Origin of the sequence: Clostridium sp. chh4-2 (genome assembly GCF_002899675.1) — a bacterium.
Lineage (GTDB): Bacteria > Bacillota > Clostridia > Lachnospirales > Lachnospiraceae > CHH4-2.
Genome location: NZ_PKUU01000006.1, coordinates 173015 through 230685, shown reverse-complemented (window position 1 = coordinate 230685; position 57671 = coordinate 173015). Strand labels below are relative to the sequence as shown.

At 37.1% G+C, this 57671-nt stretch carries 45 protein-coding genes and 2 pseudogenes (2 of these 47 running past the window's edge); 44 read left to right on the top strand and 3 right to left on the bottom strand.

From position 1 onward, the window contains the following. The 5 genes in view from C0033_RS08655 to C0033_RS08635 are tightly spaced (at most 16 nt apart) and all read left to right on the top strand, a layout consistent with a single transcriptional unit that may run on beyond the window. On the top strand, nt 1-1157 hold the 3' portion of the coding sequence (locus C0033_RS08655) for a sugar transferase (protein ID WP_103227452.1). It extends 232 nt beyond the left edge of the window; only the last 1157 of its 1389 coding nucleotides appear in the window; the start codon falls outside the window, past its left edge; it ends in the stop codon at nt 1155-1157. After that, a complete protein-coding gene (locus C0033_RS08650) occupies nt 1154-2302 on the top strand; it encodes a glycosyltransferase (protein ID WP_103227451.1) in 1149 nt (382 codons plus the stop codon). The genes C0033_RS08655 and C0033_RS08650 overlap by 4 nt, the downstream gene beginning before the upstream one ends. Before the next feature lie 12 nt (nt 2303-2314). Next, nucleotides 2315-3466 (top strand): glycosyltransferase family 1 protein, encoded by a 1152-nt coding sequence (locus C0033_RS08645; RefSeq protein WP_103227450.1) that lies wholly within the window; start codon nt 2315-2317, stop codon nt 3464-3466. 14 nt (nt 3467-3480) lie between these two features. Continuing rightward, nucleotides 3481-4257, top strand: coding sequence for an ABC transporter permease (locus C0033_RS08640; RefSeq protein ID WP_103227449.1), 777 nt, complete (start codon nt 3481-3483; stop codon nt 4255-4257). Nucleotides 4258-4273: 16 nt separating this feature from the next. Continuing rightward, entirely contained in the window at nt 4274-5479 is a 1206-nt protein-coding gene (locus tag C0033_RS08635; protein ID WP_103227448.1) for an ABC transporter ATP-binding protein, read from the top strand. A gap of 74 nt (nt 5480-5553) precedes the next feature. Here C0033_RS08635 and C0033_RS08630 read toward each other — a convergent pair whose 3' ends face one another. Together C0033_RS08630 and C0033_RS08625 are read right to left on the bottom strand one after the other, a co-directional pair. Then, on the bottom strand, nt 5554-6528 hold the full coding sequence (locus C0033_RS08630; protein ID WP_103227447.1) for a hypothetical protein: 975 nt from the start codon (nt 6526-6528) through the stop codon (nt 5554-5556). A gap of 17 nt (nt 6529-6545) precedes the next feature. Beyond that, a complete protein-coding gene (locus tag C0033_RS08625; RefSeq protein ID WP_103227446.1) occupies nt 6546-7967 on the bottom strand; it encodes a DUF4214 domain-containing protein in 1422 nt (473 codons plus the stop codon). A 211-nt stretch (nt 7968-8178) separates the two neighbouring features. Here C0033_RS08625 and C0033_RS08620 point away from each other — a divergent pair, with 211 nt between their 5' ends. The 22 genes and pseudogenes from C0033_RS08620 to C0033_RS08515 all read left to right on the top strand — a co-directional run bounded on the left by C0033_RS08620 (nt 8179) and on the right by C0033_RS08515 (nt 40470). Next, nucleotides 8179-9849, top strand: coding sequence for an SAM-dependent methyltransferase (locus C0033_RS08620; protein WP_103227445.1), 1671 nt, complete (start codon nt 8179-8181; stop codon nt 9847-9849). Between the two features lie 35 nt (nt 9850-9884). Then, complete coding sequence (locus C0033_RS08615; protein WP_180994636.1) at nt 9885-12473, top strand: LicD family protein; 2589 nt, start codon at nt 9885-9887, stop codon at nt 12471-12473. 19 nt (nt 12474-12492) lie between these two features. Next, the gene (locus C0033_RS08610) at nt 12493-13230 is read left to right on the top strand and encodes a glycerophosphodiester phosphodiesterase (protein WP_103227443.1); all 738 of its coding nucleotides are present in this window, start codon (nt 12493-12495) and stop codon (nt 13228-13230) included. Nucleotides 13231-13389: 159 nt separating this feature from the next. Beyond that, nucleotides 13390-14730 (top strand): Gfo/Idh/MocA family oxidoreductase, encoded by a 1341-nt coding sequence (locus tag C0033_RS08605; RefSeq protein ID WP_103227442.1) that lies wholly within the window; start codon nt 13390-13392, stop codon nt 14728-14730. A 400-nt stretch (nt 14731-15130) separates the two neighbouring features. Next, a complete protein-coding gene (locus C0033_RS08600; protein WP_103227441.1) occupies nt 15131-17641 on the top strand; it encodes a hypothetical protein in 2511 nt (836 codons plus the stop codon). A gap of 128 nt (nt 17642-17769) precedes the next feature. Then, nucleotides 17770-18615 (top strand): LicD family protein, encoded by an 846-nt coding sequence (locus C0033_RS08595; RefSeq protein WP_103227440.1) that lies wholly within the window; start codon nt 17770-17772, stop codon nt 18613-18615. Beyond that, nucleotides 18605-19570: a glycosyltransferase gene (locus tag C0033_RS08590; RefSeq protein ID WP_103227439.1), complete on the top strand. Its 966-nt coding sequence runs from the start codon at nt 18605-18607 to the stop codon at nt 19568-19570. The genes C0033_RS08595 and C0033_RS08590 overlap by 11 nt, the downstream gene beginning before the upstream one ends. Nucleotides 19571-19599: 29 nt before the next feature. Continuing rightward, nucleotides 19600-20721 carry a glycosyltransferase gene (locus C0033_RS08585; protein ID WP_103227438.1) on the top strand — a complete coding sequence of 374 codons (1122 nt, stop codon included), beginning with the start codon at nt 19600-19602 and terminating at the stop codon, nt 20719-20721. Nucleotides 20722-20734: 13 nt separating this feature from the next. Beyond that, nucleotides 20735-21676 carry a glycosyltransferase family A protein gene (locus tag C0033_RS08580; RefSeq protein ID WP_103227437.1) on the top strand — a complete coding sequence of 314 codons (942 nt, stop codon included), beginning with the start codon at nt 20735-20737 and terminating at the stop codon, nt 21674-21676. A gap of 215 nt (nt 21677-21891) precedes the next feature. Further along, nucleotides 21892-24531: a glycosyltransferase gene (locus tag C0033_RS08575; RefSeq protein ID WP_103227436.1), complete on the top strand. Its 2640-nt coding sequence runs from the start codon at nt 21892-21894 to the stop codon at nt 24529-24531. A gap of 17 nt (nt 24532-24548) precedes the next feature. Continuing rightward, nucleotides 24549-26669, top strand: a complete 2121-nt coding sequence (locus C0033_RS08570; protein ID WP_103227435.1) for a hypothetical protein — start codon at nt 24549-24551, stop codon at nt 26667-26669. A gap of 77 nt (nt 26670-26746) precedes the next feature. Next, nucleotides 26747-27826 (top strand): polysaccharide pyruvyl transferase family protein, encoded by a 1080-nt coding sequence (locus tag C0033_RS08565; RefSeq protein ID WP_103227434.1) that lies wholly within the window; start codon nt 26747-26749, stop codon nt 27824-27826. 15 nt (nt 27827-27841) lie between these two features. Beyond that, nucleotides 27842-28936 carry a polysaccharide pyruvyl transferase family protein gene (locus tag C0033_RS08560; RefSeq protein ID WP_103227433.1) on the top strand — a complete coding sequence of 365 codons (1095 nt, stop codon included), beginning with the start codon at nt 27842-27844 and terminating at the stop codon, nt 28934-28936. A gap of 563 nt (nt 28937-29499) precedes the next feature. After that, entirely contained in the window at nt 29500-31284 is a 1785-nt protein-coding gene (locus C0033_RS08555) for a DUF6020 family protein (RefSeq protein WP_103227432.1), read from the top strand. A 127-nt stretch (nt 31285-31411) separates the two neighbouring features. Next, the gene (locus C0033_RS08550) at nt 31412-32353 is read left to right on the top strand and encodes a glycosyltransferase family 2 protein (RefSeq protein WP_103227431.1); all 942 of its coding nucleotides are present in this window, start codon (nt 31412-31414) and stop codon (nt 32351-32353) included. Between the two features lie 285 nt (nt 32354-32638). Then, nucleotides 32639-32815, top strand: a pseudogene (locus C0033_RS08545) (glycosyltransferase); the annotation flags it as partial. A 794-nt stretch (nt 32816-33609) separates the two neighbouring features. Next, the gene (locus C0033_RS08540; RefSeq protein WP_103227429.1) at nt 33610-34032 is read left to right on the top strand and encodes an adenylyltransferase/cytidyltransferase family protein; all 423 of its coding nucleotides are present in this window, start codon (nt 33610-33612) and stop codon (nt 34030-34032) included. 34 nt (nt 34033-34066) lie between these two features. Beyond that, nucleotides 34067-35566, top strand: coding sequence for a DUF6056 family protein (locus C0033_RS08535; RefSeq protein WP_103227428.1), 1500 nt, complete (start codon nt 34067-34069; stop codon nt 35564-35566). Nucleotides 35567-35658: 92 nt separating this feature from the next. Next, a complete protein-coding gene (locus tag C0033_RS08530) occupies nt 35659-36615 on the top strand; it encodes a glycosyltransferase family 2 protein (protein WP_103227427.1) in 957 nt (318 codons plus the stop codon). Further along, nucleotides 36596-37162, top strand: a complete 567-nt coding sequence (locus tag C0033_RS08525) for a hypothetical protein (protein ID WP_103227426.1) — start codon at nt 36596-36598, stop codon at nt 37160-37162. The genes C0033_RS08530 and C0033_RS08525 overlap by 20 nt, the downstream gene beginning before the upstream one ends. Then, nucleotides 37146-37973, top strand: a complete 828-nt coding sequence (locus C0033_RS08520) for a hypothetical protein (protein WP_242984451.1) — start codon at nt 37146-37148, stop codon at nt 37971-37973. The genes C0033_RS08525 and C0033_RS08520 overlap by 17 nt, the downstream gene beginning before the upstream one ends. An 838-nt stretch (nt 37974-38811) precedes the next feature. After that, nucleotides 38812-40470 (top strand): DUF6311 domain-containing protein, encoded by a 1659-nt coding sequence (locus C0033_RS08515; RefSeq protein ID WP_103227425.1) that lies wholly within the window; start codon nt 38812-38814, stop codon nt 40468-40470. Nucleotides 40471-40484: 14 nt separating this feature from the next. On the opposite strand, the gene C0033_RS08510 is transcribed toward C0033_RS08515, so the two are convergent. Beyond that, complete coding sequence (locus tag C0033_RS08510; protein WP_103227424.1) at nt 40485-41462, bottom strand: phosphatase PAP2 family protein; 978 nt, start codon at nt 41460-41462, stop codon at nt 40485-40487. A gap of 132 nt (nt 41463-41594) precedes the next feature. Here C0033_RS08510 and C0033_RS08505 point away from each other — a divergent pair, with 132 nt between their 5' ends. The 17 genes and pseudogenes from C0033_RS08505 to C0033_RS08425 all read left to right on the top strand — a co-directional run. Continuing rightward, a complete protein-coding gene (locus C0033_RS08505; protein WP_103227423.1) occupies nt 41595-42665 on the top strand; it encodes a mannose-1-phosphate guanylyltransferase in 1071 nt (356 codons plus the stop codon). A 198-nt stretch (nt 42666-42863) separates the two neighbouring features. Next, nucleotides 42864-43910 (top strand): hypothetical protein, encoded by a 1047-nt coding sequence (locus C0033_RS08500; protein WP_180994635.1) that lies wholly within the window; start codon nt 42864-42866, stop codon nt 43908-43910. Then, entirely contained in the window at nt 43849-45573 is a 1725-nt protein-coding gene (locus tag C0033_RS08495; protein ID WP_103227422.1) for a phospho-sugar mutase, read from the top strand. Before C0033_RS08500 ends, C0033_RS08495 begins: the two co-directional genes overlap by 62 nt. A gap of 55 nt (nt 45574-45628) precedes the next feature. Further along, nucleotides 45629-47032, top strand: coding sequence for a hypothetical protein (locus C0033_RS08490; protein ID WP_180994634.1), 1404 nt, complete (start codon nt 45629-45631; stop codon nt 47030-47032). A 55-nt stretch (nt 47033-47087) separates the two neighbouring features. Next, nucleotides 47088-48290 carry a M20 family metallopeptidase gene (locus tag C0033_RS08485; protein ID WP_103227420.1) on the top strand — a complete coding sequence of 401 codons (1203 nt, stop codon included), beginning with the start codon at nt 47088-47090 and terminating at the stop codon, nt 48288-48290. Between the two features lie 33 nt (nt 48291-48323). After that, nucleotides 48324-49127, top strand: a complete 804-nt coding sequence (locus C0033_RS08480; RefSeq protein WP_103227419.1) for a glycerophosphodiester phosphodiesterase — start codon at nt 48324-48326, stop codon at nt 49125-49127. A 127-nt stretch (nt 49128-49254) separates the two neighbouring features. Beyond that, nucleotides 49255-49890, top strand: a complete 636-nt coding sequence (locus tag C0033_RS08475) for a hypothetical protein (protein ID WP_103227418.1) — start codon at nt 49255-49257, stop codon at nt 49888-49890. A 25-nt stretch (nt 49891-49915) separates the two neighbouring features. Beyond that, the gene (locus C0033_RS08470; protein ID WP_146043750.1) at nt 49916-50272 is read left to right on the top strand and encodes a hypothetical protein; all 357 of its coding nucleotides are present in this window, start codon (nt 49916-49918) and stop codon (nt 50270-50272) included. Nucleotides 50273-50514: 242 nt separating this feature from the next. After that, nucleotides 50515-50916: a helix-turn-helix transcriptional regulator gene (locus C0033_RS08465; RefSeq protein WP_103227416.1), complete on the top strand. Its 402-nt coding sequence runs from the start codon at nt 50515-50517 to the stop codon at nt 50914-50916. A 251-nt stretch (nt 50917-51167) separates the two neighbouring features. Further along, nucleotides 51168-51389: pseudogene (locus tag C0033_RS08460) on the top strand (phosphotransferase); the annotation flags it as partial. 362 nt (nt 51390-51751) lie between these two features. Further along, nucleotides 51752-53671: a tetracycline resistance ribosomal protection protein Tet(32) gene (gene tet(32) / locus C0033_RS08455; RefSeq protein WP_002602099.1), complete on the top strand. Its 1920-nt coding sequence runs from the start codon at nt 51752-51754 to the stop codon at nt 53669-53671. 81 nt (nt 53672-53752) lie between these two features. Continuing rightward, the gene (locus tag C0033_RS08450; RefSeq protein ID WP_002602098.1) at nt 53753-54097 is read left to right on the top strand and encodes a helix-turn-helix transcriptional regulator; all 345 of its coding nucleotides are present in this window, start codon (nt 53753-53755) and stop codon (nt 54095-54097) included. Between the two features lie 323 nt (nt 54098-54420). Continuing rightward, nucleotides 54421-55188 carry a class I SAM-dependent methyltransferase gene (locus C0033_RS08445; RefSeq protein ID WP_002602097.1) on the top strand — a complete coding sequence of 256 codons (768 nt, stop codon included), beginning with the start codon at nt 54421-54423 and terminating at the stop codon, nt 55186-55188. A gap of 204 nt (nt 55189-55392) precedes the next feature. Then, nucleotides 55393-55839, top strand: a complete 447-nt coding sequence (locus C0033_RS08440; protein WP_002602096.1) for a sigma-70 family RNA polymerase sigma factor — start codon at nt 55393-55395, stop codon at nt 55837-55839. Beyond that, nucleotides 55829-56032 carry a helix-turn-helix domain-containing protein gene (locus tag C0033_RS08435; protein WP_002602095.1) on the top strand — a complete coding sequence of 68 codons (204 nt, stop codon included), beginning with the start codon at nt 55829-55831 and terminating at the stop codon, nt 56030-56032. Before C0033_RS08440 ends, C0033_RS08435 begins: the two co-directional genes overlap by 11 nt. A gap of 533 nt (nt 56033-56565) precedes the next feature. Then, on the top strand, nt 56566-56964 hold the full coding sequence (locus C0033_RS08430; RefSeq protein ID WP_002602094.1) for a plasmid mobilization relaxosome protein MobC: 399 nt from the start codon (nt 56566-56568) through the stop codon (nt 56962-56964). Beyond that, a protein-coding gene (locus C0033_RS08425) for a relaxase/mobilization nuclease domain-containing protein (protein WP_002602093.1) crosses the window boundary here: on the top strand, nt 56936-57671 show its beginning. 887 nt of this gene lie beyond the right edge of the window; the window shows 736 of its 1623 coding nt (coding positions 1-736); it begins with the start codon at nt 56936-56938; its stop codon lies beyond the right edge, outside the window. The genes C0033_RS08430 and C0033_RS08425 overlap by 29 nt, the downstream gene beginning before the upstream one ends.

Here is a 57671-nt window from a genome sequence, read left to right as displayed (position 1 = left end):
ATTTGATTTATTCGCTGATGCTGGCCAACATCTGTGCTACGGCAATGATCTATCTCCAAATCACATTGGTAACAAAACATTTTCATAACCTTGAACCGTTATTTGTAATGCTTTTGGAAGAACTGCTGTTAACAATTGTTTGGAGTACGATATGCAGCCGCATATATCGGAAGCTGTATCCGCCGAGAAGAGTTTTGCTGGTATATGGCCAGCATCCGATTTACAGTTTGATGAGTAAGCTACATAGCCGTGCAGACCGTTATATTATAGGAGAAATCATTCATGTATCTGTTGGCGTGGATAAGGTGTGTGAAAAAGCAGAGCAATATGAGGGCGTTATCCTATGTGATATTTCATCGCAGGAGCGCAATTTGATTTTAAAATATTGTTATGGACAATCAATAAGAACCTATACAATTCCTAAAATTTCAGATATTATTTTACGAAGTGCGGAGAGCCTCCATTTGTTTGATACGCCTCTTCTGCTGTCCAGAAACACAGGGCTTAATATCGAGCAGCGTTTTATAAAACGTCTGATGGATATCGTTTTATCTTTAGCGGGAATCATAATATTATCTCCTGTTTTTCTCCTGACGGCTGCCGCAATTAAAATTTATGATAGGGGCCCGGTTTTCTTTAGGCAGGACCGCTGCACCAAGGATGGAAAGATTTTTTCAATCTGTAAGTTCAGGAGTATGATCGTTGATGCTGAACGCGAGGGACTATCGGTACCGGCTGTAGAAGAAGATCCCCGAATCACTCCAATCGGCAAATTGATTCGAAAAACAAGAGTTGATGAACTGCCGCAGCTGTTTAATATTCTAAAGGGTGATATGAGCATTGTGGGACCCAGGCCGGAGCGGGTGGAACATGTAGAACTCTATTCTCAGCAGATTCCTGAGTTTGAATTCCGTATGAAAGTAAAAGGCGGGCTTACTGGCTACGCTCAGGTCTATGGAAAATATAATACATCTGCTTACGATAAATTAAAATTGGATTTAATGTATATACAAAATTATTCTATTTTAATGGATATTGAAATTATATTTAAAACCATTAAAGTTCTATTTATGAAGGAAAGTACAGAAGGGTTCACGATGAGCGAAAGTGAGGCAGTGACCCGAGAAGGTGAAAGTAAGAAAGATGAAAGCCTATGAAAAATAAGATGAATGTAATGCAGGTCTGCAGGATGTATTACCCTATGCTGGGCGGTATTGAACGGATTGTTCAAGATATTGCAGAAGGGCTGTGTCAGGAAACTAATATGTCGGTTTTGACCTGCCAGGTAAAGGGCGCTGGAAGCGAAGAGGAAATTAATGGAGTAAAAGTATACCGCTGTTCCAGTATGGGAACGTTCTGTTCCCTTCCTGTTTCACCTGCTTTTTTGATGCAGTTCCGTAAAAAGAGCCGGATGCAGGATATCATACATATTCACATGCCTTTTCCATTGGCAGATTTGGCCTGCCTTTTATCAGGTTATAAAGGTAAAGTTGTTTTATGGTGGCACAGTGATGTGGTAAGGCAAAAAAAGATGATGTATTTCTATCGCCCAATTATGGAAAGACTGTTAAAAAGGGCTGATGTTATCATGGTGGCAACGGAAGGACACATTGAGGGGTCCTCTTATCTGGGGCCGTATCGCAGCAAGTGCCGGGTGATACCGTTTGGTGTGGAGCGTGGGGTATTGGATAGTGCGGATAAATATTTGTGCAGTACCGCCTATGTGAGGACGGATAAAAGTGGAAATCAGACAGATGCTGAAATCAAATTTTTATTTATAGGGCGTCTGGTTTATTATAAAGGCTGTGAAGTTTTGCTGCAGGCATTAAAGCACGTTGAAGGTGCTTGCCTTACTGTTATTGGCGATGGAGTATTAAAAGGAGAATTGGAGCAAATATCATCAGAGCTGGAGATAACTGATAGAGTTCGTTTTCTGGGAAGTGTGTCGAATGAAGTTTTGAAACAGGAATTGGCGGGCTGTGATGTCTTTGTATTGCCCTCTATTGCGAAAAGTGAGGCGTTTGGAATTGTGCAGATGGAGGCAATGGCGTATGGGAAACCGGTGATTAATACAAAACTGCCAAGTGGAGTACCATATGTAAGTATTGACAAGCAGACCGGGCTTACAGTAGAGCCGGGAGATGACTTGGCGCTTGCGGACGCTATGCAGTGGCTGATTGAGCATCCTTTAGAGCGGCAGCAGTTCGGTGAAGCGGCAGCTAAAAGAGTGCGGGAATATTTTAATGTGGACTACATGATAGAAGAGGTTTTAAAAGTATATCGGGAACTTCAAAATAGGTGATGGAGGAATACTATGAAAATAGCATTTGAATCGCAGCTGTTTCTTGGCGGCAATAAGACGGGAATCGGCTGGTGTGCGGATAACATTGTCAAGGAATTGGCGGCGGATCCAAAGTATCAGTGCCAGTGTGATTATATGGCGTATCATCAAGAAGATGGACAGCGTTACCCGGTTCATGAGTATGAAAAATACGGTGTGAAGATGAATCCCTGCAAATGGTTTCATCCGATGATTTATAAATTGGTATGGCCCTTTTTTCCCATTCCATACAGCATGTTTTTTGGAAAAGATAGGCAGATTACACAGTTTTTTAATTTTGTAGTGCCTCCTGGAGTTAAGGGGAAGAAAGTAACAATTGTTCATGATATGGCATACAAAGCTTATCCGGAGACTGTATATTATAAAACTAGAAGATGGCTGCAGCTCACATTAAAAGGGTCATGCAGGCGGGCTGATGCAATTATTACGGTATCGGAGTTCAGCAAGCAGGAAATCGTCAAATATCTGGGAGTTAAGCCAGAAAAGATTACGGTTATGCCCAATGGTGTGGATTTAGATCTGTATCACCCTAACTACACGGAGGAGCAGGTAGAAAAGGCAAAAGAACATTATAAGATACAAGGGGAATATTTCCTGTATTTAGGAACACTTGAGCCGAGGAAAAATATAGAACGGGTCATAGAAGCTTATGACAAGCTTATTAAAGAGAATGCTGGTGAGGAGATACCGAAACTTGTACTGGCCGGCGGAAAAGGCTGGCTGTACGATTCTATTTTTGAAAGTGTCCATAAACTGAAAATAGAGGATCAGGTTATTTTTACCGGATATGTGGATGCAGAGGATGTACCTGTGCTTATGAAAGGTGCAAAAGCATTTTTGTTCCCTTCTTTATATGAAGGCTTTGGCATGCCTCCATTAGAGGCTATGGCCTGTGGGACGCCGGTTATCACGTCAAACTGTTCTTCTTTGCCGGAAGTGGTGGGAGATGCCGGAATTTTAGTAGATCCGTTGAGCGTGGAAGAGATAAAAGGAGCAATGGCGGGAGTAATGCGTGATAGGGATCTGTGTATGAAATTGGGCCAAAAGGGAATCGAGAGAGCCCAAAAGTATACCTGGAAACATTCAGTGGAAATATTAAAACAGGTATACGAAAAATTAGTTTAAAGTTGGAGGAAAAAATGCAGTTAGCTAAAGAATTGTATGCATATCGGGAAATGATATTCAGCTTGGTGAGAAGGGATCTTCAGGGGCGTTATAAGGGGTCGATCTTGGGCTTTTTTTGGACGTTTTTGAATCCGCTTTTACAGTTGGCTGTTTATACATTGGTTTTTTCGGTGATTTTAAGGTCGGATGTAGAAGATTATTATTTACATTTATTTGTGGCTTTAGTACCATGGCTGTTTTTCAGTGTATCTGTTTCAGGCGGTTCTAGTTGTATCAGATGTCAGCAGGATATGGTTAAAAAGATATATTTTCCAAGGGAAGTATTGCCTATTGCATTTACTACCAGCCAATTTGTCAATATGCTTTTAAGTTTTGTTGTAGTGATTATAGTAGTTGCCTTTTCGGGAAGAGGAATTAATTTTGGTGCCCTATTGTATTTGCCGATTATTATGTTTGTAGAGTATATGCTGGCGCTGGGGTCTGCCTTAATTGTGTCTTCTGCAACTGTTTATATTCGTGATTTGGAGTATTTGTTAGGAATTGTGACGATGGCTTGGCAATTTTTGACTCCAATTATGTATTCGATTGACCTTATCCCGGAACGCTACATGGCACTCTACATGCTGAATCCTATGACCCCGGTTATTATTGCATACAGGGATATTCTTTACTATGGTAGGGCACCCCATCTAAGCACGTTGGTACACGCTACTGGGGTCGGTATAGGTCTTCTGATTATTGGATTTCTTGTATTCGGAAAATTGAAGAGACATTTTGCAGAACAGATGTAGGGAAGTGAGGTAGGACATGAAAACTGAAAATGCAATTGAAGTGCATAATATAACTAAAAAATTTCGTGTATATCTAGACAAGGGGCATACATTAAAGGAATTAGCTCTTTTTAGCAAAAGAAGGAAATATGAAGAACGAAATGTATTAAATGGTATTAGCTTTGAAGTGAAAAAAGGAGAGGCCATAGGGCTTATAGGGCATAATGGATGTGGTAAGAGTACTACATTGAAACTTCTGACAAGGATTATGTATCCAGATAGTGGAACCATAGAGATGAAGGGGCGTGTGTCCAGCTTAATTGAACTTGGTGCAGGTTTTCATCCAGATATGAGTGGGAGGCAGAATATTTATACTAATGCGTCTATTTTTGGATTGACAAGAAGGGAAATTGAGAGACGGCTGGAACAGATTATTGAATTTTCTGAACTGAGAGAATTTATTGATAATCCGGTAAGAACTTATTCATCTGGTATGTATATGCGTTTAGCGTTTGCGGTGGCTATAAATGTTGATGCGGATATCTTGCTGATCGATGAAATCTTAGCTGTAGGAGACGCGAATTTTCAGGCAAAGTGCTTCAATAAATTGAAGCAGATTAAAGCGGAAGGAACAACAATTGTAATTGTTTCACATGGATTAGGCCAGATTGAAGAATTCTGTGAAAGAACCATATGGATTCATGACGGAAAAATCCAGGAAGAGGGAAGTCCAAGAGATGTACACCCTCATTATATGGCTTATATGGGGCAATTGAGACAGGATGCAGTTCCTACATCTGTGGTACCGGAAAATGCAGGAGAGCGCGCAGGCAATGGTTTGGTTCGTATAAAAGAAGTAGAATCACTTGTTAAAAGTGAAAACGGTAGAAATCTTTATAAAACAGGAGAGGCAGTTACGATCAGGATTGCTTATGAAGTGAAACAAAAAGTTGAAGATGTAACCTTTGGATTTGAGATCAGAAATGCAGAGGGAACAAAATGTTATGCCACCAGCAGCAGAACCGACTATGCAGACCGCATTGACCTTGATAAAGATGGAGTAATTGATCTGAAATTTGAGTCTATGCTTTTAATTCCGGGAAAATATAAGATGGATTTGTCTATCACTACAGTTGATGGTTTTCCGGTGGATAATTTTCAGGATGCTTTTGAATTTGAGATGTATTCTGAATTTAAGGATAAGGGAATCTGCAGGTTAGTGCATCAATGGGAAAATGAATAGAAAAATTATTATATAATAGTTATGAAGATTAAATATTCCCGGCACTTTTGAAAAAGGTGCCGGGAATGATTTTTTTAAAACTCTGTAAGGTACTGATATACACGTTCAAAATCAAAAGGTTTCAATATGTCCGGTCCGGTGGCCAGCAGTTTATGATTTGAGTTGATTTCTTTTATAAAATCCTGCAGCTCTTCAGGGTGAAGAGGGTACACACCACTGATACCGGATATGCTTTTTAGATATATTTCATCAGTAAAACAACCATCCAGGATGGAGATAACAGGGATACCGCTGAGCGCCGCTTCGTAAATGATGGATGAATGCCCGCTGCCTATGATTAGATTGTAATCAGACATGGCATCATAAACGGATCTTGCCGGGTCTAAAAAGTGATAGCCTTCTTTTGAGAGGATTGGATATACGCCAAAATCGCCGGCCGGCATTTTAATGGGGATATCTGGTCCTATATAGCGGCGGAACCAATCGGCATAGCCTTCTGCACCAAGCTGATCATAAAAGGTAATGATGTTGCTTGGAAAAAAGGCAGGGGCATATACCGGGTGATCGCGGTCAACAGAAAATTCAGTGGCCGTATGTTTTTTTATCCAGTAAACCACCTCAACGCGTTTACACCTGTGTTTTAGTTTATAGTAAATATTGTGCTGGTATGGAAGCATAACCAGATCAAATAACTCTAGCCACGGAAGTTCACTGTCATGCATAAAACACTCCATATCATGAGGGTAAAATACAGAGTAATCAGGTTTTAAGTAATCCAACAATTCAAGTGCAGATATCATATTGGGGTCATGTCCATAAAAGTGCAGATAATTGTATTGGTCAAACCATAGATGGGCTGAAGTAATGAATACAATCCGATACTGCTCTTTCAGCAGCCTTAAATGTTCAAACATTTCTGCTCGGGTATAGGGGAATTTCTGGTCATCAATTACCAAAACAGGATGCCCTTTTTTCTGCATATAATCAGCCAATGGTATAAGCGAATTTTCACCGCCGTACCCATGGAAGATATAATATAGTTCTTTCATTTAATACCTCCTGCATTTTAGCTGTTAATTGGTCTGATAAATTCAAAAGGAATCGGATTAAATGGAGCAGTCCGTCTGGCAACATAAAGCATTAAAGAGGAAAAGCCATTTGTATTATCCAAAACTTCTTCTTCCTCAAAAATATAATAACAGTTCAAGCTCCGTTCATCATTGGAGTGATAATATCTGGTAACTGCACATTTTTGAACCGCATAAGTAGAAAATAGTCTGTAGCTCTCAACTTGAAAATAACCGTTCTTGTGAAGCTGAGAACGGATGTAAGGATCTGTTAGAAGGAATGGGTAATATCCGCTGCCTAATTCGTCTTCACACAGATCATAAGCACTTTTTTTGCAGTAAACTGCAGGAGAATCAGAATGTTCTTCCAGTTGGAAGTCAGTAACCGATATTTCCACGGCCCTGGACCAATCGCCAGGAGGGACAATTTTAGAACCAAAATAAGTGAAGGTTATCTCGTTATAGCCAGGATTCAGCCATAAATCCATGTATACAGGACACAAGGTATCTTTAAATACCAATGTATTCTCCTGGCCTGAGAAGCCTAAAATTACAGCAGAACCAATAGCTAAAGATGATAACGTAAAGGTTATAGAAACATGTTTTCCGGATTCACTGTGATTAATTATGTGGATGCCCGCTTTACTGGTATTGCCCTTCATCCATCTTTCATAAGAACCATTAGTTCTGACTTCATAGTTATCCCAATGGTTATCCCACACGATCGAAAGGCTGTTGTAATCTGTAGGAAGGACAGGCATTGTGAAAACAAGATATTCCTGTGTCATCTGGGTCAATTTTTCTATAGCATTGGTTGTGAGTAAATGAAAAATGGTTTCCGGAGAAGTGATAAAGAAGTCATGCTTTTCCAGAAGCGTCTTTAAATTAAAATCTGTGGGCGCATAAGATAGTGAAACCGCGTCCGGCTTAATAATATCCTGTGCCATATATCCTACAGTTACGTAGGAAGGAGTATCATGGACTGTAGGAATGTAGGATTCTAATTGGAATATCTGACCTGTTGAAAGGGCAGAATATTCGGTTTCCAGTGAATTATCAGATTTGTAAAGGGAAAAATTCATGGAAGAATTGTTAGTAAGGGGTAAAAACTTTAATTTTATTGGGGACTTTTTATCAAGTTTCAGAGCGAATTTTACTTTTTCGCCAATTTTATATAAGTAGCATTCTGTACGGTATTTTTCTATGTTTTTGATTTCAAACCGTTTTTTGAATTCTGGAGAACGGCTGACCCAATAGATGAAACCACCGCGTGATAAGCCGTTCTTAAACATCTGGATGGCATGGCGGAGCTCATGAGGATCAATTGTACGATTTAAAAGCGTTTCATAACAGGATATAATGAATGTTGAGTCTTTTTCACAGCTAAATAAAAAGCTGAGATCAGTTTGGGATGATGGCATTAATATGACCTCCGGATTATGGAAAAGATAATTTCTATGTTAAATATATATGGAAAAGGGGGGGATGTCAAGGTGAGGTGGAGTTTGGGGCAAGATTGTTTTGACTGGTGATATTCAGTATGATATGATCAATGAGTTGAAGATTGGATTACTGGTAAATAGGAATGAAAATTGAAATCTGAGATGCTGAATAGTATTAGGGGAGGTAATTATGGCGCGTTTGCATTTGGAATATTATAAAGGGAGCGGCTGTAACCAGAATAAGATCGATGTTAACCGGGATATCATGGAATATATTAAAAAAAATAGCGATGAGGATTATGCCTCTGTTTTGACTGAAGACAGCAGATGGCAGGTTTTTTATCATCTGTCCCAGATGAGGACTTCCGTTTTAAATTGGTATGAATTTAAAAAAAAATCAGATATTCTTGAAATCGGCGGAGAGTTTGGCGCATTGACCGGGATGCTCTGCGACCGGTGTCAAAATGTCACTACCGTAGAATACGGATTATTTAAGGCGCAGGCAATTCAGGAAAGATATAAGAAAAGGGATAATTTGGATATTTACGCCGGAAATATAACGGATATGGAAATTTCACGACAGTTTGATTATATTATAATGATAGGCAGTCTGGAACGTCAATGCGGAGGAAGTAAAAATTCTGAAGATTATGTTAAGTATTTAAGCGGCTTAAAAAGTTATTTGAAGCCGGATGGAAAATTTTTAATCGCGGCGGAAAATAAATATGGACTCCGTTACTTCTGCGGCGAACCGGAGAACTATACAAAAATGCCGTTTGGCGGTATCGGACAGTACTGTACGCCAGGGAAAGGCTATACCTTTGGAAGACATGAGTTGGAGATGATTTTGGAAAATGCAGGTCTCATTCAGCAGCGCTTTTATTATCCACTGCCGGACTATAAGCTGGCACAGATGGTTTATTCAGATGAATATCTGCCGCAGAAAGATTTGGGAGAACGTCTGCTTTTTTATCATCCGGATCCATCAACGCTATTGCTTCCTGAGCAGTGGCTGTATTCGGACATTCTGGATAATAAAGTATTCCATTTTTTTGCCAACTCTTTTCTGGTGGAGTGCAGTGAAAGCGGGGATAAGGGGACTGCTGTTTTTGCAGCGGTGACCACAGACCGGGGAAAAGAACATGGACTGGCCACCAGTATTCATCAGGCACCGGATAAGAAGGGGCGGCGTTTCGTTAAGAAAAGAGCATTGTATGATGACGGTCAAAAGAGCGTCCGGAGCGCATATGATAATATTATGAATTTAAAGCAGCATGGGGTTCCGATCGTACCGCACACAATGGAGAATGATGCAATTGTTATGCCGTTTGTGGATGAGATAACCTGTTCTGATTATCTGAGAAAGCTTGTATCAGAAAAGAATAAGGAACAATTTGAAGTGATTTTTGAACTGATTTATCAAAATATTATAAGGTCTTCAGAGATTGTGTCTTCAGAAAAGAATGCTTTTCCAGGGTCAGAGGAATGCCAGATAGAATACGGACCTATTTTAAAGCAGTGTTATGTAGACATGGTTCCTTTTAACTGTTTCTATGTGGATAAACAATTGATCTATTTCGATCAGGAGTTTATAAAGGAGAACTATCCAGCAGCATATCCAATGTTTAGAGCGCTTATGTATACTTATATATTTACTCCGGAGGCAGAACAGCTGGTTCCGTTATCTGTGATGAAAGAACGTTATGGGCTTGAGATGTTATGGGAGGTTTTAAGCGAAGAGGAGCAGCACTTTGTTGCTGATAACCGAAGACATAATGTCTATCGGAATTTTTATCAATGGACGTGGGTGGATCTGGAACGGATGGAGAAGAATCGGCGGCAGATTGGAAAGTGCTTATAAAAGCTGAAGAGAGTATAAAGAGAGGAATTTTCAATATGAAATACGATCAGAATGAGGTGATCTGCGACTATAAGGTGACTTCAAGAATGAAGAAAATATGGGCAGTGCAGATGGAACTGCTGACGGTCTTTAAAGAATTCTGCGAAAAACATCAGCTGCGGTATTATTTGTGGTCCGGAACTTTATTGGGAGCGGTGCGGCATCAAGGGTTTATCCCTTGGGATGATGATATTGATGTAGCCATGCCGAGAAAAGATTATGTGAAGTTCAAAACATTGGCAAAGGCAGAGCTGAAGCCGCCTTTCGAACTCCATACAGATGAGAATGATTCCGGGATCTTCCGTGGGGGAATGTGCCGTCTGAGAAACAGTGATACTACCGGAGTTGAGTATCATGAAATCGAACGGATATGCAGTTGGGGAATCTGGATTGATATTCTGGCTTTGGATTATGTATATGAAAATGAACAGAAGCGGCAAGAACAGCTTAGGAAGATTGCCATATATAAACGTCTGTGCTTGATACAAACTTATGGTGAGGGAAGACCTGAATTCCAGATGCTGTCGAAGCTGAAAAAACATGCCTACAGGATGATTATAAAACGTGAAGGGCGGGATAAGCTTCTAAAAGCATATGATCAGGCCTGCAGTGCATGTCCGGAAGAGGAAGGATATTATATCCGTCCTTTTACATCCTCTTTTGATGCAAATAATTATCAAGTGTTTTATAGTAAGGATTTTGAAGAAACAACCATGCTGCCATTTGAAGGACAGGAATTTTCAGCTCCTTCAGGTTATGACCGCTTTCTTAGCATGATGCTGGGGAAATATATGCAGTTTCCTTCGGAAGAGCACAGAAAACCGCATCATACAGGGATCTTTGACCCGGAGACGCCATATAGGATATACAGGCATAGACTGGCGGAAACATTTCATGGGGCAGAGGGAAAGATTATAGCAGTCTTTGGAGCCGGCAATATGTTTGAAGATTATATGCGCCGTTTTGGAGACCGTTTCCGTCCGGCTTATATTATTGATAATGGGCGTGAAAAATGGGGAAAGTCCATTCATGGAATTATGGTCTGTGGTCCGGATAAATTGTTGGAAATTCCAAAAGACAAATTGAGAGTCATCATTTGCAATATTTACTACCGAGAAATAGCTTTGCAGTTGGAAGCTATGGGAATAGAAGATTATTGCCTTCATATAGAAAATAAGTATTGGCTAAATGATATCCTATTCCCGGTCAGACTGGAAAAAACAAGAGAACAGCAAAGCGATAAAACAATATCTGTGAAACTGGAGGCAGATATTGGGCTGAAATTGTCAGCGGACAGCGGTATGATAGAAAAAACTGACGATACCTGGATGACTACTTATAAGATCTACCATGCTGTTCCGGGAAGTTATTTGAAGTTAAATGATTCTGCTTATCGTTATGGCGTAGCTACTTATGACAGGCAGGTGGACGGAACTTATATCTATACTTATTGTTATCAAAAAGAAGAAAATTGGACGACTTATAATCACGATTATAATGAAAATAAACTGAAAACAGGATACTATTATTTTGATGATGACCGCTATTTCCGTATTTGTATAAGAAGGGCTGATGGAGCCGGTATACCGACGGAAGCGGCAGTGAATTCAGAAACAATTATTTCTTTTATGACTGCAGAAGAAAAATATGAAGAGAAAGATTGCTTTGCAGAAGAAATCAGGGATACGTCAACATCTGTCTTGAGGAAAAAGAAAGAAGGAAAAACCTTTACATTGGCTGTTCTGGCAGATACACATTATGTAGTTGGCGGAACTTGGGAAGATACTCTCCATAATCTGCAGGCTGTTCATGAACAGGCAGGGTTTGATGCAGTTGTTCATCTGGGAGATATTACAGATGGCATGATACTAAAGAAATTAACCTGTGAATATGTTGAAAAGGTAGTAAGCGGATTAAGAGAAATGGAGCTTCCGGTCTATCTAGTGCAGGGAAATCATGACTCGAATTATTTTTCCAGAAATCCGGAAGTGATGAGCGAAGCGGAGCAGTTTGAATTATACCAAAAAAATGTGCCGAAGGATGTTGTTCGGGAAGGAACGAACTTGTGGTACTATCTGGATAAGACGGAGTTAAAACTTAGAATTCTGTTTTTAAGTTCATTTAACCACCAGGAGTCTGTGCGATATGGTTTTCCTGACGAAGAACTTATTTGGGTTCGGAAAATATTAGAAAGTACGCCAAATGATTATAAAGTAGTGGTATTTGCCCATGTGCCCCCGCTGCCAGAGATCCATTATTGGAGTAATGAGATCAGAAATGGTGAAGAACTGCTTAATATTTTGGAGGATCATAATCGGAAGGATGGGCATCAGGTGATGGCCTATGTTCATGGGCATAACCATGCGGATCAGATTTATGAAGAAAGAGATTTTCCAATCGTATCGTTGGGGTGCAATAAATGTGAGTATTTTGTCGATAAAAAACCGGAAGGCTCCATTGCTTATGAGAGAAAGCTGGGAACCGTTTCCCAGGATCTTTGGGATGCGATGGTGATAAATACGGATCAGAATCAAATCGATTTTATCCGTTTTGGCGCGGGTGATGATAAATGTATAAGACGATAATAAGCGAGGCGGAATTGAGATGACAAAGATTTGGGCCCATAGGGGAGCGTCCGGGTATGCGCCGGAAAATACATTGGAAGCATTCGAATTAGCTGCAGATATGGGGACGGATGGGGTAGAATTGGATGTCCAGATGACCCGTGATGGATATCTGGTAGTAGTTCATGATGAACGTATTGATCGGGTTAGCGATGGAACTGGTTTTGTAAGGGATTATACTCTTGAAGAGTTGAAGAGATTTAAGTTTAATAAGACACATCCAGAATACGAAGATGCTAAAATCCCTACTTTGCGTGAAGTATATGAATTGTTAAAAGAAACTCCTCTTTTCATCAATGTAGAATTGAAAACCGGAATTTATTTTTACGATGGACTGGAAGAGCGTGTTTTGGATCTGACTAAAAGAATGGGGATGGAGGAGAGGGTTATCTATTCTTCTTTTAATCACTATAGCGTGAAAAAGATTAAAGAACTCAATCCGAAAGCGAAAACGGGAATTTTATATTTAGATGGGATCTGGAATCCGTCGGTATATGCTCAGAGTATTGGCGCAGATGCGCTGCATCCAGCTTTTTACAATTTGCAGTATCCGGATTTTATGGAAGAAGCACGGAAAAACGGTAAGCAGGTTCATGTGTGGACTGTGAATGATGAAAAACAGGCTGTGGAATGCTTAAATATGGGAGTTGACGCAATTATCAGTAATTATCCGGATAGGATGATGGATGTTAGAAAAATGTATAAATATAATGAATAAAAGAGAAAGGGGCCATATGCAGGCGGAGCCTGCAAGGGCTCTTTCTTTGCTTTACCAGGCTTTTCTATTTACTTTTCGGGTGGGGTGAAGTATACTAAGGAAAGATAAAATTGGAGACAGTACGGCTTTTTATTAAAGGGATTGAGGTTGAATAATCAAATGAGAAAAGTAATTACATATGGTTCTTTTGATTTGTTTCATGAAGGACATTATCGATTATTAAAGCGGGCAAAAGAACTGGGCGATTATCTGATTGTAGGGGTAACAACAGAGCATTATGATGAGTCCAGAGGGAAACTGAATGTTGTGGATTCACTGATGGAACGTGTGGATCATGTGAGGAGAACAGGGCTAGCGGATGAAATTATCATCGAAGATCATGTTGGACAGAAGGTTGAAGATATTCAGAAGTATAATGTGGATATCTTTACAGTTGGTTCTGATTGGATTGGGGCATTTGACTATTTGAGACAATATTGTGAAGTCGTGTATTTGGAAAGAACGAAAGATGTTTCCAGTACTATGCTTCGGGCTAAAAATTTTTCGTTGATACGTTTGGGTATTATCGGCTGCGGAAGAATTGCGAGACGAATGGTAGCGGAAGTGAAATATGTAAGCGGTATCTATGTTGAGGGAGTTTATAACCCGCGTATCAGCAGTGCAGAAAAATTTTCGGAAATTTGCGAACTGAACTTTTATACGGATAAACTGGATGAGTTTTTTAAGGAGGTGGATGCGGTATACATAGCGTCACCTCATGCTACGCATTATGAATATACAAAAGCGGCATTATTGGCGGGGAAGCATGTTCTATGTGAGAAGCCGATGACTTTGAAAAAAGAAGAAGCCAAAGAGTTGTTTGCATTAGCAAATAAGCGGGAATGCATACTAATGGAAGGAATAAAAACTGCGTATTGTCCGGGCTTTGTCCAAATGCTTGGTATTGCAAGAAGTGGTACGATAGGAACGATCAAGGATGTAGAGGCCTGTTTTACTAAGTTGACAAGTTCAATTATGAGAGAATTGTCAGATGCCGAAACCGGTGGTAGTTTCACAGAACTAGGAAGTTATACATTGCTCGCAATAATTAAACTGCTTGGGGGAAATTATAAGGATATTAATTTTAAAAGCTTTAAAGCTCCTAATGGCGTTGATATCTATACAAAAGCATATTTGGAGTATGAACTGAGTATGGCTACGTCAAAAACGGGTCTTGGAGTTAAATCAGAAGGTCAGTTATTGATTTCTGGAACCAGAGGATATATCCGTGTGGATGCACCATGGTGGAAAACGCAGTCGTTTGAGGTTTGCTATGAAGACATAACACAAAATGAAAGATACTTTGTAAAGTTTTTAGGAGATGGGCTGCGGTATGAGATCAGTGACTTTGTTTCGGCTATAAATGGAAATGCTAAAGGGGATTATAAATTACGCCCAGATGAATCAATTGTTTTGGCTGGGATTATAGAAAGCTTTTTGGATGAAAGAAATGTTATTTGAAAAATATTAGACATAAGAAAAACCTGGGGATCGTAATTAGTGGGAAGGCAATAGTTGTAAGAATGGAGAATATAGGCATAAATAATAGTAGTAAGTCTGCTTGTAGATACTACTTATTATGTGGATTTATTTATATTGCTCAATTAGTGTTAATTGTATGTTAACAGGCTATGAAGGACAATATACAGTCCCTAATAGTTACATAATATTTAGTCTTACATAATTGAAGCTGTATGGATACTAGGCTTTAAATATATTTGATGTTTTCTGTATTCTTGGGGAGCATGTAAAATACAATATGGTGTTTGTGCGCGTTTTAGCACAAAAAAACGCATATCGAATTTTATTGGTATGAATCAGGATAATATTTTGAAAATAGAAATAGTTTGAGGTGCATGAAATGTTAACAGATAATCAGTACGTAAAAGAATCGCTTGAAAAGAATTTTTCATTATGTAAGAACAAAAGAATTGTTCTTTACGGAAAGGGACCATTTACTAAATTAGTACTAGATGTGGCCCAAGAATATAATATTGTTGGAATTATGGACAGAGATTTAAAAAGCGGATTTAAGTATGGTAAGCCAATATTATCATATAAGGAAGTGGCAGAGCAGAAAATTGATCTTATAGTCGTGGTTTCGCGCCCAAACTCGCTTGAAGCGGTATTTAAACGTATACACAGTTTTTGTTCTGTTAACCATATACAATTATATGGGATAAGTGGAGAAAATTTATTTAGTAAATTTAAAATGGTTCAGTTTACAGATGAAAACATTATTTATACATTTCAGAAAAATTTTTCTTCATGTAAAGATAAAAAAATTGTTCTTTACGGAAAGGGGCCAAGAACACGTATAATTGTGGAGGCATTTCCTGACTATAATATTATAGGTATTATGGATAAGACGGTTAAAGAAGGTATGTATTATGGCAGAAAAATATTATCTGTTGAGGATGTCATTGAGCTGAAAGCAGATATTATTATATCAGTTACGCGCCCCCAATCTACTGTTCATGTTTACAACAGAATCGGTCAGCTTTGCTCATATAATCATATTCTTTTGTATGATGTTGAAGGTAATAATCTTTTTGAAACTATGGGGGATATTGAAGAAGAGGTTGAAGATAATCCTTACTTTAATGTAAGCGAAGAAGCACTAAAAGAGGAAATCAAAAAGCATGACGTAATTAGTTTTGATGTGTTTGATACATTAATAATGCGTAAAGTATTGATTCCTACGGATGTTTTTTATATTGTTGAAGATAGGGCAAGTAAACAAGGGATAAATATTCCGAAGTTTAGGGATATTCGAAAGAGAGCGGAAGCAGATATTATTCATAATAATCCTAATATATATGATATTTATAATAGGCTGCAGGAATTGACTAATATTTCAGATCAAGAAAGAAAAATATTATTAGAGTTAGAGATTAGTGTGGAAAAAGGTGTGCTGATCAGAAGAGACAAGATGGTGGATATAATGAAATATGCGGTGAATTTAGGGAAAAAGGTTTGCCTGATTTCGGATATGTATCTGCCAGAACGTATTATGAGTGAAATTTTAGAAGAGTTAGAAATTACTGGGTATGAGAGGTTATATATATCTTGTGATTATAATATAGCTAAGCATAATGGGATATTTGAGGTATTTAAGCGGCAGATTTATGGTAAGTCTTACCTGCATATTGGAGATAATCCGGCTGCCGATGGAGAGTGTGCAGCCAGATATGGTATCGATAGTTTTAATATAAAAAAGGCAATAGATATGCTTGATCTTTCTAGCTATTCTGCAATTAGAGGATACCTCACAAATGTTAATGAACGATCTTTGGCCGGTTTATTTATTGCTGAAGCATTTAATAATCCATTTGTTTTATATCATACATCGGGGAGACTGGAAGTAGAAAACATAGAGAAGTTTGGTTATTTGTTTTTTGGTGGATTAATTACAGATTTTGTATTGTGGATTATAAAAAGAATGAAAGCATCAAGATATGAGGCAATTTTATTTGCTGCACGTGATGGATATTTGATGGAAAAGCTTTACCGGTATTATAAAAAGGTAAAAGAGGAAGAAAACTTGCCTCAAGGCATTTATTTTCAAACTTCAAGACGCGTTTTGATTAATGCATCAATGGAGTCAGATGAAGATATTCGCTGGTTGATGTCTTTGCCATATGCGTATAGTCCGGATAAAATGCTGAAGGATAAATTCGGATTTTCAGATGAGGAGATAATTGCTTATAAAGAAGAATTTTCAGATAAGATAGAATATGGGTTGGCAAATAGAGAAAAGATATTTCAAAGATCAAAGGAGATAAGAAATAATTACTTTAAATACATAGGTATTATCGGAATTGATAGACAGAAAAAGTATGCATTCTTAGATTTAGTGTCATCTGGAACTTGTCAGTTATTTTTGGAAAGAATGAATTTATTCGAGTTTGATAGTTACTATTTGAGCTTTTATAGTGGCAGTGATTTAAAGCGCAATAAATTATTGCATAGGGAACGCTCTTATATAAAATTGACAGAAGGTAATGATTATATTGACTATTTAAAAGAAAATAATACATATAAAGATTATTGGCTTTTGGAGACAGTAATGACATCTGAGCAGCCGTCTTTAAGCAATGTGGACGAAAAGGGAGAAATAGTACTGGAGGAAGAGAAGAGATCCACCCAAGAATTGAAATTTATTCATGATATGCATGAGGCAATAGAATGCTTTTTTGATGCTTATATTAAAAATTTATATATTGATACTATAGATATTGATCAGATTGTGCCAGATAAATTGTTTGGTTTTAAGAATCTTAAATATACAAATGAGCATTGTGCTATTTTTGATGATTTTTCTTTGTTTGAAGATTTGGGACAGGGAAGACTGGCAATTATAAGACATTAACTATATAAAAAATTAAAAGATAAATTAGTCCATTGTGTGAAGAAAAATATGGTTGTATCATAAATAAATAGTTAGGCTGTAATAGTTTGATTATATTAAATTGACCAGAAGGGGTGTTGAGAGGAGCTATGATACATTTAGACAAAGATGCATTACGTCAACTTCAAATGATAGAATTAGAATTGTTAGAAGAAGTTGATCGCATTTGTAGAAAGTGTAATATCAAGTATAATATTATAGCGGGAACTTTGCTTGGTGCAGTTCGACATGGTGGATTTATACCGTGGGATGATGATGCTGATGTTGCATTACTTCGACCAGAATATGAAAAATTCAGACAGGCTTGTAAGACGGAACTTGATACTGATAGGTTTTATTTTCAAGATCATAGGAACACAAAGGGATACAGATGGGGGTATGGAAAATTACGAAGAAAACAGACACTGTTTCTTCGTGAAAATCAAGAACATATGCCTTACAAACAGGGAGTATTTATAGATGTTTTTCCGTTAGATGGGGTACCGGATAATTATTTTAGGCGTTGCTTACAGAACTTCCATTGTTTTTGCATAAGGAAAATTCTTTGGTCTGCTGTTGGTAAAAAATCTGATAAAAAAAGGATGAAACGTATTTGGTTCAGTGTCCTTAATAAGATACCAGAAAAAATTATATTTAGGCATTATCATTGGATGATTTGGAAAAGCAATAAAGAGATAACAAAGATGGTACGTATTCTTATGTTTCCGACACCTAATAAAGCTTTTGGATATTATCGAAGATGGTATGAGAATAGTGTGCCAATTACATTTGAAGGAAAAACATTTTTAGGGATAGAAGATTATGATGGATATTTATCCTTTAAATATGGAGATTATATGACATTGCCACCAGTAGAACAAAGAAAAGTACATCCGGTCAGCGATATAAAATTAAATTGTAAAAACATAAGAAAAGGACAGTTATATGAGAAATGATAAAATTTCGGTTATAATTGCTATTTATAATGTCGCAGAGTATTTAGAACAATGCTTGGAAAGTGTGAGACACCAAACGTATAAAAATCTTGAAATAATTTGTGTGGATGATGGATCGGTAGATGGAAGCGCAGAAATTTGTGATAGATATGCAGTGGCTGATTCTCGATTTATTGTCATACATAAGGAGAATGGTGGCGAGTGTTCAGCAAGAAATTTTGGATTAAATATATGCAGTGGGAGCTATATAAGTTTTATAGACGGAGATGATTGGCTTGAACCAAGGATGTATGAAAGATTGCTTGAGTTAATTTTGCAAGATGAAAAAATTGGTATTTCAATGTGTGGGCATTCTATGGATTATGAAGACCGGACTGTAATGATGATTAATAATAAAAAAGTTCCAGAGAAGATAGTAAGTCCAATGCGTGAGTTTTTGTACTACATATATAGGCGTGATGAATATAAAAATGTAACCAATTATTTGTGGGCAAAGCTATTCAGAGCAGAGTATTTTACGGGTAATAAAGGGATTCGATTTCCTATAGACTTAACAGTAGGTCATGATGTTGTAGTTGGTGCATTGTGCTATTTGAGAACGGAGTACGTAATTTATACAGATTCCGCTTTATATCATTATCGACAAAGGCAGGGATCTGTTATGCATAATCTTGATAGAAGATTAAAGGGGTTGGGATCGTGTGTTGCATATGAGCGAGTAATTAATTTATATAAAAAAAATGGCATTAGTTTTAAGATACTTAAATATGTGGAAAGATTTTATGTATATCATGCGAGTGTACTATTAAAGATGGCATATCAAGTAGGCGATGCTGAATCAGTAATGGCTTTAAAAACAAAAATTAAGAAATATTTATTAGTGTACATTCTAACGAATTTAGATCATCCAGATAGAATTATAGATATGATCAGAAATCTTATTAGAAAAGATTGATTTATTAAAAAATTTCTTTTGGAGGTAGCATGGTTAATTTAAAAAATTGTGCGATAAAAGAATTCTTTCATCGCGCAAGCGGGTTAAAAGTATACACATTTGGTGCAGGTGGTTATATACAAAAGTTTTGTGAAAGAAATAAAGATTGGCGAATAGAAGAAGTAATAACACAATTTGTTGATAATAACAAAGAAAAGCAGAAAAAAAAGTATTTGCTTAATAGAAAAGAATTTTTTGTTTTGTCTGTAGAAGATATGTTGGGAATAATAGAGAAGGACGATATTATTTTAATTAGTTCGTTATATTATGGGGAAATAATTGAACAGTTAGATCAAATGGATAATTTGAATGGCATAGACTGTTATATTTTGCCGTATTTAGAAGCAAATAAGCTTAATCTGCCTGAGAAGAGTATAGATATTTTTCCATTAAAAGAAGGTGTACAAAAAATCCCTAAAATAATACATTATTGTTGGTTTGGAGAGGGGCGGATGTCTGCTAAGGAATTGTTTTGCATTGAAAGTTGGAAAAAATATTGCCCTGATTATGAGATTATTTGTTGGAATGAAAAAAACTATGATATTAGAAAAAATAAATATATGCTTCAAGCTTATCAGAAAAAGTTTTGGGGATTTGTTCCTGATTATGCTCGATTGGACATCGTAAATACTTACGGTGGCCTTTATTTAGATACAGATGTTGAGATTTTAAAACCGTTGGATGATTTATTGCAATTTAATGGTTTTGTCGGATTCCAAAATTTTGTGCAAGTTAATTTAGGCCAAGGATTTGGCGCAGTGAAGGAAAATAAAGCAATTCGGAAGATGTTAGAAAAATATAATGATTTGGAGTTTTGTGATGCTAATGGCGAGGTGAATTTAACACCTAGCCCCTATTATCAGACAGAAAGTTTACAAGAGATAGGTTTGAAAACAGATGGAACCTTTCAGGAATTAAAGGATATCAGTGTGTTGCCATGTGAATACTTGAATGGTATCAATTGGTATACTCTAACAAGAGAGGTTACTTTAAATACCTATTCCATTCATCATTATGCAGGTTCTTGGCTAAATGATAAGGAAAAAGAAAATAGTGATTGGCGTAAAACGTATGGTGAGTGGATTGAAAAGAGAATGCAAGAGGAACATTAAAGGTGGATGATGTATGAGGGAAAAACCAGTAATAAGTGTTATCATGCCTATATATAATGCTGAAAACTATGTCGAAGAGGCGATTGAATCAATATTAAATCAAACATATGGTGATTTTGAATTAATAATTATAGATGATTGTCCAACTGATTCAACTATGAAAAAGGTTAATGGTTATAAAGATGATAGAATAGTTGTTATACATAATGAAACTAATTTAGGAATTTCCCATACGCGTAACAAAGGGCTAGAGGTTTGCCGTGGAAAATTTATTGCATTAATGGATGATGATGATATTGCTATGCCAGATCGATTTAAAATTCAGGTAGATTTTTTAAATAGAAATCCGGATATTGATGTAGTTGGTGGAAGATATCAGATGATAACCGAGGATGGTATTTTAATCAAACCATCAAATATGGTATTTTATAATCCTTTGTATTTGAAAGCTTTGTTGCTGTTTAGAAATATTTATGCTAATAGTGAGGTTATGTTTAGAAGGCGATTAATCGATGAATTCCATTTGCGATATGTTGATGGGTTATACGGAATAGAGGATTTTAGGTTTTGGATAGATTGTTCTAAAATCGTTAAAATGTCAAATATTGATGAGCTTTTTCTGAAAATTCGAAAGCATATAGATAATGAAACTAGTAGGGTTTTAAAAGTAGTGCCTGATAAAAGACGTCAAAAATATGCGGAATTACAAGAATATTCATTGAGTAAAAGCGGTTTTAGATTGAACGATAATGATGTATTATTATTAACAAAAATTTTGGAAGAAAATAGTGGTCGTTGTAACACAGAAGCCGAATTACAAAGGTTTTATGAGATTTTAAAAAAGATAGTTTATCAAGCAAAAGAAATGCAGTGTGACAACCATAAAGAAATAGAGATTGTTTGCTCAAGATTGTTTGGAGAAAAGGTTAGTAGCATGAAAGATTTATGGAAATAAAGAATGGCTTAAATATATTAATAAAAATTAAAGAAAATTTATATGTTTAATCATACTTCACACTATAAATTGAGTGTTTATGCTGTTGAAGTTATTTAGAATGAATATAGTAATATGATATGCTACTGCGTATAATTAAACGTATGGCATCTCTGCAGGTATAAATAAAGAAAGGAAACGTATGGTGTTTTATAATGCCCATATAAGCTAATAAGATGAAAAAGTTAAAAATTGTCATTTTTGGTACGGGTGCTTATTACAATAATAGAAAAGAAGCTAATGTATTGAAAGACAGTCAGGTTGTTGCCTTCTTAGATAATGATCCTAAAAAACAGGGGGTTCTATTTGAAGGCGCTACAATTATTCCGCCACAAGCTGTTAAAAAAATAGAATTTGATTATATAGTTTTAATGAGTATATTTGCAGATGAAATGCGAATACAACTACAGGAGGAAGGAATAGCTAAAGAAAAAATATTAACATTTTTGCAGTACGAAATATTAAATGAAAATTTGACGCGAAAAAAAATTGTTATTTTTGGTACAGGAAAATATTACGATAATAGAAAAGATAGTGTTTGTTTTCAACGGTACGATATAGTAGCTTTTCTGGATAATGATCAAGACAAGCAAGGAAGCATGCTTGAGGGTATTCCAATATTAAAACCAGATATAGTATCGAAATTAGAAGTTGATTATATTGTATTGATGAGCATTTATGAAGGTGCAATGAAAAAGCAATTACTAGATTTAAATATATCTGAAAGTAAGATTATTACATATGGGGAGTTAGTTGAAATATATAGAAAAGAATACCATAACAGTGGAATTATTCCAGAAGAAATATTAATTGAAACCGAAAATTGGCAACCACTTGTAAGTATAATTGTACCAAATTATAACCATGAAAAATATTTACGAGAACGGTTGGAGTCTATATATCAACAGACCTATTCCAAATTTGAAGTAATTTTATTAGATGATTGTTCAACTGATAAAAGTAGAAATATTTTAGAAGAATTTGCAAGAAAATATCCTAAAAGGACAAGAACTGTTTTTAATAATAAAAATTCTGGGCATGTATTTTTACAGTGGAACAAGGGATTAAAACTTGCTAAAGGAAACCTGATATGGATAGCTGAGAGTGATGACTACTGTGATACAAATTTTCTTGAAGTTATGGTTGATAAATTTCGTCAGGAATCAGTCATGCTAGCATTCGCAAAAAGTGAATTTGTTAGTGAGGGTAAGGTAATATGGACATTAGAGGAATATTTACATGATTTGCCAAATTATGACTGGAATACGCCTTTTGTAGCGACAGCAAACGAAATTGTTGCAAATGCATTTTCATTAAAAAATATAGTGCCTAATGCAAGTAGTGCTGTTTTTAGAAATATAGGTAAAATTTCTGATTCAGTAGTGGAATTATGGGAAAAATTAAAATTATGCGGAGATTGGATCTTTTATTTGAGTTTAATAAGGGGAGGCTGTATAAGTTATACTCCAGAAACAACAAATTATTATCGAGTACATGTAAAAAGTACATCTAAAATAGTTCAAAAAAATTTTGATTATTATAGAGAACAGGAAGAGGTAAGCAAGTTTATTTGTCGAAATTATAAAGTTGATTTGAAAATTTTTGAGAAGGAGAGAGAAATTTTAAAACAACATTATCGTGATAATAATGGATTTGATGTTGAGATGGTAGATAGTTATTATAGGTTGGATGAAATAAAAAATGAACTTTCTAAAAGAAAGCCTAATATTTTAATGTGTGAATTTTCATTTGGATTAGGAGGTGGTGAAACATATCCCTTATATCTGGCTAACGAACTAAAAAATCAAGGATGGACCGTTACCATTTTTGATTTCAATATGGAAGGATTTGATGAACAAATCAGAAAAATGTTAGACATAGGCGTGCCTTTAGTCAGAATAAAACATATGGAACAGTTAGCTGATTTAATAAAAATATATGGAGGTGAGATCATACACTCCCATCATGCCTCTGTTGATTGTACGGTTTCTGATTGTTTATATTATAACCCCAAAATAGATTGTAAGCAAGTAATAACATTGCATGGGATGTATGAGGCGATATCAAAAGAAAACTGTAGAAAAAGTATTGAAAAAATAAAGAGAACATGCAAAAAATACATTTATATCGCGGATAAAAACCTTATTCCATTTGAGCAAGCAGGAATATTAGCTGCTTGTAAAGATTATTTTATTAAACTGCCTAATGGATTACCAAGGACCTCTTTATCTAAAATGGACAGGGAGGATTTTGGAATTGAAAGTGAAGCCTTTGTACTATGCCTGGTAAGTCGTGCATTACCGGAGAAGGGATGGAAAGAAGCTGTTGAAGCCGTTGAATATGCACAGCTTTTTACCTCAAGGCCTATTCATTTAATATTACTTGGAGCAGGAGAAATGTATGAAAAATTGAAAGAAAGAGGTAATCCTAAAATTCATGTTTTAGGTAGGGTTAATAACACTAGAGATTATTTCTGTATGTCTGATATGGGGGTGTTACCTACATATTTTAAGGGAGAAAGTTATCCATTGGTAATTATTGATAGTTTGATGTGTGGAAAACCGGTTATAGCAACTAATATTGCAGAAATTAAAAATCAATTGACAGATGAGAGGGGAAATTTAGCAGGAGAATTAATTGAATTGGTAGATGGATATGTAGATTATAAGAAAATTGCGGAGATTATTTTAAAAGTTGCAGAAGATGAGGATTACTATAAAATTCTCTGCGAAAGGACAAGTTCTGCTGCAAAAAAATTTGACATATCTGTTATAACAAGAGAATATGGTGAAATCTATGGTAAACTAATAGAATGAGATAAAGAGGAATTGCTATGATTGAAATGGATGAAATAATTGAAAATTTCCACAGATGTTTTGATAAATATAAAGACAAAAATATAATTCTTTATATGAATGGAATTGATGCAGAATTCTTCCCGATTATTGAACAGCTGGGAAATTATAAAATATTAGGTGTTGTAACTAATTACTATTTGGAAGGAACAATTGTAAAATATCCTATTATATCATTGGAAGCTGCGGTTAAGTTATGTCCGTCTGCTATAATTATTATAGCTCCTTTAGATAATATTACATTAATACATGAGAGATTAATAGGTACTTGCTTAGAATATAAAATAGAATTATATAGTTTATTTGGAGAACGGTTATCTTTGATAGAAAAAAAGAAATGTGTAAATCAACATCCATATTTTAATTTAAATGAAATTCTTGTAAAGCAAGAGATCGACCGTCATCAGTACATTGCTTTTGATATTTTCCATGTATTGTTTTATGACCTCGATTTTAATAATGCCGGGTTTTATGATTTAATACGAGAAAGTTCTGATTTGAGTGTAGATTTAAAACAATCTTTTATAGAACTAAGGAGTAAGATTATAACTAGTGATTATGTTGAGGAAGACATTGAAAAACTTTATGATTATATTCAAATTAAATTAGGATTGACAAATGAGCAAAAAAGAAATTTGCTATTAACGGAGATGTATTATGAAGAGAATAGATGGGGAGTTAGAGATGATTGCGTTAATCTTTTAAAGTATGCTATAGAAAAAAGAAAGAAGGTCTATTTGCTAGGAGAGCCATCTCTAACAAAAACATATGTTGTAAAGTTATTGAAACAGAATGGAATCGGGGCGGATGTAGAACTTATTTGCAAGGACAAAAGAGGAAGTTCTAGTAAGTTAGATATCTGTAAATTTTATGCTGAAATTTGTAAAGGATTTTCAAGCCTTTATTTACTGAGTTCCAAAAACAATGAATTCTCAAGTGAACTTTATGGCGTGATAGATGTCTGTAAGCTTTATAGTATAAATGAATTGTTTGAATTATCACGCTATGCAAATTGTAGTTATAAATCAAAATCTTTTTATGGAAGTTTTACTTTAGGAAGGTTTGCCTCGAAAATATTTAATTCACCATTTAGTTTATACAAAGCAAGTGGAAAAGGTACAATATCATCAGCATACGAGTTGGGATATACAATGTGTGGAGATTTGGTATATCGGTTTATGGTGTGGTTTATTAAAGAATTGTCTACTGATAATATTGACTATGTGTTGCTTTCTTCGCGTGATGGATATTTAATAAAGCAGTTATATGATATATTTATGACAAAAAGTAATATTGAACAAAGCCCTAAGGTTGTGTATTTTTATACATCACGTATTATAGCTACAATGATAGATTTGTATTCTTTTTCAGATATTCAATCCAAAGCTTGCTTATACTATGGTGGCGATAGCTGCGAATTATTGAAAAACCGTTTTTTACTATCAGATGAAGAAATTTTACCGTATGCAGAAAAAGATTATGAAAACATTTGGCATTATTTTTATGCTCATAGCTCTCTAATTTTAGAGAAAGCAGAACGGTTAAGAGAAAATTATCTTAGATATGTTAAAAAATTTAAAATAAGTAATAGATTGGGAGATAAAATAGCTTTTTTTGATTTTGCAGCATCTGGAACTTGTCAGTTGGCGTTAGAAAAATTATTGGCATGTAGATTTAAAGGGTATTATTTTTATAGATTCTTAAGTATGGACAGTGAACGGAGAAGTTTGGATATTAAAGCTTTTTACCCAAAAGATATAGAATTTGAAATGACATCATTATTCATGGAATGTTTATTTACATCTCCAGAATCGGCTGTGCGAGAATTTGATAGAGAGGGAACTCCAATTTTCAACCAGGAGAGTCGTAGTAAGAAAGAAATTGAATTTTCTATAGAAATGCAAAGAGGAGTGATTGATTATTGCAAAGATACTTTAAAATGGGGGTATACACCTAATTTAGATGAGACTAATTTTGAAGCATGGCGTATGCTCGGGGCATGGTATACTAATTTGAAGATAGATGTTTTTGAAAATTTAGTAGTAAAGGATGAATTTTTGAATACAGAATCCAAACTCAGTAATTACTATCAGATTTAATTGGTGGTTTGCAATTTAAGAATATAATATAAATGCAGGTAACTTTACGCTATAGGAAGATTAGAGGAGATGTGTAGATGAAAATTGCTATATACAATCCTGTAGGATGGATAAAGAGAAATAACTCTGATAGTATTGACACGAAATATAGAGACGTAGGAAATAATACAGGGAATTTAGTATATGCTAATGCATTAATTGATCAGTTGGATAATGCGTCAGATACGTGGTTCGGTTTAGAGGAAAATAAAGAGGAAATAAGGGCTGGTGTTATACCTTCATCAAATGCTTTGAATATTAAAGGAAATACATTGGAGTCACAAGCTCAGTGTATAAAAGAATGCAGTTATCCAGTTACTTTAGTTGGATTAGGGGCACAGGCAACTCCGGAATTTAATACACCTTCGAGATTGGTGAAAGAATTACCAAGTTCATGTGTTGATGCCATAAGATTAATTGCGCAACAAACAGTTTCGATTGGAGTACGGGGATATTTTACAGCAGAATGCTTAGAAAAATTGGGTATTCATAATTATAGAGTTATTGGCTGTCCATCACTGTACTTTTGTAAAAAAAAAATTAAAAAGGTAAATACACCTGAAAATATCAGAAAAACCGTATTCAATGTTACACATAAAGGTAAATTTCAAAATTGTATTGTCGAATTGGGTATAAAAAATAATTCATATTGGATTATGCAGCAAATGGGCGAATTAGCGAGAACGCTGCTTGAAAATAAAAAGATTTCTGAATCGGATATAGAATACCTATTTCCTGGGTTAAAAATATCGACAAATAGTCTAGAAAGTTTTATAAAGAAGAATGCTAAAATTTTTTTTGATATGGAACAATGGTATGATTACCTAAATAAAGAGAAATTTGACTTTTCATATGGAAGTCGATTCCATGGAAATGTGGCAGCTTTAAGATCAGGAATACCCACTTTATGGATTACTCATGATAGCCGAACTCAAGAGTTAGTGGATTTATTTGGTCTACCATATATGCCAATTGAAGCTATTCCTAAGGTTAGATTTTTAGGCGAACTAGTTGAAAAATGTGATTATACCCAATTCTATAAGAACTACGATTACTTACGGAATGAATATATTGCTTTTTTAAATGAGAATTTTTTGGATAACAAATTTGAATATTAAGAAGTGAGAGTGAAAATGAGAACAGCATTATACAATCCTGTAGGTTGGATAAGAGGCAATGAAGACAAAAGATTAAAGGATAAGTTAAGTTATGTTGGTTGGAATACTGGCAATTTAGTATATGTAGATGCCCTTAAACATCAGTTGACCAATCCATTAGATACATGGTTTGGTCTTGAAGGAGATTTAAATAAAATAAAATCAGGGGTGATTCCATCTTCTAATTCAATTAGTATAATGGACACTGCATTGGAAGATCAGTCAAAAGCTATAGAAAAAGTTCCTTTTCCAGTAACACTAGTAGGTCTAGGGGCACAGTCTACTAGCGATTTAAATACTCCTAAAAAATTGGTTAATGCACTACCAGAGAGTAGAAGGAATGCTTTAAGAAAAATAGCAGATCAGGCAGTCTCAATAGGGGTAAGAGGAGCATTTACAGCAGAGTGTTTGGAAAAACTAAATATTCATAACTTTAGAATTATAGGCTGCCCTTCTTTATACTTTTGTGAGAGCGGTTTTGAAAATATTATAAATAAAGAGATAAAGGGAATTAATACTGTTTTTAATGTGACATCAGAAGCTGCGTTACAGTATCTTATTTTAGAACTTGGTATAAAATATAATTTACATTGGATTATGCAAACAATGGGTGAATTTGCATTGACGTTGTTTAACAATACAAAGTTAGTACAGGGTAATATTATTCGTTCATTTCCTGGAATGCAAATTGATATAAATACGTTACAAAATTTTATTCATACAAATGCCAACATGTTTTTTAGTATGGATGACTGGTATGGATATTTAAAGGATAATAAGTATGATTTTGCTTTTGGGAGCCGATTCCATGGAAATGTGGCAGCATTTAGATGTGGAATACCTGCCTTATGGGTAACTCATGATACTAGAACTAAAGAATTGGTAAAGTTATTTCATTTGCCACATATCAATATTAGCGAAATGAAAAATATCAATAATATTGAGCAATTAATAGAAAAATGTGATTATAATGAATTCTCAAAATATTATGGAGAAGTACGTAAAGAATATATTTCCTTTTTGGAAGAAAATGATTTAGATAACAATATACAAAAGAATGAAGTTATCTAGTATGCTGGCTAGATAACTGTTGAATTTGTGACCGCATGTTTATTAATGCTAAAACTGTAAAGAAAATGCTAGGGGCAGTAGGAATATAGTGTGTACCACGATGCTAGTAGACATAAAAATCTTGACAGATATCGAAATTATTTCCATATAATTCGTCCAGAATGATGCTAAAGGTAATGAAAAATTCAATGTAATGTGGAAAACTTTACGAAATTCAATACAAAGTATGTGTCATTATAAAAATCAGCGAATGGGTTATAATATCGGATACAGTAATTGAAAGATAACGCAAATTGCATACAGAGTGCGGAATACTGTTAGCAATTATTCTAATGTAGACGTTTAACCTTTGTGTCGAAAAGCTTCAAGAATAGAATAAGTGTTAGCTTTGTGAATTATCAATTAAAGAATTTGCTTCTGGTATAAGTTAAAAAGACGTGTACTGCAATATACTAAAAAGGTGAATATTACGTTGTGATAAGATTGGTGGTTTAAAAATGTTTGGAATACATATACACTATATGTAGTTTGTTGCTATAAAAAATTTAATAAGGAAAATGATAATGCGAAGTTCAGGATTTAAGTTATTAAAAATAGGTTATTGTTTGGTATCTGGTTATATTTTTATGAAATATTTGAGAATAAAACCTATGCCTTTAATTTGGTTTATTATAGCAATTGTTTTTTACATTTTACTCGAGAAATGTAGAGATATTCATAAAGAAAAAAGAACGTTCTGGTATGCCATTTTTGCACTGCTATTGGCATCTTCACTTATTATTTGCTATCATATAAAAGTTGATTTTGGGAATTTGTTGGGGAATATTTCAATATCATATTTAACTAACTATGGTGGAGGAGATATAATTGCATTTATTATATTGCTTCATATGATTGTAATTATTAGCATTAAGTTCCACAATGCTCTGACAAGTTATATAGACAGTAGAAATATAGATGTGAACAGATGCGGGACAAGGAGCGTATTTCAACTTTGTATAATATCAATTTTTATATTTATCGCATGGTTACCATATTTTTTGAATTACTACCCCGGGATTGTTTATCCAGATTCGTTAAAGTCTATTTATCAGGCTTTAGGATTAAATCCATTTTCTAATCATCATCCTGTATTTTATACATTATTTATAAAGGTATGTTTAGCAATAGGTTATAGAATCCAGGATATGAATTTAGGCTGTGCGATATATACATTAATACAAATGGCATATATTAGTACAATACTTAGTTATTCTATTTGTTGGATGCGTAATAAAGGGGTATCCCAGTGGATATGTATGTTTACGATGATGTTTTATTCTCTTGTAAATTGTTTCCCGCAGCTTGCTATTAGTATGTGGAAAGATCCTATTTTTTCAGCAACTATTATGTTTTATAGCTTGAAATTATTTGATTTAATAATGAGCCGGGGAGGAGCGACAAAAAGTAAATGTTTTGTCGGGCAAGTGCTTTTAGCGTCACTTATTTTTTGCCTTGTAAGGAATAATGGTATATATGTTTTAATTTTATCAGTTTGTGCCATAATAATTATAAGGATGAAATTGAAGAATGATTTTTTAACACATAATCATTTTTTAAAGTTGAATTTTATTTTAATAGTAGGTGTTTTATTTTTAACAGGGCCTGTATATAGTGAAATGGGTATAGAAAAACCAACTACGGAGAGTTTTGGAATACCTTTGCAACAGATGGCACGTACGGTTGTATATGAGGGAGAGATTAGCCAAGACGAAGCAAAATTTTTAAACAGTCTTTTACCACTAGAGAAATATAAAGAATTATATTGCCCTGGATTTGTTGATAAAATTAAATTTGATAGAGAATTTGATAGAGAATTCTTAGATAATAGTAAAAATGAGTTTATAAGTACCTGGCTATCTCTAATGTTTAAGAACCCCAAGATTTATTTTGATTCATGGTGTATGAATACATATGGATATTGGTCGTTGAGCTTTTGGGAGTTAAATTATTATAGTGGAAATATTGCTACAGGAGATCTAGAAGGGATATATAGAATGGACAATTGTGGAATATATCCTCGAAATTTATTGAAAGAAAGCGGAATAGATATATCAAATTATATGCCTTTAGTCTCACCTATGATAAGTATAGGATTGTGTACATGGGTAATAATATTTGTTTTTTCATTTTGCTTGAAAGAGAAATGCGGAAGATATACTTTGGTTTTAATTCCTAGTTTAGGAGTATTATTAACTTTATTAGTTGCGACCCCCATGGTATATTGGCCGCGTTATGCAGCTGTTAATTTATACATGCTGCCTGTGTATTTAAATATACCTATTTTTGTAAGGAAAAGTAATATTTAATTATGGATATATTATAGATTGAGTGATACATATTCAAAAATAACAAGGATTTTAAAGAGGTTTTCTTTATGAAAGAATATCCACAGTTTATTTATATAGAAAAGATTTTGAGATGAAGGAGAAAGTTATGGATAAAATAGCCATCTTAGTGCCTTGCTACAATGAGGAGAAAACGATTGAAAAAGTTGTTACTGATTGGAAGAAAGTACTTCCTGATGCGGTTATCTATGTTTATGATAATAATTCGACAGATAGGACGGTCGAGTTCGCTAAGAAGTCAGGAGCTGTTATAGGTCATGAGTTCAAACAAGGCAAGGGAAATGTAATTCGAAGAATGTTTCGAGAGATCGATGCAGAATGTTATATTATGGTTGATGGTGATGATACATATCCAGCAGAATATGGGGGCTATATGGCTGAATTAGTTATGAAGAATAAAATAGATATGGTTGTGGGTGATCGTTTGTCTTCAACCTATTTTGAAGAAAATAAGAGAATGTTTCATAACTTTGGAAATAATATAGTGAGAATGTCAATAAACCGACTATTTAAAAGTAATATTCAAGATATTATGACTGGTTATCGTGCGTTTAGTTATCAATTTGTTAAAAGTTTTCCAGTACTGTCTAAGGGATTTGAAATAGAGACGGAAATGACAATCCATGCGGTTGATAAAAATATGATGGTAAAAAATGTTATTATTGATTACCGGGATCGTCCAGAAGGGAGTGTATCAAAACTTAACACATATTCTGATGGTATAAAAGTTTTGAAAACAATTGTTCGATTATATAAAAATTATAGGCCATTTGGTTTTTTTGCATTTTTTTCAATGATTTTAGTTGCACTATCGACAATTATGTTTATACCTATTTTTATTGGTTACTTGAAAACAGGACTTGTTCCAAATTTCCCCACATTAATTGTTTGTGGATTTACAGATTTGGCAGCTATTATTTCATTTTTTTCAGGGATGATTTTAACAACGATATCAGAAAAGGAGCGTCAGGAATTTGAATTCCGTTTGTGTTTGATTGATATGTATTTAAAACAAAATAAAAAAGAATAGATATATGTATAAGATGCAAATTGTTTATTCTTGTGAGATTGTACCTTTATTCCGGGGGGACGATTGAATGCTGAGTATTCCGGCCGCCGTGTTCCTACTGTCTGGACTAACGGATCCACCTGTTTTTGTTACTTAGATTGTGTCGGATCCAGACCATATACTTCCCTCATTGAGAGATCTTTGGTCGAATCAATGCGTTCAATAATCTGAAAACTGTATATATATATATATGATTACTTTCATCGGGAACTGTTAAAAAGACACTTCCTGATGGCTGACGAAACACCTCATGCCGAAATCTGTGTATATGATAATAATTCTTCAGATGGTACAGCTGAGATTGCTAAAACAGCAGATGCAATTGTTCGTCATGAATATAAACAAGGTAAAGGAAATGTGGTACGTTCAATGTTTCGTGAGATTGATGTGGACTGTTACATTATGGTAGATAGAGATAATACATAACCAGATTCTTTTGGCCCAGTGCTTGAGGCAGAAGTATTGGAGGACAAAGCTGATATGGCTGAAGATTTGCAACAAGTTCATTTAAAAAAGGTGTTGACGGAACTCTGCAAATTTTGCATATCCTGAAATATCCATTGACGTATTATCATGTGTTATGCAGAACCTATATAAACATTGCATGGTGGTTAATACAGACTATGCTTGGTAGTACATTGGCTTGGCTTTCTGTAAACGTTGTTCAGCCATTTATAGTCATTTACGCGTGCCTTTTGGTAAAGAAGTCCAATACTAGTTTGTATATGCAATGGACTCCTATATATAATACTACAATGGTAGGACTTCAGGGCCGATATTTTCTACCGTTGCTATTTCCTCTTTATATGGCATTTACGATGGACGGCTGTCCTCAGTTTGAAAAAGAAAATCTAGACTTTATTTCGATATATTGTATTATATTGGTTAATGTGGGGGCCTGTATGGCACTATTGTTTTCATGTTTGTAAGACTTACTAACATCAAAGAGTAGCGAATACTGGTATAAGAGAATATTCTAAACAAATGAATGTTTATTTATTTTATAAAATAATACTGAATGAATGGTAAATTAGGTCTATTTTTCTATTATGGGAGTCAGGCTGGTATTTGCTTTATTTTTATTTGTTAGGACAATCAGGGTAAATAGTATTTATAAAAAAAGTATTGGATATCCCTAGGTGCTAATCAATTGTAAACTGAGCAGCAATATGATAGAATGTTAGATAGTACATCAAGAATAGGAGAAGTGAATTGATATGAAGGATTATGATATTGGTTATATAGCTGGCGTATTCGATTTATTCCATATAGGACATTTAAATTTAGTTAGAAAAGCAAAAGAAAAATGTAATTATTTAATTGTTGGTGTTTTAACGGATGATTTAGTTCTGCACTTTAAGGGAAATCCGCCATATATTCCATTTGAAGAGCGTTTAGAGATCATGGGAGCTATAAAGTTTGTGGATAAGGCGGTTCCTGTGACATTGGATAGTATAGATAAAATGGCTGCCTGGGAATTGTATAAATTTGATTGTCTGTTTTCAGGTGATGATTATGTCAATAATGAATCTTGGATAATTGATAAGAAGCGTTTAAATCAGGTGGGCTCAGATATCCAATTTTTTCCTTATACCAAGAGCACCAGTTCGACACAAATTAAAAAAGCTATGGAGAGATAGGCGGGATAATAACGAAAAGATAGGGAGAAATGAAGTGGAAAGAAAAAATATATTTAAATATACAGCGGGGGTATTGTGCTTATTATTTGTAATAAGCATAATTCCTCTTTTAATTTTAGCGCAGTATAATCACAGCTGGGCAGATGATTATTCATATGGACTTTTAGCTTATACTGCGTGGAATCAAACACATTCTTTATGGCAAGTTTTGCTTGCTGCAGTTGAACAGGTAAAAAGCAGTTATTTATATTGGCAGGGGACATTTTCAGGAATATTTTTTATGGCAATTCAGCCAGGAATTTTTGGAGAAGAGTTTTATAAAATCACTACCTATATATTATTATTACTTTTATGTAGCAGTGTATTGTACTTTCTAAAAGTAATTTTAGTTGATTATTTATCCAGCGTCAGAAGTATTTGGCTGATAACTTGTTGTGTAATCCTATTTTTAATAATTCAGTTAATGCCAGATCCGGTTCAAGCATTTTACTGGTATAATGGTTCATTATATTATTTGGGTTTCTTTTCACTTTTTTTATTTTTAGTTAGTATTTATCTCAAATTGTTATACACAGAAAACAGAAAAAAACATGGTAACATAAAGCGAGTCTTCGTTACAATCTTACTTGCTGCTTTGGTTGGAGGAAGTAATTATGTTGGAAGTTTGCTGGCGGTGGAAATAACGCTGGCAATTATAATAGCTGCCTCATTTATGCAAATTAAAACGAAACGATTATTGTATCCATCATTCATTACTCTTGTGGTTAGTTTTGGCATTAGTATAATAGCGCCAGGGAATGCAGTCCGGGCAGCTACTTTTTTGGGAGCGCGGAAAGGGGTAATACAGTCAATATACTATTCTTTTAGATATGGAATTGAATTTATAAATGAATGGCTGGATTTATATCTAATACTAGCCTTTATGTTCTTAATTCCTTTTTTGTGGAGAACAATAAAAAGAAAAAATGGGATTGAAAAATATTGCCGATTCCCATTGTTAATGATAGCTTTTTCTTTTTGTTTATTTGCGTCTAGTTTTACACCTACATTATACTCTACAGGAGGACTAGGGCAGAATATAGAGGCAGCAGGACGAGTTCAAAATATTAGATATGTTTTATTTGTTTTTTTGATTTTGGTAAATGTTATTTATATTCTTGGCTGGTTAAAGCCAAAGCTGCCGAACGGAGAAAGAACGGTCCTATTTACGTATAAAGATATATGTTATTATTTTTGTTTTATAATTGTAAGTATTGGTATTATGCTTATGTGTCCTAAAGATTTTAATAATCTTACAAGTGTGTCAGCAGTATACACATTTTACACAGGAGAACTTCAGGAATATAAAAGAGAAACAGCTGAAAGAAAAGCTTTGCTGGAAAGTGATGAAAAAATAGTAACATTAAAGCCATATTATGCACGGCCGCGTTTACTATATTATTATAATGATATACAGCCGGATGAACATGATTGGAAAAATGAAACGATAGCAATATGGTATGGGAAGGAACGGGTGTATTTATCAGAAGAATAGTCGAGTTAATGGATTTGATGGAATAGTAATATGTGAAAAAGACCATAAAAGTAATGTGAAAAAATATGCATTAAAGGCACAAGGGTGATGAGATGAAAAAACTTTATGTAGTAGTTCCATGTTACAACGAAGAAGCTGTGCTCTATGAGACCGCAAAGCGTCTGAAGTCCAAGATGACAACGCTGATAGACGCAGGAAAAATTTCTAAAAAAAGCCATGTAGTATTTGTGAATGATGGTTCAAAGGATCAAACATGGGAGATAATTGAAAAGTTGCATAGCGATGACTCGTTGTTCAGTGGAATCAATCTCAGCCGAAACCGGGGGCATCAGAATGCACTTTTGGCAGGCTTGATGACGGTAAAGGATGTTTGTGATGTCAGTATCTCTATGGATGCGGATCTGCAGGATGACATTAATGCTATGGATGAGATGATCGAGCAATATTTATCAGGATGTGACATAGTCTATGGGGTTCGCAGCAAGCGGGCTACTGATACTTGGTTTAAGAGGATGACCGCTGAAGGATTCTACAAATTTATGGATATCCTTGGTGCCAATACGGTTTATAATCATGCAGACTATCGCCTGATGAGTCAAAGAGCGCTTGAGGGTTTAGCGGAGTTTAAAGAGGTGAATTTATTCCTCCGTGGTATTGTGCCTATGATTGGTTACCGAACTGGGATTGTTTATTATGAACGGAGCGAACGGTTTGCAGGTGAGAGTAAATATCCTTTTAAAAAAATGCTGGCATTTGCCTTCGAAGGCATTACATCCCTTAGTACGAAACCGATACGTATGATTACAGCATTGGGAATTGCCGTTTTCTCTATCAGCATTCTCATGCTGATCTGGAGCGTTGTGGGATTTTTTAGAGGCACTACGACGCCGGGATGGGCCAGTTTGATGGTATCTGTCTGGGGGATTGGCGGTTTGTTAATTTTATCAGTTGGCATTGTGGGAGAATATATTGGTAAGATTTACTTAGAGACAAAAGCGCGTCCCAGATTTATTGTTAAGGAGTTTTTAAATGATGATAAAGACGAATAAGACGCTCCATAAAATGATTTCATGGATTTGTTATGTGGTGAGCGCTGCATTGATCATATTTTATTTACTGGTATTGTGGGGAGCCAGGACTCCGGATGTTAATTGGGCTTATCAATTATATTATATTGATAAAGAAATTAATATATGGCCGGGAATAGATGGGTTTAATTATGCTTTAGGGGACATTATCTTGATGGATCAGGAACAGAAGCGCTGTGAGAGCGGTTGGGGAGCGATAGAAGCAGGAGGTCGTTGGACTCAGAATGGCGAGGCAACCATGTATTTCGATCAGCTGCCGGATAAGAATCTTAAAGTGGAATTAGTTTGCTCTAAACCAGCAGGCGATACAGACATAGTTATTAAAGCTAACGGACAGGATATATGGCAGGAAATAATAACCAAGGCTTTTGACGGAGAAAGAATAGAGATGATAGTTGGTCGAAATATGGTATCAGAGGGGCGGCTAAAACTGTCAATTACTTGTACAAGCAGCCGGCCGGTTGGAATGTTGGTAAAGGAAGTGCGAATTGATGAAAACAAAGATTAATCAATATCTGAATTCAAAATGGGGGGCTCCTTTTTTTATTCTGGCAGGACTGCTCATATCCCGGGTGTTAATGTACGTGGTATTTTGTATTTGGAAAAATGTGAACAGTGTAGATGTTAATTTTTTTGATCAAATAAATGTTTGGGACGCAGGATGGTATAGAAATCTTGCGGAAAACGGTTATGCCCTGGTGCCCGATCGGCATGAAAGCGGTGATGCGGCTAACTGGGCCTTTTTTCCACTGATGCTAATGATTATACGCTATGTTTCAAGATGGCTTCATATCAGTCTTAATATGGCTGCCAGTGTTGTTAATTCAATCTTTTTTGCTATAGGTCTTGCTGTGGCAGGAAATTATATTAAAAAAACCAGGGGAGGCCGGGAAAAGGCAGTTTTATTCATAGTGACATATTTATTTGGAATCTATAGCTTTTATTTTTCATTATTTTATTCAGAATCCCTGTTTTTTCTACTGGTTATTTCATTTTTCTATTTCATGAAATCCGAGAAATATATACTGATGGGAATTACAGGTGCGCTGGCAAGCGCAACCAGAAATGTCGGTGTAATGCTTGTATTTGCGATTGCAGCTAAGTATACAATGGATTTTGCAGAATCTCGGGGAAGGAAAACAATAGGAAGTTATTTTGGAAATGCACTGAAAAATTATAAATTGGTTTTGGGAACCGCATTAATTCCATTGGGGTTGTTTACTTATATGGCATTTTTAGGAGAATTGATGGGGCCCCCCTTGCTTTTGCGCATATACAGCGTGCCTGGGGTGAAAGCGGTGGATGGTTTAGAGATGTAATTATAACTTTAAAAGGAGAGAATCCTTTAAGAAATCTGTATTTTACAATATTTGGTGGAGTAGGATTGATTGAATGTCTCTATCTTTTAAAGGAAAAAAGATGGGATGAGGCAATTGTAGGAACAATATTTATTCTGATTCCATTTTCCGTCAGAACGGTGTCTATGCCAAGGTATGTTATAGGCGCGTATATACCAGTTTTTGGATTGACTGATTTAGCAGCTAAGTTTCCTGCGTGGATAAAAAAGGTTATTTTTCTTTGCTTGGCAGTAATTGAACTATATATGTTTTGGGAGTGGCTGAATCATAATTTTCGTTTAGTTTAATTATTGAGAATCGAAAGATGGTTAGAACTGATGTGGAAAGCGATGAGTTATGTAAGGGTATAGGCGGAATATTAAGATCACCTGGCGTAGTTCATCGCATTTGTATTATTTCACACGCTCAAAATTTTGTTTCTCAGAAACATTCATCTATAGCATAGTGGAAACTGCAACGACAAATCACTTAAAACCATACGATTACTTTGAATATTTGCTGACCAAGGTAACGAAACATATGGGGTGACCGGAAACGGCCCTTTAATGTGTCAGGGTATTGAGTATCAAGTGGTTACAATTGGATAATTTATGATGTTTTTTTTAAATGTAGAAAATATAGAGCAATACAAAGAGATTTAAAGAAATTAAGTATCCTCATAAATTGCTTATTACATATAAAAGATGGGGATAGAATTATGGAAGTAGCTGTAAATCAGTTGCACAGGAAAAAGAGTTATATCTTCAATACATTATTATTTAATGTATTATTAGCATTGCATTATACATAGGAGGTGGAAATGGTACTCTTCAAAGCACACAATGTGACATTAGAAAAAGTGGAGTTCAAGAACAAGTATAAAATTTATTTTATTTCAGCAGTAATTGGTATCATTATTTTTATTTGTATATTTGGCATTAGGGTTTTAAATCCCCAATATGTTGACTGGCTGATGGTTGGCGGAGATCTATCCCAGCATTACTTGGGATGGAAGGCATATCGTGCGGGAAAATGGTTTTTTCCTATCGGTTTAACAGACCGTTTGGCATATCCCTTGCATACATCCATTATTTTTACAGACTCTATCCCCTTACTTGCAGTAATTTTTAAAATATTATCGCCTCTGCTTCCGGCGGATTTTCAGTATTTCGGTTTGTGGGGAATTTTATGCTTTGTCATTCAAAGTATTCTGACGATCAATATTATCAAAAAATATACCAAAAATGAGAAAGTTTTAATTGCAGGATGTATGCTTATTAATTTATGCCCGGTAATGATTATCCGTATGTATTGGCATACGTCTTTAGCGGGGACATGGCTTATTTTATTAGCCGTCACGATGCTGGTTTATTATGAAGAATACTTCCGCAATACGAAAAAGGCTGTGGTGTTTGCTGCTGCCTTAGGAATATTAGTGGTTAGTGTGCATCTGTATTATCTGGCGATGTGCGGAATCGTGTTAGTAGGATATTGTTTATTGGATGTTTTAACTGAACATAAGATGGTACGTAGTTTAAAGGTGTGTGTTGCGTTTATAATATCTGCAGCAATTATGGTTTATCTTTATGGAGGATTTGGAGGAAACTCATCTGCCGCCAGTGGCGGCTTGGGTGATTTTAGCTATAATCTAAACGGATTCTTTAATCCATTTGGCTGGTCCTCGATTTTGCCTGATTTACCGGTGAATACAGGTTATCAGATAGAAGGATTTGCTTACTTAGGTGTTGGAATTATGCTGCTGTGTTTAATAACATTCGCATCTATAGTCATAAAAGTTAAGAATAAGAAAGAACTGTTTATAGATAATCATAAGAAAATAGCTGCATATGCATTTATTTTAATTATAGATTTGTTTGCGGCGGCATCTCCTGTTATTACATTTGGTAGCAGTGTATTATTAAGACTTCCGTTGCCTGGAATTATTTGGAATCTATGGAGTGTTTTTCGTTCATCAGGACGGTTGATTTGGGTTACGATATATTTAATTGTTATATGGGCAGTTTGTGCTGATATTAAGTATACAAAGGTTCATATAAAACTATTAATCCTATTGTTTTGTTTTTGTATACAGTTTTATGATATACACAAAGAACTTATGTATCGCTATCAGCGTTATATGAATAAAATGGAATTCCATAGCGTATTACAGGATGATATATGGGATGGAATTGGAGATAATGATGATATTTCCCATATTGTATTTGCTGATCCATTAGAAAAGGATGAGCTTTATTCTTTTGTTGATTATGCGATAGATCATGGCAAAACTGTCAGCGATTTTTATTTTGCCCATGCTTCTGGCGATGCAGTGAGAAATAATACTCAGTCCAGCTTGGAAAATCCGCAGAGATCGGAAATTTTTATTTTTAAGAATAGGGATTGGAACGATTTAGAACAATATCATATGGATTATTATGAAGCTGATGGATACACGATTGGCTATTGCGCACAGGAATAAAGGGGAAATTAATACTAATCATGGCAGGGATGTTTACCGCAAGTTGTTGAAAGGCGTGAAGCAATTCCAGAGACAAAAAACGGCAACCCAGCCGTTATATAAAAAGGAATCAGAGCTCCATTAATAAATGCATACTTCCCGCCGCTGACAAATAATGCCGTTATACCAGGGACTGTCTTGAACATCAAGACAAGTCCCGCCATCCCTAATAAAAATCTAAATATCTTATCTTTCCAATCACCAGAAGTTTCATCAAAATGAATTAATTTTCTATCCAGAATAAATCCGCAAAGAAAACCTGTCATGCCTCCGCCAGCTCTAAAAGCTCCGTTGATCATCTGACTTGGATTTACCAAAATCTGATCCCCGACGTAATCAAGAGGATAATTTTTGGTTTTTGCATAAAATATTAAAATAGCGGATAAGAGAATCCCTCCAATCATAATTATCAAATCGTATTTACCTGATTTGTCAATCCAGGTTATTAAATATCTGACCAACAATAGAATTGGTAAACCTAAAAGCAGCGATACCAATACATCCTGAGGAGTGTGGACACCTAAATAATTACGGGAGAATCCAACTAATAGAAACAGAAAAATCAAAAAATAGCGAAGCTTTTTATAATCTTTAAAATTAAAAAGTGCCAATCCACCCCACACAGCCACCGCTTTAGCAGTATGTCCGCTTGGAAACGAGTAGCCACTTGCACCGGGCTTTGCGGATTCCACGGGTAAGATTCGGGGGTCACGAATCCATGGGCGGTAAACACACGCAGTTATTTTAATGATCTGGTTAACAAAATTGCTTAGGTGAAAAGAAAAAAGAAGGCAGACAGCGGTTTTTTTATGTATGCACCAATAAATACCTGCGATTATTGTCATCAGAAGAAAATCCTCTCCTAAAGCAGTAATGAATAAAAAAAGATTATCGAAAAGATTATGAGTTATTGTACGGAATGATTGCAGAATTAATAAATAATTTATATCCATTTTTCCTCCAGTTTGATATGATTTACTTGATTATATAAAAGTAATTTGATAGAGTCAACAATGTGATGGTTTTAAGATGCAGATTTGCTGCATGTATATTATAATTTATTAGATAAGGGGGATATTTAAAATATGAAAATAACAGCGCTTATTATGGCAGGAGGCCGTGGAGAACGTTTTTGGCCCAAGAGCCGCAGAAGTTTACCGAAGCAATTTTTAGAGATTACAGATGATGGGAAAACGATGATCCAGCTGACCGTGGAGCGTATCTCGCCACTCGTTGATATGAAGGATATTTTTATAGCAACGAATAAGGATTATAAAAAGCTTGTTTTAAAGCAGCTTCCTGAGATACCGGAGGAGAATATTCTTTGTGAACCGGTTGGACGCAATACTGCGCCTTGTATTGGCTTGGGAGCCATGCATATCTCCAGTAAATATGAAGATGCTTTGATGTTGGTGCTGCCTTCTGATCACCAAATTAAATTTAATAAAATGTATCTTACCGCATTAAATGATGCGTGCCAGGTGGCTGAAAAGGGTGAAAACCTGGTTACGATTGGGATAATGCCGGATTATCCGGAAACCGGGTATGGATATATTAAATTTAATACTCACGATATGGAAGGACGGGCTTATAAAGTAGAGCGTTTTGTAGAAAAGCCCAGTTTGGAGGTGGCTAAGGAATATTTGGCTACTGAGGAATATTTATGGAACAGCGGCATGTTTATCTGGAAGGTATCATCAATTCTCAAAAATATGGAAAAATTGATGCCGGAAACATATGCAGGTTTGACACGAATTAAATCTGCGATTGGGACTGAAAACCAGGAGATTACTTTGGAACAGGAATTTGTGAAGATGGAGGCCCAGTCTATTGATTATGGAATAATGGAAAAGGCAAGGAACATCTATATCCTGCCAGGTATGTTCGGGTGGGATGATGTGGGTTCCTGGCTGGCATTAGAACGGATTAAGAAGACCAATGAATTCGGTAATGTTGTAGACGGCAATATTATTACTGTTGATACTCAAAATTGCATTATTCAAGGCACGAAAAAGCTGATTGCTACAGTTGGAATGAAGGATATGATTGTGGTTGATACAGAGGATGCAATGCTCATTTGTGCGAAAGACAGTACCGGAAGCATTAAAAAGGTATTGGAGAATTTGAAAATATGCAATAGGGATGAATATTTGTAGACTCTCGGACAAGGATTTTAGTATATGAACATATCTATCATATTGTTTTTGTTATTTGTAGTATTAAAACCATTTTATATATTTCCGTCAGGAAGTCTTGGAATTGGGGATTTGGCTGCTGGATTATGTTTCTTCAGTCTCTTAGCGCGGCGTATCTATGGAAAAAGATGGAAACTGTTTTATAAAAAGGATTATCTTTTGTACCTTTTTTTGGCATGCGTGGTGGGAATCAACTGCTTTTATTATATAAAAGATCCTTCTTTTGATTTAATTCAAAATACAAGCTTTTGGATTTACAGTGTAATGATTGTCTGGTGCTTCCGTGAATTGGCGGAAGAAAGAAAAATTTATCACTGGCTTAATCTGGCATTGAAATTAAATATTTTGATTCAGTTAGGCGTTTATCTGACCGGATATGGGCGGATTTATTATGAATATTGGGATGCTGACCGTTATATGGGAACCTTTAACAACCCCAATCAGATGGCTTACATCTTATTTTTAACGATTCTACTGATATATTTAGAGGATGTAACTTATCGGAGAAAGTCATTTTGGCTGTTCTTTTTTATAGATGGCGGTTTGATTTTACTCACCAAGTCTACCGGTATTTTTTTAGGGTGGTTTTTGCTTCTGGCCGGTTCAGGATGTGTCAGTCTGTATTCACGATACCGTGATGGAAAAATATCCGGAAAACTGATTTTAATAGTTTCCGTAAGTGTGGTATCGTTGGGGATTATAGCATTAGTTATGATCTGGCCGGAAAAGGGGTTTGTTATTCAAGAAGAGAATTATAATCTGATTACCAGAATACAGGAGAAACTGGCCTTATTATCAGATGGAGGAATTCGTCAGGTAATTATTGACCGCGGAGGAGAGAAATTGTTGTATTATCCCCAATATCTTTTATATGGAGCGGGAGAAGGAGGTTTTCATCGGTTCCCTCTAGCAGTGGTATGGAAAAGCGAGATTCACTGCACCATATTTAGCGTATGGTTTTCTTATGGATTGATTCCATTTGCAATGCTTAGCGTGTGGGTGTACAAAAATCTTAGAAAAATGAATTTTATATACTGGCCGGTTTATGTGGCGCTTCTGGCCGAAAGTATGACGGTGATTAATTATCGTCAGCCATTTTTTTGGCTAATACTTATTTATGCAGGAATGAGGAGTATGGGAGAAAATGACGGAAGAAGTAAGGGAAAGATACGAGCAATGGCAGAAAAATATATGCGGAGACGATGAACTCACAGCAGAGCTTATTGCAATTTCAAATGACGATGAAGCGGTCAATGACCGCTTTTACCGCGAATTAAAGTTTGGAACAGGAGGGCTGCGTGGGGTCATCGGTGTAGGAACCAATCGGATGAATGTCTATACTGTTGCAAGAGCGACTCAGGGCTACTGCAATTATCTGAATGGCTGCTGCGAGAATCCTTCTGTAGCAATCGCATATGACAGCCGGATCAAATCGGACGTATTTGCAAAGACTGCAGCAAGGGTATTTGCGGCAAATGGGATTCATGTGAATATTTTTACAGAATTAATGCCAACACCAGCTTTATCTTTTGCCATACGGTATTTAAAATGTGATGGCGGAATTGTAATTACAGCAAGCCATAATCCGTCAAAATATAATGGATACAAGGTTTACGGCGCCGACGGCTGCCAAATTACTACAAAAGCAGCGAAAGATATCTATTTAGAAATAGAAAAGGTTGATCAGTTTTTGGGTGTAAAGACAATTTCTTGGGAAAAAGCTGCGAGGGAAGGACATATTGCTGACATTGAGGAAGAAGTGGTAACTGCCTATCTTACGGCTGTATCTTCACAATCTCTCTGTAAAGATGATTCAATTGACAGAGAACTATCCATCGTATATACTCCGTTGAATGGATCCGGCCTGAAGTGTGTAACCAGCTGCTTAAAGAAAAATGGATTTAATAATATTTCAGTAGTAGAGGAGCAGAGGGAACCGGATGGCCAGTTTCCTACCTGCCCTTATCCAAATCCTGAAGTAAGAGAAGCATTGGAATTAGGACTGCGCGATGCCAAACGTTTGGACAGTGATCTTTTGTTGGCGACTGATCCGGACTGTGACAGGGTTGGAATTGCTGTAAAAGCGGAAGACGGCTATACATTGCTGAGCGGAAATGAAGTTGGTATGCTTCTTCTTGTGTACATTTGCGAGAGACGGATAGAATCAGGCAATATGCCGGAGAAGCCAATTCTCATGAAGAGTATTGTTTCTATCGATATGGCTGACCGAATCGCCCGGGATTATGGTGTTGAGACAGTTAACGTATTGACCGGATTTAAGTTTATTGGGGAACAGATTGGCCTGTTAGAGAAAAAGGGGGAAACTGGCCGTTTTATTCTGGGATTTGAAGAGAGCTACGGGTATTTGACGGGAGGATATGTCCGGGATAAAGATGGTGTGAATGCTTCGCTGATGATATGCGAAATGTGTGCATATTATAAAGCCCGAGGCATGAGCCTTTTGGATGTATTGAAACAATTGTATCAGAAGTATGGGTATTGTCTGAATACCCAGCACTGCTATGAATTTGAAGGCGCTGCGGGCAATGAAATGATGCAGAAAATTATGGACAAGCTGCGTGGATCTATGCCATCGGTATTTGCAGATAAAAAAGTGGTTAAGATTAATGATTATAAAGAATCGTTAGAATATGACTGCTTATCGGGAGTGAATAATACGATTGATTTGCCTAAATCGAATGTTCTTAAATTTATTTTGGAAGACTACTCCTCCATTATAATACGCCCTTCTGGTACAGAGCCTAAAATAAAGGTATATTTTTCTGTTATTGCGTTGGATAAAGAAGCGGCTGAAAGGATGGAGATACATTTTGTTCAGGAAGTGGAAAGAAACATTATACAAAAATAAGTATGAAATATTGTTATGGCTGATAGTGGTTGGAATTGCAGGATATTTCTTTTATATGATTTATGATATTGTATTTACTGTCTGGGATGACTTGAAGACATATACATGGATGAAAAGGCATATGCTGCAGAATGTGGCCATCTCATCTGCTTTAAACGGCAGAATTACGCATTTGTATAATGTTATTCTATTGGGGATTCCAATGCTGGCGGATAAGCTTTGGGTATATAAGCTGTTTTCCTATGGCAGTATTTTATTTGATGTAAGTATTTATTATGTTTTAATTAAAAAATATATAGATAAAAAAACAGCATATTTATCCGTTCTTTTATTTTTTGCTTTGGCAACTTTTACTCATATGCATAATTTATTTATCTCGTATGTTTTTTGTCATCAAATATTGATTGGTATTATTCTTTTGTCAATCTATTACTTCTTAAAATATTATGATGAGAGAAAACGAAGATATTTATTAGTCAGCGCGGTTTTATATGTAGCAGCATCTGCTATATATGAAGGAATGGTTCCGTTCTGGGGATTATTCTTAATCTTAGCATGGATGAAAGAGAAAGATAAGAAAAAGGTTATTGGCGATATCTTGATACACTCTATTTTGCTGATGGTTTGGCTGGCTGTTTACTTTTATTGGCAGACTTTACATCCGACAAGCTATGAAGGAGGACAGTTTTATTTTGGAGATATCGTAGGAAGTTTATATGCAATATGCCTATACTCTATCGGTTCATTTCCTTTACTTTCTTTAGTGGGAGATGCATTTGCCAGCCAACTTTCAGTATTGCGTGGGCAGACTCAGATTAGCGATCTTATCACTTGGCAGATTATTTTGACTGCGGCTTTAACTGCATTTGTGTTTGCTAAGCTAATTCCAACGATACAATGGGATAAAAAAAGGGGAAAAATATTGTTAGCTGCGCTTTTGGCAATGTTTTTACCGAATGTGATCTTAGGTTTTACTTCAAAGTATATAGAGAGTGCTAAAAAACTGATTTTTGCGTATCTTACCTCATTTTACAGTTGGTTTTTTATGATTATTGTGATGTTATTAGTAGCAGTTTTTTTATATCAAAAACTGCGATGGAAAAAGCCAATATTAGTTATATTAACCTGTATGGTATTTATCTGCTCTTTAGGCGCAGGAATTAATAATACAATATGGGATCTGGAGTATGCCCGAAGGGCGGCGCCTATGAAAGCCTTCGATAAACTGGTTTCATCAGAAAGAATAGCAGAAGTAGAAGATAATACCTATATTTATATGACAGGCGAATTCATAGAATTCTTTGGCTACTTTGATCTTTCTGAATATACAAAAATTTATACAGATAAAACGTTAGTATTTACTAATAATCCTGAAGTTTTAGATTACAATCATGCAATTTTGGAAATGAGATATGATCAGGAGCTTCAGACGATGGAATTAATTCCATATCAAGGATAAATTCATGATCATCAAAATGAAAAACATATAAAAAAATCAAAGGAGAATAATTCATATGACAAACGAAAAATCCCAAATCTGCACCACAGTAGACACCCTAAAACCCGCCCTAATCACCCTCTCCCACAACATTCACTCCAACCCCGAACTAGGCTTCCAGGAGCACAAAGCCGCAGGCTTTATTGCATCCCTATTGGAATCCCAAGGCTTTACCGTAGAACGCGGCTACTGCGGCATTGAAACCTCTTTCCGCGCCGTAAAAAAAGGCAAAGCCCCGGGCCCAAGAATTTCTTTCCTCGCCGAATATGACGCTCTGCGCGGCATCGGCCACGGATGCGGCCACAACATCATAGCGACCTGTGCAACAGGAGCCTTCTTAGGTCTTGCATCCATTATGGACAATTATGACGGTGAGATCTCCCTGATCGGCACCCCGGCAGAAGAAGGGGGAGCCGGAAAGGCAATTCTTTTGGAGCGGGGGGCATTTGATCAGACGGATTATGCTCTTATGATGCATCCGTCAGGCGGCGGTTCCAAGGCCAATTTAATCGGCCGCGGAGGACGGGCTTCGGGAAGCGTTACGGTATCATTTCAGGGGAAAGCGGCCCATTCTTCGGTGCCGGCAAACGGTGTAAATGCATTAAATGCGGCTATCAGCGTGTTTAATCAAATCGATATGCTGCGTCCTACATTCCAGATGCAGGATAACATTAATGGGGTGATTTTGGAAGGCGGAGTGGCTGGAAACATTATTCCGGAATTTTCAAAATGTGAATTCTGCATCAGAGCGGAAACTATGCATAGAATAGAAGAGCTGATTGAGATGATTCAAGGCTGTATCGATCGTGCAGCTCAGCTGACAGGTGCAGTGCCTTCTGTGGAAATGGAACCTATCTATGCAGAGCGTTATCCCAATATGCCTATGTGTGAGGCATTTAAAGCCAATATGGAGGAGTTGGGAGAGACTATGTGTTATCCTGATCCTAAGAAACAGTATGGGTCTTCTGATATAGGCAATGTATCCATTAAGATCCCAAGCATCCATGATTACATATCTATAACTGACGACGAAACGATTCAGAGCCATTCCGCAGACTATACGAAGGCTGCGGCTATGCCGGAGGCAGATGAGGTTTGTATTAAAGGTGCGAAGGGCCTGGCTATGACTGGCCTGGATATTCTGAGAAGCCAGGAATTTAGGGATGAAATCAATAAATTCCATGAAAATCAGATCCCGGACTGCTATAAAGGAAAATAATAATATGACATCAATTGTTTGGAGCAGACAGAAATGAAATATTTAAAGAGAATATGGGTAGTTTTACTGGCCGCTGTTTTTACAGCGGCAGTAACCGTCCAAGCGGCAGCTGCTGCGGAGAGAACCATTGAGGTGACTGCCCATCGCGGGGATCAGTCATCAGCGCCGGAAAATACAATTCCTGCGTTTGAGGCAGCCGCTATACATGGCGCCAAATGGGTTGAAGTGGACGTGGCACAGACAAAAGACGGCGTTCTGGTAGTGCTTCATGACCGGAACTTAAAACGGCTTGCAGGTGTTGATAAAAACATATGGGATCTTACTTATGAGGAACTGATGGCGTTGGATGTGGGAAGCTTTTATTCTCCTGAGTTTGCGGGAACCAAAGTTCCTACGCTGAAACAGGTAATTGATACCTGCCGGGACCGGCTGAAGCTTAACATTGAAGTTAAGTATAATGAGCATGAGAGCCAGGATTTTATAGCTAAGGTTGTCCAATTGATTGACCAGGAGAACATAAAGGATCAGTGTATTATTACTTCATTCTATTACGATTATGTTAAACAGGTGAAAAACCTGGCTCCTGACCTTCGATCCGGCCTGATAACCGCTAATGCAGCTATCAATTTTTCAGATTATCCGGAAGCAGATTTATTCAGCCTCAATTATAAAATGATTGACAAAAATGTTGTTTCCGGTCTTCACCACATGGGAAAGCAGGTTTATGTGTGGACAGTTAATTCGTATCCGGATTTAAAAAATTGTATTGATGCCGGCGTTGATAATATCATCACCGACAATCCTGCTTATGCAAGGCAGATTATTAGAAATAACTGATAAAAGTTTAAGACTTCAACTGGCAGCAGATATAGATTGGCGGATGAAGTGTGCATAAAGATTCGATCAAACTGGTTAAACGAATTTAAGCAAAATTTGACCCTATCATAATAAAAGGAGTTCACTGATGAGAAAAGAAGCATCATTAGAATTATGGCGGGAGCTTTATGATCTGGCTGTTGAGATCAAAAAGTTGGAGCCATGGAAAGATTTCTGGTCTATGGATATAATTGAGATACAGCTGCCTGGCTATCAGGAACCGGTTTATTGTTCGGTTATGGGAAAAGGCGGAGAATGTTATGGAATCGGCTTGTATGAGGGAGCGGATGGTTTGGCTGATTTTAACATGATTGCTACGGCCGATGAGTTTATGGTGCCGATAGAGTATGTTATGGGAGACCAGTCCAATCTGAGCTGCTATTTTGGCGACCGTGAGGAAGTGCCACCGGAGCAAAAGACGGTGATTAAGGAGCTTGGATTAAAGTTTCGGGGTAAAGGGCAGTGGATTTATTTTGAATCTTTTAAGAAAAGATATCTTTCATATATTCCCGACGAGCGGGAAGTAAAGGTGCTGTTGGATACATACAGGGTTCTTCCTATTGCAATTAAAGCTGTTAGGGATCATACGGTTGAAATCGATTGGGATAATGGTGAGATTCTGTCCTGCCGGTTTGACGAAGATAAAAAAATATGGAATATGTCCGGTATTCCCCACCCTGACTGCTTTAGGCAATATCCATCCATCCATTCAATTGACAGATGATATTTTAAGACAGAAATTGAAGAAAATGAAGAAGAATAAGCTGGAGATTGCACTGGATTTAAGCTACATGCACTGCGGTGTGACGGATGACAAATATGAAAGACCGATAAATCCGCTGCTTTTGCTAGCTGTAGATGTGCAGGCTGATATGATTATCGATATGCATATAATGGATATTGATGAGAATGAAGTGGACGCGGTTTTGAATTTCTTTATTCCATTTGTGATGGAGCATGGGCGCATGAAAACGGTTTATGCGAGAAATCCGTGGATTTTTGCGGCACTGAGTGATATCTGTGAATTCTGCGGAATTAATTTGGTAGGCGATGAACTGGAGGGAGTGGATGAGATACTGGAAGATGTGATGAGTATGATGAGGTAAAGGGGAGTTTATGGCATTGAATGAGATAATAAAAAGTATAAACTGAAGTACCGCTGATAATATCATCACCGACAATCCAGTTTATGCAAGGCGGATTATTCGGAGTAACTGATAAAAGATTAAGACTTCAACCGGCAGATGTATATTGACGGAGGGAGTCTTAATCTTATTTTTGTGAATAGAATGTAAATGCTTGGATTTCGGGCGGCAGCACCGTTAAAAAGTCTTAAAAAACATTGAAAATGATATATAATGATGTCAAAATAAATATAAGAAGGGGCAGCTGGTATGAATGGCACGGCAGAACGTATATTAAATTAAGAAAATATCTGGGCTTGACACAGGCCGAATTTTCTTTCCCCTTGGGAATCAAAAACTCATTATTATCTAAACTGGAGCGGGGGAATCTGGAATTGGATGAAGCAAAGGCAAAACGCATTGCCGAATTTTACGGCGTCAGCATTTCATGGATTCAGAACGGTGAGGAACCTATGTTTCAGGAACCGGCAGATAAAAAACAGATTAAAGAGCAGATTTTGGACAGTATCCAAAGCTTTCAGGAATGGATTTCAGACTGTCCGCGTCAGAGCCTGCCGGGATACGGGGAGCGTTTGATGTCAGTGAGGAATGCTCATGTACGGTAAGGAAGCAAGCAACCGAAAACAAGAGATAGACCGCCAGCACTACACTATTCCGAACCAAAGACCAAAAGATAAGCATTGTGGGAAAATCTAAACTTTTGGATTTTCCTACAATGCCGACTACGGCGGAATCCTTCCCACTCCTTATATCTTTATTTCCGTATACATTGAATTTGTATTTAGTAAATGCTATAATGTCCCTATTCAAATTATAAATGTGTTGAATTAGTTACATGTACATATTTTTTGTGCCGCATAAATACCCTGTTGAGGTTGTCGTTCTTTGTCCAGATGTGGAAACAATAAAAGGAAGGGAACGATACAGGGAGAAAACAGGCTATTCCGGCTTTACGGTTGAAACCTTATACGATACATTTATGCAGACAACACCACGGATCGGCTTTTGGCTGGACAATTCCAACCAAACACCACAGCAGACAGCAGAAACCATTCTGAACGCCAGAAAGTCGGTATGATTGTTACATATAAGGGGAAGAAAAATTTCTTTTAGGTACTTTCTTTCCTAAAACTAATGTGATATAATAGCATCATTCCAAAAAAGGAGTAAAAAATATGCGGCAAGGTATTCTTAAATAAAACTATAATCAAATAGTGGGAACAAAGGATTATGATAGTCCCTTTTGTGGGGGCTTGGTTTTTTGTACCCAATTTAAGAATACTTTTGCCTTATCAATTTTGACATATCCGAAAAACAGCAATCACAAACAGGTGTATGCTGTATATGTGTATGTCCGCAAATTATAATCCCCAGTGGTAAAAGTATTTTACTGCTGGGGATTTTTATGCCCTTTTGGGGCTGTAAAAGGAGGACAATCACATGAAAATAATCAATATTGGAATTCTCGCCCATGTAGACGCAGGAAAAACAACATTGACGGAAAGCCTGCTGTACACCAGTGGAGCGATTGCGGAACAAGGAAACGTGGATAAAGGAACTACAAGAACAGACACTATGATTTTGGAACGGCAGCGCGGAATTACCATTCAGACAGCGGTTACTTCTTTTTGCTGGAATGATTATAAAATCAATATCGTGGACACTCCCGGTCATATGGATTTTTTAACCGAAGCATACCGCTCTTTATCTGTCCTTGACGGAGCTGTTTTAGTCATTTCGGCAAAAGACGGCGTACAGGCACAAACCCGTATATTATTCCATGCGCTTCAGAAAATGGACATTCCGACAATTATCTTTATAAATAAGATAGACCAAAATGGGATCGACCTGCGGCGTGTTTACCAAAGCATTAAAGATAAACTTACCAGTGATATGATTGTCATGCAGGAGGTTTCCCTGTCGCCAAAGATAACCATGACCGATATTTCTGATTTGGACAAATGGGATATGATTATTTCCGGAAGCGATGAACTATTAGAACGATATGTTGCAGAGGATTCTTTGGATATACAGGAATTACAATATGAAAAGTGCAAAAGAACCAGATGCTGCTCTTTGTTTCCTGTTTATCATGGGAGTGCAAAAGACAATTTAGGAACAGAAAAACTGATTGAAGCGATTACAGAAACTTTCATTACAGAAACAGACGATATTCAGTCTGAATTATGTGGATATGTTTTTAAGGTTGAGTATACAGAGCGGAAAAAACGGCTTTCTTATTTACGCCTGTATCATGGGACGCTCCATTTACGGGATACCCTGCTGCTGTCAAAAAAGGAAAAAATAAAGATTACAGAAATGTGTATTCCGTCAAATGGTGAAATCGTCCCGGTTGACCATGCCTGTCCGGGAGAAATTGTTATTTTAGCTGATGATACTTTGAAACTGAACGACATTCTGGGAAATGAAAAACTCCTGCCTCACAAAACACGGATTGATAATCCCATGCCATTACTTCGGACAACGGTAGAGCCGCAAAAGCCGGAGCAAAGGGAAGCCCTGTTAAATGCCCTCACAGAGATTGCTGATACAGACCCTCTTTTGCATTTTGACATTGATACTGTTACACATGAGATTATATTATCTTTTTTGGGAAAAGTACAGTTAGAAGTTATTTGTTCGCTATTAGAAGAAAAATATCATGTGGGCGTGGCTATGAAAGAGCCTTCGGTTATTTATCTGGAAAGACCGCAAAAAAAAGCGAGCTACACGATTCATATTGAAGTGCCGCCGAATCCGTTTTGGGCATCTATTGGTTTGACTGTAACACCGCTTCCTGTTGGAAGCGGAACACAATATAAAAGCGAGGTATCTCTCGGCTATTTAAACCAAAGTTTTCAAAATGCCGTCATGGAGGGTGTGCGTTATGGAATGGAGCAGGGCTTATATGGCTGGGGAGTGACAGACTGCCAAATTTGTTTTGATTATGGAGTTTATTACAGCCCGGTCAGCACCCCCGCTGATTTTCGTTTTCTTGCGCCTGTCGTGTTGGAGCAGGCATTGAAAAAAGCAGGAACACAACTGTTGGAACCATACCTTTCCTTTACCCTTTTTGCACCGCAGGAATATCTTTCACGGGCTTATAATGACGCACCAAAGTATTGCGCAATCATTGAATCAACCAGACTTGAAAAAGATGAAGTTATTTTTAAGGGGGAAATCCCTGCCCGTTGTATTGGTGAATATAGAAATGATTTGAATTTTTATACAAATGGAAGAAGTGTCTGCATTACAGAATTAAAAGGGTATCAGGAAACTTCCGGCGAGCCTGTGTTTCAGCCACGCCGCCCGAACAGCCGTTTAGACAAGATCCGGCATATGTTTCAGAAGATAATGTAACATCTTGCGCAATGCAAACGTTCATTGCTGGCTATTGCGAAATATCATTGATAAAATCAGCATCAGAGAGGAGGAACCATTTTGAACCAGAAACAGACGGATATTACAACAGGAAAGCAAATACGTCATCTGCGAACACAATCGGGAATGACACAGGAAGAACTGGCTGGGAAATTGAATGTTACCCGGCAGGCGCTATCGAATTGGGAGAGAGATGTTAATGAACCCGATTTAAATACGTTGAAAAAAATTTGTTTTCTTTTTGGAGTCCACATGGACGATTTTGCGAAGGAGGTAATAACAAAAATGGAAACATGTGAAAAAAAGAGAAACGACAATTTAATAAGTATGATATGGCAATTGGACTTTTTTATGGTGTCGGGATATTTCTTGGCATTGGTATTTTCTTTGTTGGCGGTTTTATGACAATGTCGGGTGCAGGGTGGGGAGCATCACTATTTGGCGGTGGCTGTTTTTCTCTTGTATTTGGCTTGATATGCCATGCAGTTATTACATTGAGAAGAAATGACAAATGATGACATATCCTGCTTTCTAGTCTTTTCGGTCATATCGCGTAAAAAAGCCGCTGCTTTTGGCTTTCCAATAGCGGCGGCAAAGGGAAATATCCTTTGAATACCTTACAGAAGAAAAGTTTTGCAGCATTATAAAAATAAAAGCCTATACCATTTTGGAAAGAAAAGATACATAATAGTCAAGACGGCAACAATCAGAAGTTATGGAGGGTAACAATGGAATATAGTAAGGAAGATTTAATGGAAGCAAAAAGGCAAATTTTGGGAGTGGGAGAGAACATGGGAACAGAGGAAAGCAAAAAGATCTGGGAGAAAAACGCACAATTTTGGGATGATGCAATGGGTGACGAATCCAATGAATTTCACAGAGAGGTAGTACGTCCCAAAGTAACGGAACTTCTCTCTCCTGATCCTTCGGATTACATTTTGGATATTGCGTGCGGCAATGGAAATTATTCTTCGTATCTTGCACAGAGAGGCGCTTCGGTCGTCGCTTTTGATTACAGCAAAAAAATGATAGAATTGGCTAAAAGACGGCGATCACAATATGCAAAACAAATTGAGTTTTGCGTAGCGGATGCGACCAATAGAGAAAGCTTATTAGGATTAAAAAGAAATCGAGCCTTTACGAAAGCAGTTTCTAATATGGCAATTATGGATATTACGGATATTGAACCGCTTTTTATGGCTGTTTATGAACTATTGGAGGAAAACGGGATTTTTGTCTTTGCAACGCAGCACCCTTGTTTTATCACATTGACTGAAAAATATATGACACCGCACAGTTACTATGATATAGCGATCGAAGGGCAGCCGGAGGAGCAGATTTATTATCATCGTTCCATACAAGATATTTTTAACCTTTGTTTCAGAGCTGGATTTGTCATTGATGGATTTTATGAAGAATGTTTCAAAAACAATAAAGAAATTCCTATGGTAATGATAGTAAGGCTTAAAAAGGTAAAACGTGATAGCTTAAAATAAATTCAAGTTTGCCGGATAAATAGCAAACCCGGCCGAGCCAGTCAACGGTCAAGATGAACGGGCTTCGCCCGCCGTTGACAGCCCCGCCCGGTTTTGCAGTTAGGCAGTCAAGGAGCGACAGCCTAAAGTGCTGCCGCCCCTTACTATCATAAAAAGCAACTACTAACCAGCCACAGCCCTTTTGGGAGGAAAGGGGGATTTTCCATGACCTGTACAGAAGAATATCGGGAACATATCGAGTACACTTTCCATGCCTTTTGCAAAGTCGTTATCCGAAATGCAACGATCAACGCAGCGAGGACACGGAGCAGGAAGCACAAAAGAGAAATATCCCTTGAATACCTCACAGACGAAAAGCACTACCCTTTAGGCACGACAGATGAATATTTCCAAGCCCCGGAGCCGGACGAGGAATACATACTTACCCTTTGCGGCGATACGGTCATTTTCAGCAGCGGTTTACTTGCGGAAGCCCTGTCACGGCTGGACGAACGGGAGCGGGAAATGATTTACCTGTCCTTTTTCAAGCGTATTCCACAGCACGAAATTGGCAGACAGTACGGGCGCAGCCGCAGCACAGCGGGCTACCATATCCGAAAAGCCCTACGGCAGCTCCAAGCGGAAATGGAGGGAATGGCATATGAGAAATAATAGGCTTCTCCCCTATGAAACAATCGTCCAAGCCGCCAGCGGGGAGCCGGAAGCGGTGGGAACTGTATTGCAGTATTACCGCCGCCGCATACAATGTGCCGCCCGTGTGAATGGACGGGTAGACCAAGATACAGAGGACTACATCACCCAGACGCTTCTCACAGCTATTTTCAAGTTCCGCTTTGGGAGATAGCCCTACCGCCTACAACTGAATAACCGCCGCTTCGCCGGCAACCAGAAAGCAGTAAATCTATTCAACAGATTTGCTGCTTTTTTTCGTTCCTGTTTGGCATTTTTGAAAATCCCCAGTATGAAAAAACAAAAGGGAAAATAGCCGCCGCAGTTGGCAAAATCCCTTACTTATCCGTAGAGGGTATCAAAGAAAAAAATACTGCCATTGTCCGCCTATTCCGGCTTGCGTGGTGTTGTAGGGAATAGAGGGGAAATTCTAAAAATCTCCGTCCATTTTGCTTTGCGTGGTGTTGTAGGTAGTGAAAGGAAAATTTTCAAGATAAGCCGGAATAGCGGGTAGCAAAGCCCTTTTGAAACGTTTTGTTAGCGGAAAGGACGGGAGCCGGGGAACGCCGGAGTTTTTCAGAGCAAGATTCTACCGAGGTGCCAAAATTCGCTCTCCGCTTATTTTTGCCCCTGCGGGAATCTTGTTGGGGAGTGCCTTCCCCAAACCCTGCTATGCGCCCTGTCGGGCGAGAAAGGAGGTCACAGACCATGCGAAAGAAATACAATACGCCCCACCGCCGTCATGTGGTAAAGACCCGCATGACCGATGAAGAATACGCCGACTTCACCGGGCGGCTGGCGGCTTATGAAATCAGCCAGTCCGAGTTTATCCGGCAAGCCATACGGAAAGCGACCATACGCCCCATTGTCACCGTTTCCCCGGTCAATGACGGGCTGCTTGCCGCCCTCTCCAAGCTCACGGCAGAGTACGGGAAAATCGGCGGCAACTTAAACCAGATTGCCCGGAGCCTGAACGAATACGGAAGCCCCTACCGGGGGCTGGAAAAGGAAGTGCGGGGAGCCGCCGCCGACCTTGCCGCCTTGAAGTTTGAAGTCTTGCAGAAAGTAGGTGAAGCCGTTGGCGATACTCAAACATATCAGCTCTAAAAATGCCAACTACGGGGACGCTGAAAAATACCTCACATTCGAGCATGACGAGTTTACCATGAAGCCCACCCTTGACGCAGACGGGCGGCTCATACCGAGGGTAGACTACCGCATATCCTCTCTGAATTGTGGCGGGGAGGATTTTGCCGTTGCCTGTATGCGCTCCAATCTCCGCTACGGCAAGAACCAGAAACGGGAGGACGTAAAGAGCCACCACTACATCATCAGCTTTGACCCACGGGACGGCCCGGACAACGGCTTGACCGTTGATCGGGCGCAGGAGCTGGGCGAGAAGTTCTGCGCCGAGCATTTCCCCGGACACCAGGCCCTTGTCTGCACCCACCCGGACGGACACAGCCACACCGAAAATATCCATGTGCATATCGTCATTAACAGTCTGCGGATTGCGGAGGTTCCCATGCTGCCCCACATGGACAGGCCAGCGGACAGGAAAGCAGGCTGCAAGCACCGCTGTACGGACGCAGCTATGAACTATCTGAAAGCCGAAGTCATGGAGATGTGCCACAGCGAGGGGCTTTACCAGATAGACCTTTTGAACGGCAGCAAAGAACGCATTACCGAGCGTGAGTATTGGGCGCAGAAGAAAGGACAGGCTGCCCTTGACAGAGCCAACGCCCCTATTGCTGCGGACGGTATCGCGCCCCGGCAGACCAAGTTTGAAACGGATAAGGCGAAGCTGCGCCGGA

Bases quoted from the DNA above. Each gene is read 5' to 3' on its own strand.
- C0033_RS08650 (WP_103227451.1), top strand. From the start codon at position 1,154: ATGAAAAATAAGATGAATGTAATGCAGGTCTGCAGGATGTATTACCCT.
- C0033_RS08645 (WP_103227450.1), top strand. From the start codon at position 2,315: ATGAAAATAGCATTTGAATCGCAGCTGTTTCTTGGCGGCAATAAGACG.
- C0033_RS08640 (WP_103227449.1), top strand. From the start codon at position 3,481: ATGCAGTTAGCTAAAGAATTGTATGCATATCGGGAAATGATATTCAGC.
- C0033_RS08635 (WP_103227448.1), top strand. From the start codon at position 4,274: ATGAAAACTGAAAATGCAATTGAAGTGCATAATATAACTAAAAAATTT.
- C0033_RS08630 (WP_103227447.1), bottom strand. From the start codon at position 6,528: ATGAAAGAACTATATTATATCTTCCATGGGTACGGCGGTGAAAATTCG.
- C0033_RS08625 (WP_103227446.1), bottom strand. From the start codon at position 7,967: ATGCCATCATCCCAAACTGATCTCAGCTTTTTATTTAGCTGTGAAAAA.
- C0033_RS08620 (WP_103227445.1), top strand. From the start codon at position 8,179: ATGGCGCGTTTGCATTTGGAATATTATAAAGGGAGCGGCTGTAACCAG.
- C0033_RS08615 (WP_180994636.1), top strand. From the start codon at position 9,885: ATGAAATACGATCAGAATGAGGTGATCTGCGACTATAAGGTGACTTCA.
- C0033_RS08610 (WP_103227443.1), top strand. From the start codon at position 12,493: ATGACAAAGATTTGGGCCCATAGGGGAGCGTCCGGGTATGCGCCGGAA.
- C0033_RS08605 (WP_103227442.1), top strand. From the start codon at position 13,390: ATGAGAAAAGTAATTACATATGGTTCTTTTGATTTGTTTCATGAAGGA.
- C0033_RS08600 (WP_103227441.1), top strand. From the start codon at position 15,131: ATGTTAACAGATAATCAGTACGTAAAAGAATCGCTTGAAAAGAATTTT.
- C0033_RS08595 (WP_103227440.1), top strand. From the start codon at position 17,770: ATGATACATTTAGACAAAGATGCATTACGTCAACTTCAAATGATAGAA.
- C0033_RS08590 (WP_103227439.1), top strand. From the start codon at position 18,605: ATGAGAAATGATAAAATTTCGGTTATAATTGCTATTTATAATGTCGCA.
- C0033_RS08585 (WP_103227438.1), top strand. From the start codon at position 19,600: ATGGTTAATTTAAAAAATTGTGCGATAAAAGAATTCTTTCATCGCGCA.
- C0033_RS08580 (WP_103227437.1), top strand. From the start codon at position 20,735: ATGAGGGAAAAACCAGTAATAAGTGTTATCATGCCTATATATAATGCT.
- C0033_RS08575 (WP_103227436.1), top strand. From the start codon at position 21,892: ATGAAAAAGTTAAAAATTGTCATTTTTGGTACGGGTGCTTATTACAAT.
- C0033_RS08570 (WP_103227435.1), top strand. From the start codon at position 24,549: ATGATTGAAATGGATGAAATAATTGAAAATTTCCACAGATGTTTTGAT.
- C0033_RS08565 (WP_103227434.1), top strand. From the start codon at position 26,747: ATGAAAATTGCTATATACAATCCTGTAGGATGGATAAAGAGAAATAAC.
- C0033_RS08560 (WP_103227433.1), top strand. From the start codon at position 27,842: ATGAGAACAGCATTATACAATCCTGTAGGTTGGATAAGAGGCAATGAA.
- C0033_RS08555 (WP_103227432.1), top strand. From the start codon at position 29,500: ATGCGAAGTTCAGGATTTAAGTTATTAAAAATAGGTTATTGTTTGGTA.
- C0033_RS08550 (WP_103227431.1), top strand. From the start codon at position 31,412: ATGGATAAAATAGCCATCTTAGTGCCTTGCTACAATGAGGAGAAAACG.
- C0033_RS08540 (WP_103227429.1), top strand. From the start codon at position 33,610: ATGAAGGATTATGATATTGGTTATATAGCTGGCGTATTCGATTTATTC.
- C0033_RS08530 (WP_103227427.1), top strand. From the start codon at position 35,659: ATGAAAAAACTTTATGTAGTAGTTCCATGTTACAACGAAGAAGCTGTG.
- C0033_RS08525 (WP_103227426.1), top strand. From the start codon at position 36,596: ATGATGATAAAGACGAATAAGACGCTCCATAAAATGATTTCATGGATT.
- C0033_RS08520 (WP_242984451.1), top strand. From the start codon at position 37,146: ATGAAAACAAAGATTAATCAATATCTGAATTCAAAATGGGGGGCTCCT.
- C0033_RS08515 (WP_103227425.1), top strand. From the start codon at position 38,812: ATGGTACTCTTCAAAGCACACAATGTGACATTAGAAAAAGTGGAGTTC.
- C0033_RS08510 (WP_103227424.1), bottom strand. From the start codon at position 41,462: ATGGATATAAATTATTTATTAATTCTGCAATCATTCCGTACAATAACT.
- C0033_RS08505 (WP_103227423.1), top strand. From the start codon at position 41,595: ATGAAAATAACAGCGCTTATTATGGCAGGAGGCCGTGGAGAACGTTTT.
- C0033_RS08495 (WP_103227422.1), top strand. From the start codon at position 43,849: ATGACGGAAGAAGTAAGGGAAAGATACGAGCAATGGCAGAAAAATATA.
- C0033_RS08490 (WP_180994634.1), top strand. From the start codon at position 45,629: ATGATTTATGATATTGTATTTACTGTCTGGGATGACTTGAAGACATAT.
- C0033_RS08485 (WP_103227420.1), top strand. From the start codon at position 47,088: ATGACAAACGAAAAATCCCAAATCTGCACCACAGTAGACACCCTAAAA.
- C0033_RS08480 (WP_103227419.1), top strand. From the start codon at position 48,324: ATGAAATATTTAAAGAGAATATGGGTAGTTTTACTGGCCGCTGTTTTT.
- C0033_RS08475 (WP_103227418.1), top strand. From the start codon at position 49,255: ATGAGAAAAGAAGCATCATTAGAATTATGGCGGGAGCTTTATGATCTG.
- C0033_RS08470 (WP_146043750.1), top strand. From the start codon at position 49,916: ATGAAGAAGAATAAGCTGGAGATTGCACTGGATTTAAGCTACATGCAC.
- C0033_RS08465 (WP_103227416.1), top strand. From the start codon at position 50,515: ATGATATATAATGATGTCAAAATAAATATAAGAAGGGGCAGCTGGTAT.
- C0033_RS08445 (WP_002602097.1), top strand. From the start codon at position 54,421: ATGGAATATAGTAAGGAAGATTTAATGGAAGCAAAAAGGCAAATTTTG.
- C0033_RS08440 (WP_002602096.1), top strand. From the start codon at position 55,393: ATGACCTGTACAGAAGAATATCGGGAACATATCGAGTACACTTTCCAT.
- C0033_RS08435 (WP_002602095.1), top strand. From the start codon at position 55,829: ATGAGAAATAATAGGCTTCTCCCCTATGAAACAATCGTCCAAGCCGCC.
- C0033_RS08430 (WP_002602094.1), top strand. From the start codon at position 56,566: ATGCGAAAGAAATACAATACGCCCCACCGCCGTCATGTGGTAAAGACC.